Annotated in this window: 49 protein-coding genes; 23 read left to right on the forward strand and 26 right to left on the reverse strand. The window is 66.4% G+C overall.

The features are described 5' to 3' along the window. Positions 1–133: 133 nt before the first annotated feature. The gene (locus tag CXY91_RS26330; RefSeq protein ID WP_100964759.1) at positions 134–541 is read right to left on the reverse strand and encodes a helix-turn-helix domain-containing protein; all 408 of its coding nucleotides are present in this window, start codon (positions 539–541) and stop codon (positions 134–136) included. Positions 542–758: 217 nt separating this feature from the next. Here CXY91_RS26330 and CXY91_RS26335 point away from each other — a divergent pair, with 217 nt between their 5' ends. Next, positions 759–1,565 (forward strand): DUF72 domain-containing protein, encoded by an 807-nt coding sequence (locus tag CXY91_RS26335; RefSeq protein WP_091841373.1) that lies wholly within the window; start codon positions 759–761, stop codon positions 1,563–1,565. Positions 1,566–1,568: 3 nt separating this feature from the next. On the opposite strand, the gene CXY91_RS26340 is transcribed toward CXY91_RS26335, so the two are convergent. From CXY91_RS26340 to htpX, 6 genes are all read right to left on the reverse strand, one after another. Beyond that, on the reverse strand, positions 1,569–2,054 hold the full coding sequence (locus tag CXY91_RS26340; protein WP_100964762.1) for a YbaK/EbsC family protein: 486 nt from the start codon (positions 2,052–2,054) through the stop codon (positions 1,569–1,571). Beyond that, positions 2,051–2,329, reverse strand: coding sequence for a hypothetical protein (locus tag CXY91_RS26345; RefSeq protein WP_091841377.1), 279 nt, complete (start codon positions 2,327–2,329; stop codon positions 2,051–2,053). The genes CXY91_RS26340 and CXY91_RS26345 overlap by 4 nt, the downstream gene beginning before the upstream one ends. 21 nt (positions 2,330–2,350) lie before the next feature. Then, the gene (purH, locus tag CXY91_RS26350; protein ID WP_100964764.1) at positions 2,351–3,943 is read right to left on the reverse strand and encodes a bifunctional phosphoribosylaminoimidazolecarboxamide formyltransferase/IMP cyclohydrolase; all 1,593 of its coding nucleotides are present in this window, start codon (positions 3,941–3,943) and stop codon (positions 2,351–2,353) included. Positions 3,944–4,057: 114 nt separating this feature from the next. Beyond that, positions 4,058–5,800, reverse strand: a complete 1,743-nt coding sequence (locus CXY91_RS26355; protein ID WP_100964766.1) for a heparinase II/III family protein — start codon at positions 5,798–5,800, stop codon at positions 4,058–4,060. 58 nt (positions 5,801–5,858) lie between these two features. Continuing rightward, entirely contained in the window at positions 5,859–7,193 is a 1,335-nt protein-coding gene (locus CXY91_RS26360; RefSeq protein ID WP_100964768.1) for an RsmB/NOP family class I SAM-dependent RNA methyltransferase, read from the reverse strand. A gap of 1 nt (position 7,194) precedes the next feature. Further along, a complete protein-coding gene (gene htpX / locus CXY91_RS26365; protein ID WP_100964770.1) occupies positions 7,195–8,115 on the reverse strand; it encodes a zinc metalloprotease HtpX in 921 nt (306 codons plus the stop codon). 106 nt (positions 8,116–8,221) lie between these two features. Between htpX and CXY91_RS26370 the strand changes: the two genes are divergently transcribed. Further along, positions 8,222–8,446 (forward strand): DUF1674 domain-containing protein, encoded by a 225-nt coding sequence (locus tag CXY91_RS26370; RefSeq protein ID WP_248307650.1) that lies wholly within the window; start codon positions 8,222–8,224, stop codon positions 8,444–8,446. Positions 8,447–8,551: 105 nt separating this feature from the next. Here CXY91_RS26370 and CXY91_RS26375 read toward each other — a convergent pair whose 3' ends face one another. Further along, positions 8,552–10,066: a globin-coupled sensor protein gene (locus CXY91_RS26375; RefSeq protein ID WP_100964772.1), complete on the reverse strand. Its 1,515-nt coding sequence runs from the start codon at positions 10,064–10,066 to the stop codon at positions 8,552–8,554. Positions 10,067–10,303: 237 nt separating this feature from the next. Between CXY91_RS26375 and CXY91_RS26380 the strand changes: the two genes are divergently transcribed. After that, a complete protein-coding gene (locus tag CXY91_RS26380; protein WP_100964774.1) occupies positions 10,304–11,605 on the forward strand; it encodes a class I SAM-dependent methyltransferase in 1,302 nt (433 codons plus the stop codon). 6 nt (positions 11,606–11,611) lie between these two features. Here the strand turns inward: CXY91_RS26380 and CXY91_RS26385 are convergent, their stop codons facing one another. From CXY91_RS26385 to CXY91_RS26390, 3 genes are all read right to left on the reverse strand, one after another. Next, positions 11,612–11,809 (reverse strand): hypothetical protein, encoded by a 198-nt coding sequence (locus CXY91_RS26385; protein WP_100964776.1) that lies wholly within the window; start codon positions 11,807–11,809, stop codon positions 11,612–11,614. 7 nt (positions 11,810–11,816) lie between these two features. After that, the gene (locus CXY91_RS31185; protein WP_280141492.1) at positions 11,817–11,948 is read right to left on the reverse strand and encodes a hypothetical protein; all 132 of its coding nucleotides are present in this window, start codon (positions 11,946–11,948) and stop codon (positions 11,817–11,819) included. A 126-nt stretch (positions 11,949–12,074) separates the two neighbouring features. Next, positions 12,075–12,392, reverse strand: a complete 318-nt coding sequence (locus CXY91_RS26390) for a DUF2853 family protein (protein WP_091841397.1) — start codon at positions 12,390–12,392, stop codon at positions 12,075–12,077. A gap of 236 nt (positions 12,393–12,628) precedes the next feature. On the opposite strand from CXY91_RS26390, the gene CXY91_RS26395 reads away from it, so the two are divergent. Continuing rightward, a complete protein-coding gene (locus tag CXY91_RS26395; protein WP_100964778.1) occupies positions 12,629–13,576 on the forward strand; it encodes a 2-hydroxyacid dehydrogenase in 948 nt (315 codons plus the stop codon). Between the two features lie 131 nt (positions 13,577–13,707). On the opposite strand, the gene CXY91_RS26400 is transcribed toward CXY91_RS26395, so the two are convergent. The 4 genes from CXY91_RS26400 to CXY91_RS26415 all read right to left on the reverse strand — a co-directional run bounded on the left by CXY91_RS26400 (position 13,708) and on the right by CXY91_RS26415 (position 16,374). Further along, a complete protein-coding gene (locus tag CXY91_RS26400; RefSeq protein ID WP_100964780.1) occupies positions 13,708–14,235 on the reverse strand; it encodes a L,D-transpeptidase in 528 nt (175 codons plus the stop codon). 148 nt (positions 14,236–14,383) lie between these two features. Beyond that, positions 14,384–14,830 (reverse strand): NfeD family protein, encoded by a 447-nt coding sequence (locus tag CXY91_RS26405; RefSeq protein ID WP_091841404.1) that lies wholly within the window; start codon positions 14,828–14,830, stop codon positions 14,384–14,386. 1 nt (position 14,831) lies between these two features. Continuing rightward, positions 14,832–15,809: an SPFH domain-containing protein gene (locus CXY91_RS26410; protein WP_100964782.1), complete on the reverse strand. Its 978-nt coding sequence runs from the start codon at positions 15,807–15,809 to the stop codon at positions 14,832–14,834. A 1-nt stretch (position 15,810) separates the two neighbouring features. Further along, a complete protein-coding gene (locus CXY91_RS26415) occupies positions 15,811–16,374 on the reverse strand; it encodes a MarR family winged helix-turn-helix transcriptional regulator (protein WP_100964838.1) in 564 nt (187 codons plus the stop codon). Positions 16,375–16,428: 54 nt separating this feature from the next. Here CXY91_RS26415 and CXY91_RS26420 point away from each other — a divergent pair, with 54 nt between their 5' ends. Beyond that, a complete protein-coding gene (locus CXY91_RS26420; protein WP_100964784.1) occupies positions 16,429–17,328 on the forward strand; it encodes an alpha/beta fold hydrolase in 900 nt (299 codons plus the stop codon). Between the two features lie 9 nt (positions 17,329–17,337). On the opposite strand, the gene hemH is transcribed toward CXY91_RS26420, so the two are convergent. Further along, positions 17,338–18,375 (reverse strand): ferrochelatase, encoded by a 1,038-nt coding sequence (gene hemH, locus CXY91_RS26425; RefSeq protein ID WP_100964786.1) that lies wholly within the window; start codon positions 18,373–18,375, stop codon positions 17,338–17,340. A gap of 153 nt (positions 18,376–18,528) precedes the next feature. Between hemH and CXY91_RS26430 the strand changes: the two genes are divergently transcribed. Continuing rightward, the gene (locus CXY91_RS26430) at positions 18,529–20,049 is read left to right on the forward strand and encodes a bifunctional metallophosphatase/5'-nucleotidase (RefSeq protein WP_100964788.1); all 1,521 of its coding nucleotides are present in this window, start codon (positions 18,529–18,531) and stop codon (positions 20,047–20,049) included. Between the two features lie 66 nt (positions 20,050–20,115). Here the strand turns inward: CXY91_RS26430 and CXY91_RS26435 are convergent, their stop codons facing one another. Next, the gene (locus CXY91_RS26435; RefSeq protein WP_100964840.1) at positions 20,116–20,925 is read right to left on the reverse strand and encodes a YggS family pyridoxal phosphate-dependent enzyme; all 810 of its coding nucleotides are present in this window, start codon (positions 20,923–20,925) and stop codon (positions 20,116–20,118) included. Between the two features lie 491 nt (positions 20,926–21,416). Here CXY91_RS26435 and CXY91_RS26440 point away from each other — a divergent pair, with 491 nt between their 5' ends. The 3 genes from CXY91_RS26440 to CXY91_RS26450 are packed head-to-tail and all read left to right on the forward strand — an operon-like array spanning position 21,417 to position 23,631. Beyond that, a complete protein-coding gene (locus CXY91_RS26440) occupies positions 21,417–21,893 on the forward strand; it encodes a hypothetical protein (protein WP_100964842.1) in 477 nt (158 codons plus the stop codon). 14 nt (positions 21,894–21,907) lie between these two features. Then, positions 21,908–22,546 carry a L,D-transpeptidase gene (locus CXY91_RS26445; protein ID WP_100964790.1) on the forward strand — a complete coding sequence of 213 codons (639 nt, stop codon included), beginning with the start codon at positions 21,908–21,910 and terminating at the stop codon, positions 22,544–22,546. 44 nt (positions 22,547–22,590) lie between these two features. Beyond that, positions 22,591–23,631: an amino acid ABC transporter substrate-binding protein gene (locus tag CXY91_RS26450; protein WP_100964792.1), complete on the forward strand. Its 1,041-nt coding sequence runs from the start codon at positions 22,591–22,593 to the stop codon at positions 23,629–23,631. Between the two features lie 17 nt (positions 23,632–23,648). Here CXY91_RS26450 and CXY91_RS26455 read toward each other — a convergent pair whose 3' ends face one another. From CXY91_RS26455 to CXY91_RS26465, 3 genes are read right to left on the reverse strand one after another with little or no spacing between them, the layout of a single operon-like run. Further along, positions 23,649–24,344 (reverse strand): urease accessory protein UreF, encoded by a 696-nt coding sequence (locus CXY91_RS26455; RefSeq protein WP_100964794.1) that lies wholly within the window; start codon positions 24,342–24,344, stop codon positions 23,649–23,651. A gap of 3 nt (positions 24,345–24,347) precedes the next feature. Next, on the reverse strand, positions 24,348–24,998 hold the full coding sequence (gene ureG / locus CXY91_RS26460) for an urease accessory protein UreG (protein ID WP_100964796.1): 651 nt from the start codon (positions 24,996–24,998) through the stop codon (positions 24,348–24,350). A gap of 59 nt (positions 24,999–25,057) precedes the next feature. Continuing rightward, positions 25,058–25,654, reverse strand: a complete 597-nt coding sequence (locus CXY91_RS26465) for an urease accessory protein UreE (protein ID WP_100964799.1) — start codon at positions 25,652–25,654, stop codon at positions 25,058–25,060. On the opposite strand from CXY91_RS26465, the gene CXY91_RS30400 reads away from it, so the two are divergent. The 6 genes from CXY91_RS30400 to CXY91_RS26490 all read left to right on the forward strand — a co-directional run bounded on the left by CXY91_RS30400 (position 25,653) and on the right by CXY91_RS26490 (position 30,051). Further along, on the forward strand, positions 25,653–25,814 hold the full coding sequence (locus tag CXY91_RS30400) for a hypothetical protein (RefSeq protein WP_158673591.1): 162 nt from the start codon (positions 25,653–25,655) through the stop codon (positions 25,812–25,814). The two genes, CXY91_RS26465 and CXY91_RS30400, sit on opposite strands and share 2 nt — an antisense overlap. 80 nt (positions 25,815–25,894) lie before the next feature. Further along, the gene (locus CXY91_RS26470; protein ID WP_100964801.1) at positions 25,895–26,800 is read left to right on the forward strand and encodes an urease accessory protein UreD; all 906 of its coding nucleotides are present in this window, start codon (positions 25,895–25,897) and stop codon (positions 26,798–26,800) included. A gap of 30 nt (positions 26,801–26,830) precedes the next feature. After that, entirely contained in the window at positions 26,831–27,133 is a 303-nt protein-coding gene (gene ureA / locus CXY91_RS26475) for an urease subunit gamma (protein ID WP_091841427.1), read from the forward strand. Positions 27,134–27,142: 9 nt separating this feature from the next. After that, the gene (locus CXY91_RS26480; RefSeq protein ID WP_100964803.1) at positions 27,143–27,454 is read left to right on the forward strand and encodes an urease subunit beta; all 312 of its coding nucleotides are present in this window, start codon (positions 27,143–27,145) and stop codon (positions 27,452–27,454) included. 1 nt (position 27,455) lies between these two features. Further along, entirely contained in the window at positions 27,456–29,159 is a 1,704-nt protein-coding gene (ureC, locus tag CXY91_RS26485; RefSeq protein ID WP_100964805.1) for an urease subunit alpha, read from the forward strand. Between the two features lie 310 nt (positions 29,160–29,469). Further along, on the forward strand, positions 29,470–30,051 hold the full coding sequence (locus CXY91_RS26490; RefSeq protein WP_158673592.1) for a TetR/AcrR family transcriptional regulator: 582 nt from the start codon (positions 29,470–29,472) through the stop codon (positions 30,049–30,051). Positions 30,052–30,192: 141 nt separating this feature from the next. On the opposite strand, the gene CXY91_RS26495 is transcribed toward CXY91_RS26490, so the two are convergent. From CXY91_RS26495 to CXY91_RS26515, 5 genes are all read right to left on the reverse strand, one after another. Then, positions 30,193–31,812 carry a GMC family oxidoreductase gene (locus CXY91_RS26495; protein ID WP_465246896.1) on the reverse strand — a complete coding sequence of 540 codons (1,620 nt, stop codon included), beginning with the start codon at positions 31,810–31,812 and terminating at the stop codon, positions 30,193–30,195. A gap of 619 nt (positions 31,813–32,431) precedes the next feature. Continuing rightward, a complete protein-coding gene (locus CXY91_RS26500) occupies positions 32,432–33,169 on the reverse strand; it encodes a FadR/GntR family transcriptional regulator (RefSeq protein ID WP_100964811.1) in 738 nt (245 codons plus the stop codon). A gap of 18 nt (positions 33,170–33,187) precedes the next feature. Further along, positions 33,188–33,925: an SDR family NAD(P)-dependent oxidoreductase gene (locus CXY91_RS26505; RefSeq protein WP_100964813.1), complete on the reverse strand. Its 738-nt coding sequence runs from the start codon at positions 33,923–33,925 to the stop codon at positions 33,188–33,190. 10 nt (positions 33,926–33,935) lie between these two features. After that, on the reverse strand, positions 33,936–34,706 hold the full coding sequence (locus CXY91_RS26510) for an SDR family oxidoreductase (protein ID WP_100964815.1): 771 nt from the start codon (positions 34,704–34,706) through the stop codon (positions 33,936–33,938). Then, positions 34,703–35,704 (reverse strand): NAD(P)H-quinone oxidoreductase, encoded by a 1,002-nt coding sequence (locus CXY91_RS26515; protein WP_100964817.1) that lies wholly within the window; start codon positions 35,702–35,704, stop codon positions 34,703–34,705. The genes CXY91_RS26510 and CXY91_RS26515 overlap by 4 nt, the downstream gene beginning before the upstream one ends. A gap of 208 nt (positions 35,705–35,912) precedes the next feature. Between CXY91_RS26515 and CXY91_RS26520 the strand changes: the two genes are divergently transcribed. From CXY91_RS26520 to CXY91_RS26555, 8 genes are all read left to right on the forward strand, one after another. Next, positions 35,913–37,124, forward strand: a complete 1,212-nt coding sequence (locus tag CXY91_RS26520; RefSeq protein ID WP_465246895.1) for an ABC transporter substrate-binding protein — start codon at positions 35,913–35,915, stop codon at positions 37,122–37,124. 233 nt (positions 37,125–37,357) lie between these two features. Beyond that, complete coding sequence (locus CXY91_RS26525) at positions 37,358–38,230, forward strand: branched-chain amino acid ABC transporter permease (RefSeq protein WP_100964819.1); 873 nt, start codon at positions 37,358–37,360, stop codon at positions 38,228–38,230. Between the two features lie 4 nt (positions 38,231–38,234). Next, the gene (locus tag CXY91_RS26530) at positions 38,235–40,061 is read left to right on the forward strand and encodes a branched-chain amino acid ABC transporter ATP-binding protein/permease (protein ID WP_100964821.1); all 1,827 of its coding nucleotides are present in this window, start codon (positions 38,235–38,237) and stop codon (positions 40,059–40,061) included. Continuing rightward, positions 40,045–40,749 (forward strand): ABC transporter ATP-binding protein, encoded by a 705-nt coding sequence (locus CXY91_RS26535; protein ID WP_100964823.1) that lies wholly within the window; start codon positions 40,045–40,047, stop codon positions 40,747–40,749. Before CXY91_RS26530 ends, CXY91_RS26535 begins: the two co-directional genes overlap by 17 nt. Before the next feature lie 5 nt (positions 40,750–40,754). Next, entirely contained in the window at positions 40,755–41,597 is an 843-nt protein-coding gene (locus tag CXY91_RS26540) for a shikimate dehydrogenase family protein (RefSeq protein WP_100964825.1), read from the forward strand. Beyond that, complete coding sequence (locus CXY91_RS26545; protein WP_100964827.1) at positions 41,594–42,364, forward strand: SDR family NAD(P)-dependent oxidoreductase; 771 nt, start codon at positions 41,594–41,596, stop codon at positions 42,362–42,364. Before CXY91_RS26540 ends, CXY91_RS26545 begins: the two co-directional genes overlap by 4 nt. Positions 42,365–42,388: 24 nt before the next feature. Beyond that, positions 42,389–44,566, forward strand: a complete 2,178-nt coding sequence (locus CXY91_RS26550; RefSeq protein ID WP_100964829.1) for a dehydrogenase E1 component subunit alpha/beta — start codon at positions 42,389–42,391, stop codon at positions 44,564–44,566. Then, on the forward strand, positions 44,563–46,173 hold the full coding sequence (locus tag CXY91_RS26555) for a GMC family oxidoreductase (RefSeq protein WP_100964832.1): 1,611 nt from the start codon (positions 44,563–44,565) through the stop codon (positions 46,171–46,173). Before CXY91_RS26550 ends, CXY91_RS26555 begins: the two co-directional genes overlap by 4 nt. Positions 46,174–46,460: 287 nt before the next feature. Here CXY91_RS26555 and rnk read toward each other — a convergent pair whose 3' ends face one another. Then, on the reverse strand, positions 46,461–46,886 hold the full coding sequence (gene rnk / locus CXY91_RS26560) for a nucleoside diphosphate kinase regulator (protein ID WP_100964834.1): 426 nt from the start codon (positions 46,884–46,886) through the stop codon (positions 46,461–46,463). Positions 46,887–47,725: the final 839 nt, after the last annotated feature.

Consider the following 47,725-nt stretch of genomic DNA (forward strand, 5'->3'; position numbering starts at 1 on the left):
ATGAAAAATGCAAAAAACCCGCAGAGAGAAATCTCGGCGGGTTTTTGCTCGTTCCGGGGAAGCAACGGAGACACGGAAGGCGGTCGCTCGCGGCTCTTTTGCCGTGCGAGAAGACCGCGATTCTTGCGGCGACCTAGGTTTCCTGGCCATCGAGTTCGGCGAAAAATTCGGTGAGACAGACCAGAGTGCGCAGTGTGCCCTGATCCGTGATCTTCTCCGTCGCCTTGTTCACTCTCAAACGCGACGCAGCCACTGGTTCAGTTCGATAGCGCCTCTGCTCGACATCCGAGAGGCCCACCGACGCGACCAATGCAGCCATCCCTCTGCCAAGCTCTCGCGGCGATGTGCCAAGAAGGCTCGAGAACTGCATCAGGAGTTGCGAACTGGCATGGCTCAGGCCGCGCTCGTAGCTGACATACTGCTCCTCGCTGATATGTAGGGCCTTTGCGACCTCGGCCCGCTTCAACCGCGAGGCAAGCCGAAGACGCCGCATTCGATCGCCAACGATACGCTTGAATTCCGCCCGCCAGTCGCGATCCATCGGCGTCCCTCGATCTTGCTCCTTCAGCGTGCATCTATGCCCATGATGCAGTCAATAGCTGCAATCAGAGAGGTCCTGCCACGAATCGAGCGGGCAGGGTCGGCATCGGGCTTATGCTCGCTGCAGGGCGAGCATCATCATACTGCCGCCTATCGACAGGGGCAGCTGCGTACTACTCTTCGCCTCAGAGCGAACGACACGGTCGAGGATGCTAACCATGGCCCCCAAAACAGCCGGACAGATCCATATAGGCATCGGCGGCTGGGTGTTCGAACCCTGGCGTGGGACCTTCTATCCTGAGAATCTCTCGCAGAAGCGCGAGCTCGAATATGCCGCGAGCAAGCTGACCTCGATCGAGGTCAACGGCACCTATTACGGTTCGCAGAAGCCGGAGAGCTTCGCCAAATGGCGGGCGGAGACGCCCGATGGCTTCGTCTTCGCGCTGAAAGGCTCGCGCTTCTGCACCAATCGCCGGGTTCTGGCCGAAGCCGGGCCGTCCGTCGAGAAGTTCGTGACCTCCGGTCTCAGCGAGCTCAAGGAGAAGCTCGGGCCGATCAACTGGCAGTTCATGGCGACCAAGGCCTTCGACCCCGTCGATTTCGAGGCCTTCCTTAAGCTGCTGCCGAAGGAGGTCGATGGCATCAGGCTGCGCCATGCCGTCGAGGTGCGCCATCCCAGTTTCCGCTCGCCCGATTTCGTCGCGCTACTACGGGAACACGGCGTCGCGGCGATCATTTCGGGCGATTCCGATTTCCCCCAGATTGCCGATGTGACGGCGCCTTTCGTCTATGCGCGGATCATGGGGACCAGCGAGGCGGAGGCGCAGGGCTATCCGGCGAAAGAGCTCGACGCCTGGGCCGGCCGGGCCACGGACTGGGCCAAGGGTGGCGCGCCGGATGATCTGGAACTGGTCGCGCCGGCGGCGGAGACGGCGCCACGCGACGTGTTTCTCTATGTCATCAGCGGCGACAAGGTCCGCAATCCCGCCGCGGCGATGGCGCTGATCGAGCGCGTGCGCGGCTGAGGCCTACTCCGCGGCGTGCTGGGCCGCCGGCTCCTGGCAGACATCGACCCATTCTGCGCCGGTGAGCGCTGCCATCCGCTCGGGAGCGATGCGGACCATGCTGCGAGTCGAGCCGGCGGCCGGCAAGACGATGTCAAACGCCTTAAGCGAGACGTCGCAATAGATCGGTAGTGGCTCCGCCAGGCCGAACGGGCAGACGCCGCCGACCGGATGACCGGTGATGTCGGAGACTTCCTCTGCCGCGAGCATGCGCGGCTTGAAGCCGAACGCGGCCTTGGCTTTCCGGTTGTCGAGCCGGGCGTCGCCGCGAGCGACGAGCAGGACGACGCGCTCACCCAAGCGCAGTGACAGCGTCTTGGCGATACGGGCCGGCTCGACGCCGAAGGCTTCGGCAGCGAGCTGAACGGTCGCGCTGCTGCCCTCGGTGAGCTCGACTTCGATATCGGGAGCATGCTGCGCAAAAAAGGCGCGGACGGATTCAAGGCTCACGCGACTTTCCTTCCAAATCGCCACCAGATCAGGGAAGCTACCAAGGCCGGCACGCCGAAGACGACGAGCAGGATCGGCGCTTCCTGCAGGAAGCTGTAGCCGGCCCGGGTGATGCCGACGATCAGATTGATCACAGAGACGGCGAACCAGAGCGGGATGAACAGCTTCATCGCGAAGACGATCGGATGCCGCCCGCCCGTGTTCAGCCGCGGCGCGATCAGGAGCAGGACGCCGAGCAAAGCGAAGCCGGCGGCGATGACCTTGACGGTGTGCATGCCGACTTCCCCTCGCGGTCTTCAGTGCCGGAAATGGCGATGGCCGGTGAAGACCATGGCGAGGCCGGCCTCGTCCGCCGCCTTGATCACCTCGTCGTCGCGCATCGAGCCGCCGGGCTGGATCACCGCGGTGGCGCCGGCCTCCGCCGCGGCCAGCAGGCCGTCGGCGAAGGGGAAGAAGGCGTCGGAGGCGACGACGGCGCCCTTGGCCAGGCTCTCGGGCGCGCCCGCCGCCTTGGCGGCTTCGCCGGCCTTCCAGGCGGCGATGCGCGAGGAATCGACGCGGCTCATCTGGCCGGCGCCGACGCCGACCGTGGCGAGGCCCTTGGCATAGACGATCGCATTCGACTTGACGTGCTTGGCGACGCGGAAGGCGAAGTGCAGATCGGCGAGCTCGGCCTCGCTCGGCTGGCGCTTGGTCACGACCTTGAGTTCCATGTCGTCGACCACGGCATTGTCGCGTGCCTGGGCGAGGAAGCCGCCGGCGACGGTGCGCAGGGAAAGACCCGCCTTGCGGACATCCGGCAGGCCGCCGGTCAGGAGCAGGCGCAGGTTCTTCTTGGCGGCGACGAGCGCGATCGCCTCCTCGTCGGCGTCGGGGGCGATGATGACCTCGGTGAAGATCTCGACGATCTTCTTCGCGGCTTCAGCGTCGAGCTTGCGGTTCAGCGCGACGATGCCGCCAAAGGCCGAGACGGGATCGCAAGCGAGGGCCCGCTCATAGGCTTCGAGCAGCGAGCCGCCCTCGGCGACGCCGCAGGGATTGGCGTGCTTGACGATGACGCAGGCGGCGGTGCGGTCGGGGTCGAACTCGGCGACGCATTCGAAGGCGGCGTCGGTGTCGTTGATGTTGTTGTAGGAGAGCTGCTTGCCCTGGACCTGACGGGCGGTGGCGACGCCCGGACGCTGCTCCGGCGTACGGTAGAAAGCGGCCCATTGATGCGGGTTCTCGCCATAGCGCATGGTCTCGGCGAGGCTGCCGCCCAGCGCCCGGAAGGCCGGCGAGGTGTCGCCGAGCTCATTGGCGAACCAGTTCGAGATCGCGGCGTCATACGCGGCGGTGCGCGAATAGGCCTTCTGCGCCAGCTTGCGGCGCAAGGTCAGCGTGGTCGCGCCCTTGTGCGTCTCGAGGTCGGCCAGCACGGCCGCATAATCGGAGGCCTCGACTACTACGGCGACGTCGTTGTGGTTCTTGGCGGCAGCGCGGATCATGGCGGGGCCGCCGATATCGATGTTCTCGATGCAGTCGTCATACGGCTTGCCTGCGGCAACCGTCGCCTCGAACGGATAGAGATTGACGACGAGCAGGTCGATCGGCGCGATGCCGTGACCGATCATCGAGGCCTGATGCTCCGGATGCGAGCGGATGGCCAGCAGGCCGCCATGGACCTTGGGATGCAGCGTCTTGACGCGCCCGTCCATCATCTCGGGGAAACCGGTCAGATCCGAGACGTCGGTGACGGCAAGGCCGGCCTCGGCGATCGCCTTGGCAGTGCCGCCGGTCGAAACCAGGGCAATGCCCAGGCGCGAGAGGGCGCGGGCGAAATCGATCAGCCCGGTCTTGTCGGAAACGGAAAGCAGCGCGCGTTCGACGCGGCGGAGTTCGTTCGGCATGGGAAGATCAGGTCCGGGTTGATGAGCGCGAGGCGCGGAATACTCGCGCGCGCCCTATCACGCCCGGGCTTTGCTGCAAAGCACAAGACGCCGCAGCCTTGCCCTGCGGCGAGGTCAGAGCGGCAGATCAGGCTCGGCTTCGGCCTGGTCCTGCCGCGCCTCTTCGGCTTTGGTCCTGCGCTGCGCCGGCGTCCCGAGACGGGCGAAGCGCCAGATGAGCTGCGGCGTCGCCAGGGCGTCGAACTCGACGACGAGCTGCGTCGTCTTGTGGCGGCCATCGGCGGCAGCGAAGAAGATGCTTTCTTCCAGCGCGACCCTGAGGCCGGAGGCCTCAAAGGCCCAGATTTCGCCGGAAGGCAGCGCGAGCAACGCGCCCTCGCCGTCGCGGATCAGGCTAGGCTTGACGTTGGGGTGCAAATGGAAGCGCGCGGCAGCCGGCAGGCTCGCCAGCGCGGTGGGCGGGCTCAAGCCGTCCTCGCCGACGAGTTCGCTGCCATTGCGGGACAGCAGCAGGCGGCGGGTGTGGACGGTGCCGAAGGCGCGCCGATAGCCATCATGGCTGCCGACCCATTCATGCCCATCCTCGCCGTCCTGGCGGGCGACGCGGACATCGGCCGGGCCGGCGATAATCCGCCGCTCGCCAAGCACCAGGCCGAAGACGGCGCTGGAGCGGTCGTTCAGCGTCACGGTCGAATGGGCGGCGGTGGCGCGGGCGGCGAGTTTGAGCTCGGGCGTGCCGAAGCGGCTGGCGCCGCAATTCACCACGATGCGCTGCGAGCCCGTCGACAATTCGAAGGAGAGGCAGCCGGCATGGGCCTCGATCGAGTTGGCACCGCGTGGGGGCGGCCCGGCCTCGACCACTACGATGCTGGTGCCGGCGCTGAGCCGGTCATAGCCGGAATAGGCGGCGTGCTCGATCGGCCGGGCGCGGACGTCATCATAGGCGGCGAGCGTCGCCATCAGATCGGGCGGCGTCGCGTTCATGCCATTGAACAGAGCGAGCGCGCCATCGCCATGCCGGAACAGCTTGAGATGCGGCATCATCCGGTCAATTCCCATGATGACGGCGCGGGGCGGTTCGAGCCCGCGCGCGGTGAAGGTCTCGCGCAGCGGCAGGAGATCGAGCAGGAGATCGATCAGGATGCGGGGATTGCGGCTGAGATGGCCGCCATCCGGCAGGATCTGCTGTTCCAGTTCGTCGGAGAGCGCGATCTCATAGCGGCGCAGCCGTCTTTCCTGGCCGTCGAGGCAAATGGCGGCAAAGCAGATCGCGATCAGGCATTGCAGCCGCGGCGCGCCTTCGACGGCGCCGGCGAGCGCGAGCTGGAGGCGCTCTGCCGTTTGCGCGACATGGCGGATGAAGCGCTCGTAGAAGGCATGGTCGGCGCCTTCGAGCAGGAGCGGCGAATGCGACAGGAAAGACATCAGCCGGCGGGCGATCACAGCCGGGCGGCGGGCGACCTCGTCGCGATCATGTCTGCGGGCGATGAACTCGTCGACGAGGGCACGGGCGTTGGCGCGGGCGATCGCGGTGTCGGCGGCCCGTAAGTGACGCAGCCAGACGAAGCCGCTCAGCGCCTCGGACCAGGCTTCGCTTGGGGCTGCGACCAGGAAAGGCGATTCGCCATGGCAGTTCACGGTGCGGCCGGCGAGCGCGAAGTAGCCGGCATAGATCTCGCTCGCCGTGGTCGGGTCGGCGGTGCGCAGGTCGTGCGGGGCGAAGAGCAGGCGGCTGGCGCGCAGGCGGCCGAACGGCCAGAGCGCGCGCTTGGCGCCGACGACCTGGCCGCGCGTGCGTCGCGCCGCCCTGCCGATGGCTGCCCGTGCCAGGCCTCCGCGCTCCGACCAGCCGTTCAATGAAATCTGCTGCCTCGCCGTCCCGCCGCCTCCCTGCGAAGGCGAATCCCCGATCGAGTCATGATCTTATCAGGCGACAAGCGTAAAATCCCGCCCATCCTGAAAGGCGTGGCGTTTTGCCGGCAAGCTGGTGCGGCAGCGTGCGCAATTCGCCCAGCGCCGTCAGCGCTTCGGCCTGGCCGCCGATTTCCTCGGGCTTGATTGGATCGCGGGCAAAGCCGTCGTTTCGCGCCAGGAATTCCTCGATCTGCGCCTCGCCTTCGGTGCGTTCCAATGAGCAGGTGCAGTAGATCAGGCGCCCGCCCGGCTTGGTGAGCCGCGCTGCCTGGTCGAGCAGGCGCGCCTGCAACGCGGCGAGCTTGGCGACATCCTCGGGCTGCTTGGCCCAGGTGACGTCGGGATGACGGCGGATCGTGCCGGTCGCGCTGCAGGGTGCGTCGAGCAGGACGCCGTCGAAGGGCTCGGCCTCGAAGGTCCCGACATCGGCGGTGACGACCTCGGCGCTGAGCCCAAGCCGGTCGAGATTGGCCTTGAGCCGGCGCAGGCGCGGGCCGGAGCGATCGACGGCAACGACTTCTGCGCCCGATTGTGCGAGCTGCACGGTCTTGCCGCCGGGCGCGGCGCAGAGATCGGCGATGCGCTCGCCTGGCTGGACATTGAGGAGCCGGGCGGGAAGAGCGGCGGCGGCATCCTGCACCCACCATTCGCCCTCAGTGAAGCCTGGCAGGCCGGTGACCGTGTCGCGCCCGCGCAGGCGCACCGAGCCGGTCGGCAGGACGATGCCGTCGAGCCTGGCGGCCCAGCCGGCCGGATCGGATTTGACGGTCAGATCGAGCGGCGGCTCCTCGGCATGGGCCGCGGCGATCGCCTTGGCGATGTCGGGGCCGTAGGTCTGCGTCCAGCTCTCGCGCAGCCAGTCGGGCGTATCGGTCAGCGGATCGAGCTCGGCGAGGATTGCTTCGCGCTCGCGCGCCAGCCGCCGCAGCACGGCATTGCCGAGCGAGGCGTAGCGAGAGGAGCGGGCGTCCTCGTGCAGTTGACGGATGGCGAGGTCGACCGCCGCATGGTCGGGCACGTCGAGGAAAAGCAACTGCGCGGCAGCGGCGACCATGATCGGCTCGAACGGGCCGGATTTGCGCGGGCTGCCGCGTTCGAGGCGGGCGCCGACCACCTGGCGGATCGTGCCGAGACGGCGGAAGGCGACTGTCGCGATCGCGCGCGCCAACCCGGCATCGGCGGGCTCCAGCCCTGCCGCCTGCGCCATCCGCTCGAAGGTTTCATCGAGCGCGGTGCCGGCGCGCAGCACCTCGTCGATCAGCGTTGTGGCGAGGCGGCGCGCAGCGAGGCCGGGGGCGTCGTCAGCCGGCGCGCGGTTTTCGTGAGGAGCTGCCATCTCAGCCCCAGGGCCCGGGCTCGCGGCCGCCGGCGAAGGGGTTCCGGCTCGCGCCACTCGTGAAGCCGCCACGGCTCGCGCCGACACCCATGGCGCGCGCCTGCTCCATCAGTGCGGCGATACGGTTGCCGGTGTCGGGGTGGGTCGAGAACAATGAATCCATGCCGCGGCCTGAGAGCGGGTTGATGATGAACATGTGCGCCGTAGCAGGCTTCGCCTCGGCCGTCTCGTTCGGGATGTGGGCAACGCCGCCGGCGATCTTGGCCAGCGCGTCGGCGAGCGCCACGGGATTGCCGCAGATCTCGCCGCCCATGCGGTCGGCTTCGTATTCGCGCGAGCGCGAGATCGCCATCTGGACGATGGTCGCCGCCAGCGGGGCGAGGATCATCAGCGCGATCTGGACGATGGCGTTGGGACGGTTGTCGCGCGAGCCGAAGAACATGCCGAAGGAGGCAAGGGACGAGATCGCGCCGGCCATCGTGGCGCTGATCGTCATGGTCAGCGTGTCGTGGTTCTTGATGTGGGCAAGCTCGTGCGCCATCACGCCGGCGAGCTCGTCATAGCTCAGCGTGCGGATGATACCGGTGGTCGCGGCGACCGCGGCGTTCTGCGGATTGCGGCCGGTGGCGAAGGCGTTCGGCTGGTCTTCCTGGATGATGTAGACGCGCGGCATCGGCATGTTGGCGCGCTGGGCGAGGTCGCGGACCATGCCGTAAAGTTCGGGCGCGCTACGCTCATCGACCTGCTGCGCGTTGTAGGCGGACAGCGCCAGCTTGTCCGAGTTCCAGTAGCTGAACAGGTTGGTCGCGACCGCGATGCCGAGCGCGATCAGCATGCCGCCGGCGCCGGCGAGCAGATAGCCGACCACGCCGAACAGCGCGGTGAGCGCCGCCATCAGCATGCCGGTGCGGACATAGTTCATGCAGGAACCCCTTCTTGCGTCGTCGTCCGGCATTGTACAGGCTCGCCGGAATGCGGTTTCGTCCCTATGTGGTGGGCGCGATGCCGATCCTACAAGAGAATGACCGATGATGAGCGCGCAGACGAAAACGGATGAGGTCGAGACCAACGCTTCCGCGAAGGTATTGTCGCCGGCGGCGCAGCGGGCTCTCTCGGAGGCGCAGGCGCGCCGTGCCGCGATCGATGCGAGGGCGGCCGAGCTCGGCCAGCAGAAGGAAGTCGACGGCCGCGGCGGGCTCGAGCCGGTCCGCTATGACGACTGGGAAGTGAAGGGCATCGCCAGCGATTTCTGACGTGCTCGGGAGAGACATATTTCGCGAGTCATCCCGGATCTTCGCTTCGCTCAGTCCAGGATGACTAGGTAGCGTTGAACGTCGAGCCTTTCGCGTGAAGGCGGATCAGGCTGCCCGCGCTCGCCGCGCTGGCGCGGTCGTGTCCTGACCTTCCGTGGTGCGGAAGGTGCTGACGAGGCGGTTCAGGCGTTCGATCTGATCGAGCAAGGCACGCGCCGAAGCCGCGCTCTCCTCGGCCAACGCGGCGTTGCTCTGGGTCATCTCGTCCATATGGCTGACTGTGCGCGCCATCTCGTCGATGCCGTTGGCCTGTTCTCCGGCGGCGGCGGCGATCTCGTTGACCGTGGCCGAGACCTGCATCGAGGCCTCCACGATCTTCTCCAGCGTCTCGCCGGCCTGCCGGACCAGGCGCACGCCCTCGACGACCTCGGTATCCGAGGAGCCGATCAGGCCGGTGATGTCCTTGGCGGCTTCGGCCGAACGTTGGGCGAGGGCGCGCACCTCGGCGGCGACGACGGCAAAGCCACGTCCGGCATCGCCGGCGCGCGCAGCCTCGACCGCAGCGTTGAGCGCGAGCAGATTGGTCTGGAAGGCGATGCCGTCGATCACGCTGGTGATCTCGGAGATCTTCTTGGAGGCGCCCTCGATCCGCGCCATCGCCTCGATCGCATCCTTGACGATCTCGCCGCCGGTGCGGGCCACGGCCGAGGCGTTGTCGGCGAGCGTCACCGATTGCCGCGACGACTGCGCCGAGCTCTTGACCGAGGCGGTGAGCTCTTCGGTGGTCGCCGCGGTCTGCTGCAAGGCGGAGGCCTGCTGCTCGGTGCGCGAGGACAGGTCGTTGGCACCGCTGTTGATCTCCTGCGAGGAGGCGGCGATGGCAGAGGAACTCGTCTTGATGCTCGCGACCATCTCGCCGAGCTTGGCCATGGCGTCGTTGAAATGGTCGCGGATGCTGGCGTATTCGGCCGGCATGTCGTCGGCCATGCGATGAGTCAGGTCGCCGCGAGCGAGCGCCGCCATGCCGTTGCCGACATAGCCGATCGCCTTGTCGCGCTCCTTCGCCTTGGCTTCCTCGACGGCACGGGCCTCGGCCTCGATCTTCAGCCGGGCGGCCTCGGAGGCTTCGAGATACACCGAGATGGCATAGTCCATGTCGAGCAGGGCGGCCTTGACGATGGCGCCGATCTCGGCGCCGCGCTCGGCCGCGCCGGGGAGCTGGCCGCCGAAACGGCTCTTCGGCCAGCGCTCCTCCAGCACCTTGGCGAGCAGGTTCTCGAGCAGCAGGGCGTAACCGCCGATATACCAGCGCGGCTCCAGCCCGATCTTGGCGTGGATCTCGCCGACAGTCGTGACCGCGCGGACATAGTCCTGGTCGAACTGGCCCTTGGCGATGCGGTTCCAGTGCGAGATCTGGCGGTTCTTCGCGCCCTCCATATGGGCGGCATTGCTGAAGAAGGCCTTGGTCTCGGGGAACGCGGAAACCTGGGTGTAGAAGGCATCGAGCGCGCCGGGCAGGGCGCCGAGGATGCTCTTTTCCATCCCCGCGATGCGCCCGCGCGCCTCGCGGTCAAGCTGCATGAAGTCCAGCCGCCTGTCGAGCTGATCCCCTGACGACATGATGTGATCCCCCAACCACGATGCGCGGCGCCCCTTGTCCACTCTGGAATCAGAGCAAAGTATGGTTAAGAAATGAAGAATAGTTGCTTAGCTGGTTTCTTGCACCTTTTGCGTGTTGTGCCGTTTCGACAAGCCGCCGCTGATTGCAGAAGGGCAAAGCTGTTCTGACGGCGCGAATTCCGGTCGGGCGAAAACCGCGCTAAGAGGGCGGCGCATATCTGTCGGAACAGGCAAGGCATGAGCGGCGACGGCAAGAGAATCGAGGCGCTGCGGCGGCTCCTGACCGAGGCGTACCAGAAGCTTGGGCTGAAGCTCGGTTTCTCGCTTTGGGACGGCTCTCGCGTTCCGGCCGATTGGCCGACGGGCGGGCTGATGATCGCGATCCGCGATGCCGGCGTCGTCGCGGCGCTGCTGCGCAAGCCGAAGCTCGATACCTTGCTGCATCTGCACGTCTCCGACCGGATCGCGATCGAGAACGGCACGATCTTCGATCTTGCCGCGGCAAGGCCCGACGGCAAGGTCGGTCGGCTGGCACGCGGCATCTCCAAGATGGCGGCGTTCGATGTCGCCAGGCACTTCCTGTTCGCGCCGGGCCAGGCGCCGCAGGCGGTTCAGCACATCAAGGGCGACGAGATCGCCCGTGACGGCAAGCCGGCGACCAACAAGGCCAATATCGCTCATCACTACGATGTCTCGAACGCATTCTACCGGCTCTTTCTCGACGAGCGCATGGTCTACACCTGCGCCTATTTCACCGAGGATCATGACGATCTCGAACGGGCGCAGACCGACAAGCTTGAGATGATCTGCCGCAAGCTGCGCCTGAAGCCGGGCGACAAGCTGCTCGATATCGGCTGCGGCTGGGGTGCGCTGGTCTGTTATGCCGCCCAGCACTATGGCGTCGAGGCGCATGGCGTGACGCTGGCCGAGGAGCAGCTCAAGCTGGCGCGCGAGAAGGTCGAGGCGCTCGGCCTGCAGGACAAAGTCACGCTCCATCTCAAGGACTTCACCCAGATGGAGGGGGAGTTCGACAAGATCTCATCGATCGGCATGTTCGAGCATGTCGGCATCCGCAACCACCCGACCTATTTCCAGGCGGTGAACCGGCTGCTCAGGCCGCGCGGCCTGTATCTGCACCATACGATCTCGCGGCGGGCCAAGAAGACCGAGAAGGCCTTCAACAAGATGCCGGCCGAATACCGGGCCCTGGTCCGCTACATCTTCCCGGGCGGCGAGCTCGATCATCTGGGCATGTCGATCGCCAATCTCGAGCGTCATGGCTTCGAGGTCCATGATGTCGAGGGCTGGCGCGAGCATTACCAGCGCACGACGCGGCTCTGGTTCGAGCGGCTGAATGCGAACAAGGCGGCAGCCGAAGCGGAAATCGGGCCGGAGCGGACGCGGATGTGGCTGATCTATCTCGCCGGCTGCTCGCTCGCCTTCGAGCGTGGCGGGGCGCTGATCAACCAGACGCTGGTCTCGAAGCGGCGCAAGGGCCCGTCCGGGCTGCCGCTGACGCGGGTCGATCTCTATCGCTGAGCGCGCTTACGACAGGCGCAGGGCGAGGGGCCGAGCGCTGAAGGTCACGGCGCCCGCTTCGGCGCGGGCATAGTGGAGGGCGTCGTCCCGGCTGCGGAAATAGCCGCCGCCGCGGCCATGGGTCTCGACCGCGATCCAGTGGCCCTCGCGGTCGCGCCCGATCTTGAAATGCGGGCGGGTGGTTGAGGCGGCGGCGGTCGGCATGGCCGCCTCAAAAGAAACCGATCGTGGCGCCGAAGGCGAGGCCTGCACCGAAGACGATCATCGAGGCGAAGGCGGCTTCGGCCACGGTGAAGAGCGTCTGGGCGTGGCCGGAGAGGACCGAGCGGGACAGCGTGAACATCGAAACCCCCAAGGGCGGAGCGTTGATGTTCCGGCCTTGCGGTGCTCTGCGCCGTTTTCGCGGGGGGCTCTGAAAATGCGAATGGCGCCCGAAGGGGCGCCATCAGGTCAGGCCAGGCTGTCAGACCTATTTCTTCACGAAAGCGTCGAGCTTGCCGTAATGTTCGGCCAGCAGATAGTAGAAAGTCAGGCGCGACTTGGTCTTGTCGGCCTTCATGTGATCGCAGGTCGCCTTGACGGTGGCGTCGAGGTCGGCACTCTTCAAGCCAAGCTTCTTCTTCAGGAAATTCTCGCGGACGCGTTCGAGTTCGGCGGGGTCGGAGCAGGCGACATAGCGGGTGTCGGGCTTGCTCATCACCAATGCATAGGCCTTGCTCATGCCGGCGAAGGCGGCCTCGTTGACAGGCTTCTTGGCGAACTTCTTGACGTCGGCGAGATGATCCATCGGGTACCCCTCTCTAGACATATCGGTTCGTAGGCGCGCTGCACGCAGCGTTAACCGCCATGGAAAACGATATCCGGCTTTTTTGTCGCAGGCGAGAGGAGGGGTTCAGGAAAATCCCGTCGATTGCCCGGTGTTTTCGTATTGCATCTGCGAGATGGCCGATCGGCGCCAGGGGTTGTTGAAGCAGGGGGCGGCAAGTGCTGCGATGCAGCAATCGCCCCGAGGACCTTTCAGCCATGAAGCCGACGATCCTGATGGCCCCGCGCATGCCGGCTCGCCTGGTGGCGCGCTTGCAGGAACGGTACGAGGTGCTCGGGCCGATGAGCCATCCCCGGCCGGAGGCATTGCCAGCCGGAGCCGAGGCAGCGCGCGCGCTCCTGACAGTCGGAACCTGGAAAACCGACGCGGCCCTGATCGAGGCCCTGCCCAATCTCGGCCTCATCGCTTGTTATGGCACGGGCAATGAAGGCGTGGAGCGGGCCGCTGCGAGGGCGCGCGGCATAATGGTCAGCAATGCCGCCGACGCCAATGCGACGAGCGTTGCCGAATTCGCGATGGGACTGATGCTGGCGAGCGCCCGGCAGATCGGAGCCGCCGAACGCTTCGCGCGGGCTGGCCGCTGGCAGGGCAACGCGATCGAGCGCATGGCGACGGTGCCGGGCCTGGCCGGTCGCAAGCTGGGCATTTTTGGGCTGGGTGCCATCGGTCAGCGCATTGCGGTGCGCGCTGCCGCCTTCGACATGACGATCGGCTACCATAACCGTTCGCCGCGGCCGGAACTGCCCTATCAGTACCATGCCAGCCTGCTCGGCCTCGCCGAATGGGCCGATATCCTGATGGTCTCGGTCCGCGCGAGCGGCGAGACCCGGCACGCGATCGATGCGCGGATCCTGCGTGCTCTCGGTCCGGACGGTCATCTCGTGAACATATCGCGCGGCATCGCGGTCGACGAAGCCGCACTGATCGAGGCGCTGGAAAGCGGAACAATCGCGGGAGCCGCGCTCGACGTCTACGAGCACGAGCCCGCGATTCCGGATCGGCTCAAAGCGCTCGAGAACGTGGTGCTGACGCCGCATATCGCCGCGAACGCGGAATCGGCCCAGGTCGCGCAGCAGGAGCTGCTGCTCGCCAATCTGGAGGCATTCTTCGCCGGCCGACCGTTGCTGTCGCCAGTCGCACTCTAGAGCATTTTCGAGCGAAGTGGACACCGGTTCGCGTGAAGAAAATGCGACAAGAGAAATACTTAGAGCAATTCTGCGATTCGAAGAATTGCGGAATTGCTCTAGGTGCGAGGGACGTTGCCGCGTATCGGCTGTCAGGGCATCACGATGACGGGCGTCCCCATGCGGACTCGGGCGTAGAGATCGATGACGTCGCTGTTGTGCATCCGGAAGCAGCCATAGGAGGCGGCAGTGCCGACCGAGCGCGGGTTGTTGGTGCCGTGGATGGCGTATTGGCCTCCGGGGCCGAGGCCGATGACGCGTGCGCCCATCGGATTGTTGGAGGCGCCGCCAGGGATCACGTCGGGCAGGCGCGGATTGTCGCGCTTGACCTCGGCCGGCGGGCTCCAGGCCGGATCGACCTGGAGTTCCTCGACATATTTGACGCCGCGCCACTGCTTGCCGGCCTTGCCGACGGCGATGGTGTAGCGCAGCGCCTGGCCGGGCGCGGCGATGTAGTAGAGCTTGCGCTCGGCGGTGCGGATCAGGATCGTGCCGGGCTGGTAGCGATAATCGGGGAAGTCGACGACCTCGCGCGCCTGGGCGGGATGCACCATGAGCAGCATCAGCAGCGAAAGCGCCGCCGCGATGATGAAATCGATTGGTCCGTGCCGGCCCGCCATGGCCTCCTCCTTGCGTATCCTGACGCTTTGGAGGCGGATTTGGACGGGCTCCCGGTGAATCGAGGGTTCAGCAGCATGGTGAACCCTCGATTCAGCATGAATCCGGGCTTAATCCCGTGTCAGGCGAATGGCCGCCGCAGGTCGGCGCTCAGGCCTTCTCGACGACGAGCGTCGCGCCATCGACCCGCACGACGCGGATCTCGGTGCCGGCGAGAAGCTCGGGGCCGGTGACGCGCCAGGAGGAATCGCCGATGCGGATGCGGCCTTCGCCGCCGGTCATCGTCGCCTCCAGCCTGAAGACCTTGCCGATCAGCTGGCGGCCGCGATCGTTCAGGCCGCTGGCGGTGTCGGGCTCGTCGCTGCGGTGGCGCGTGACGACGCGACCGATGACGACGGAGGCGACGGCGAGGCCTGCAAAGACCAGCCAGGCGCCTTGCCAGGCGAGCCCGGTCAACCCGACGACGGCCCCGGTCAACAGTGCGGCGAGCCCGAGCCAGAGCAGGAAGACGCCGGGCGCCAGCATCTCGCCACCGACCAGGACGAGCCCGAGCACGATCCAGCCCCAGCCGCCGAAGGAGGCAAACCAGTCGAGCATGTCAGCCCTCCGTGCGACCTGCCGCCGGGACGGAGCCGGCGCGCCGGTTCGCCGCCGCATCCTCGCCGAACACGGCCCTGGTCAGCTGGGCAATGCCGCCGACGGTGCCGGCGAGTGCTGCGGCCTCGATCGGGACGATCACCACCTTGCTGTTGTGGGCGCTCGCGATCGCCTTTAGCGCCTCGGTATAGCGCTCGGCGATCAGGAAGTTGGCGGCCTGGATGTCGCCCCGGCTGATCGCCTCGCTGACCATGGCGGTCGCGGCTGCCTCGGCCTGGGCCGAGCGTTCGCGCGCCTCGGCGTCGCGGAAGGCCGCTTCCTTGCGGCCCTCGGCCGCGAGGATCTGCGATTGCTTCTGCCCTTCCGCCTTGAGGATCTCGGCCTGGCGCAGCCCCTCGGCCTCGAGCACGGCGGCGCGCTTCTCGCGCTCGGCCTTCATCTGCCGGTTCATCGCGCCGGCGATATCGGCCGGCGGCAGGATGTCCCTGATCTCGATGCGGGTGACCTTGACGCCCCAAGGCGAGGCGGCGGCGTCCATCACCCGCAGCAGCCGCTCATTGATCTCGTCGCGATGCGAGAGCAGCTGGTCGAGGTCCATCGAGCCGACCACGGTGCGGATATTGGTCATCGTCAGGACCATCAGCGCCTGGCCGAGATGGGAGACCTCGTAGCAGGCCTTGGCGGCATCGAGCACCTGGTAGAAGGCGGCGGCGTCGATGCGCACGCCGGCATTGTCCTTGGTGATCGCTTCCTGCGAGGGAATGTCGAGCACCTGCTCCATCACATTCACCTTGTGGCCGATGCGCTCGATATAGGGGATGATCAGCCCGAGGCCGGCCCCCAGCGTGCGCGAATAGCGGCCGAAGCGCTCGACCGTATAATTGAAGCCCTGCGGGATGGTGCGGACCCCGAGCGCGATGGTCAGGATGACCAGTGCGACCAGTGCGACGACTACGATGTCGAAGCCAGTGGGATTCATCTCAGCTCTCCGGCTCAAGCGGGGACTTCGGTTCAAGCGTGCCTTTGCAAGCATCTGATGACGGCTCGCGCGGCGGCTTGCCTTCGAGGTAGCCGACGACCCGCCACATCATCGTGCCGACGGCATTGCATTCCTCGTCGCTGAGCACGCCCATCATCGCCTCGATCCGGGCGGCGTGGATCGCCAGCGCCTTGCGCGTCAGGACCTCGCCATCCCCGGTAAGCCAGAGCCGGCGCACGCGCCGGTCGGCCTCGTCATTGCGGCGCTCGATCAGGCCGCGCCGCTCGAGCTCGGGCAGGAGCATGCTCATGGCGCTGCGGCCGACCAGAAGCTTCTCGGCAAGCTGCTGCTGGGTCAGGCCGGGGGTACGGAAGACGTTGGCGAGCACATCGTAATGCGCCAGCTGGATGCCGAGCGGCGCCAGCGCCTCGGAGAAGACCTTTTTCCAGAGCTGGTGCATGCGCGCGACCGCGAGCCAGTTCTTGAAACGCGGCAGGTCCCAGGGCAGCCCCGACTTCACGGTGCTACTCGGCTCAGTTGCCGGTGCGGAAATTGGCTCTTGCATTTTGTTCATCGCTGAACATAATAGTTCAAGGCTGAACGAACAAGGTTTCCGATCATGCCCGGCACAGCGCTTCGCGTCATTCGTCCTCTCGTCCGCATCGGCAGTTTCATTGCTCCGCATACGGCCGGGCGCGCCGCCTTCAAGCTCTTCTGTACCCCGCCGCGCCCGCCCGGCCCACAGAGCCGGACCGGCAAGGCGATCATCGCCGCCCGCGGTAGGCTCGCGCCGGCGATCCGGCAGGCGGTATCCTACCCGTGCGGGACGGTCAGCACCTATCTGTTCGAACCTGAGCCCCGCTTGCAAGATGGCGATGGTCCGGCGCCGACAGTGATCCTGCTGCATGGCTGGAACAGCGAGGCGGCGTTCATGACCGCTTTCGTGCAGCCCTTGCTGGCGCAGGGCTTCCGCGTCGTCGCCTTCGACATGCCGGCGCATGGCACCTCGACCGGGGCCGAGCTCAACATCCCGCTCGGGGTCGGCGCGCTCGCCGCGGTGGCGCGTGTCTTTGCGCCAGTGCATGCGATCGTGGCGCATTCCTTCGGCGGGGCGATCGCCCTGGCGGCGCTGGCCCGCAGCGTGCCGGGCCAGCCGAGGGTCAAGTCGAATCGGCTCGCGCTGGTCGCGGCGCCATCCTCCGTCACCACGATCACCCGCAATTTCGGCGCGACGATCGGGCTCGGCCGCCGCGGCCAGGCGGCGCTGGAGCGCCGCATCCACAGCGTCGCCGGCAATCCTGTCGAGGCCTTCGAGGGCTGCGGGCAGCTGGAGGCGATCGGCCTGCCGACCCTGGTGATCCATGACCGGCAGGACCGGGAACTGGACTTCCATCATGCGCAGGCGCTGGCGGCGGCCGGGCCGTTCGTCACCTTGCAGGAGACGAGCGGGCTGGGACACCGGCGCATCCTGCAGGCCAGGCAGGTGGTGGAGAGCGTGACGCGCTTCGTGGTGGGGTAGCGTCCTAGCTCACACCCAGCCCATCAGCTCCCGGCGCACCACCGCCTCGATCACCTGCATGCCCTCCTCGGAATCGTTTAGGCAGGGCAGATAGGCGAACTCCTTGCCGCCATTGTGCAGGAAGATCTCGCGGTTCTCGCCGTCGAGCTCTTCCAGCGTCTCCAGACAATCGGCCGAGAAGCCGGGCGCGACGATGGCGAGCGACTTGGTGCCGCCCTGCGCCAGCGCCTTCACGGTCTCGTCGGTATAGGGCTGCAGCCATTCGTCCGGTCCGAAGCGCGACTGGAAGGTCAGGCGGAAGCGCTCCGCGCTGAGGCCGAGCTTGTTGCGCAGCAGCCGGGCGGTGACGGCGCACTGGCAATAATAGGGGTCGCCCTTCAGCAGGTATTCCTTGGGCATGCCGTGCAGCGAGCAGAGGATCACCTCCGGCTCGAAGGAAAGCTTGCCGAGCGAGGCGCGGATCGAGGTGGCGAGCGCGTCGATATAGACCGGGTCGGCGTAGTAGGGATGGGCGACCCGCACCGTCGGCTGCCAGCGCATCTCCATCAGCGCGCGGAAGGCCTGGTCGCAGGCGGTCGCCGAGGTCGGCGCGGCATATTGCGGATAGAGCGGCACCAGCAGGATGCGGTCGCAGCCCTGCGCGAGCAGCGCCTTCAGGCGGCTCTTCACATCCGGCAGGCCGTAGCGCATCGCCCAGTCGACGGTGATGCGGCCATCGGCAGCGCCCGCCAGCCGCTCGGCGAGCTTCTCCGTCTGCGAGCGGGTGATCGTCTTGAGCGGACCCTCGTCGCGCTCATTGTTCCAGATCGTCGCGTAGTCCTTGCCCTTGCGGCTGGGCCGCGTCGACAGGATGATCAGATTGAGGATCGGCCACCATTTCCAGCGCGGTTCCTCGATGACGCGGCGGTCGGAGAGGAACTCCTTGAGATAGGCCCGCATCGGCTTGTAGCTGGTGCCCTCGGGCGTGCCGAGGTTCATCAGAAGCACGCCGATGCGGCCGCTTCTGATGCTGACGTGGTCGGGAGGCAAGCTCGGCTCGAGGTTCATCGCATCCGCTTTCGTTCGGCTGTGATTTAGACGAGTTACGGTTTTCGTCCAGTCGGGCCTTATGGGGTGCGACACTGCGTGAGCTGGGGTCTCGCAAGGCGGCTGGGCTCTTGCTAGTCTTCGACCCAATCAAAACCGCAGGGGTTCGCGCCGATGACCAAGATGACCCGCCGCCACGCGTTCCGCGTCCTCGGCGCTCCAGCAGCCCTTGCCGCGACCGCGCCCGTTGCGAAGGCGCAGACGCCACCGGCGAGCTTCACGCTGCTGCTCGTCAACGACATCTACAAGATGAGCGACGACAAGGGCAAAGGCGGCTTCGCCCGCGCTGCAGGCATCGCCAAGGCCGAGCGCGCGCGGGGCGTGCCCGTGCTGTTCTGCCATGCCGGCGACTGCTACTCGCCCTCGCTGATGTCGGGTTTCGACCAGGGCGCCCATATCGTCGCGATGCAGAACAAGATGGGCATCGACGTCTTCGTGCCCGGCAATCACGAATTCGACTTCGGCAAGGAGAACTATCTCAAGCTCGCTGCCGCCCAGACCTATCCGACCTTCGCGGCCAATCTGCGAGACGCGGCCGGCAACCCGCTGCCGGGCCACAAGGATTCCCAGATCTTCGAGCTCGGCGGCATCAAGGTCGGCGTCATCGGCACGACCTTCGACCCGACGCCGCAGCTCTCCAATCCCGGCGACCTGAAATTCTCCTCGACCATGGAGGCGCTACGGCGCGAGGCGCGCAAGCTCAAGGGAGAGGGCGCCGACATCCTCGTCGCAGTCGTGCATGCCGACCGGGCGATGGACTACGAGATCGTGCGCTCGCGTGTGGTCGACATCCTGCTGACCGGCCACGACCACGACCTCGCCATCGCCTATGACGGCAAGGTGGTGATGGTCGAATCGAACGAGGAGGGCAATTACGTCACCGCGATCGACATCGCCGCCAAGGCGTCGGGCGAGGGCGCCAATCGCAAGGTCGAGTGGACGCCGACCTTCCGCGTCAACGACAGCCGCGCCGCGACGCCCGATCCCGAGGTCGCCGCCATCGTCAAGGGCTACGAGACCGAGCTGTCGAAGGAGCTCGACATTGAGATCGCGACGCTGGGCGTCCCGCTCGATTCGCGCACCGGCGTGATCCGCACGCAGGAGACCGCGATCGGCAATCTGATCGCCGACGCGATCAGGGCCGCGACCGGCGCGCAGCTCGCCATCACCAATGCCGGCGGTATCCGGGCCAACAAGCAGTATCCTGCCGGCCACAAGCTGACGCGGCGCGATGTCCTGAGCGAACTGCCCTTCGGCAACGCGACCTCCATGGTCGAGATCACCGGCAAGGACGTGAAGGATGCGATCGAGAACGGCCTGCGCGATGCGCCGCAGGGCTCCGGCCGCTTCCCGGTGGTGTCCGGTCTCATCTTCGAGGCCGATCTCAAGCAGCCGCAGGGCTCGCGCGTCACCTCGGTGAAGGTCGACGGCAAGGAGATCGATCCGGCCGGCAAATACACCGTCGCCACCAACAACTTCATGCTGACGGGCGGTGACGGCTATACCGCGCTCGGCCGTGGCAAGACGCTGATCGGCCTGACCGACGGCAAGCTGATGGCCAACGAGGTGATGGTCTATATCCGCCGCCTCGGCACGGTCGAGGCCAAGGTCGAGGGGCGGGCCGTGTTGAAATAAGCGGCTCTGCCTGGTCGTCCTGGCGGGAAGCCCGCCGTAACTAGCGGCCGGGATTCATGCGACACGTCAGCCGGGCTTCGCGAAGCCCGGCCAGTAATGCCCGTCCGGAGTGGGGCGCTTGCCGAAGATTGCCTGGCCGACCCGGACCACGGTCGCCCCTTCTTCGATCGCTTCCTCGAAATCGCCGGTCATGCCCATGGACAGGCCGGTCAGGCCGGGATGGCGCGAGAGCGCGTCGTCTCGCAGGCGGCGTAGCAGGGCAAAGCAGGGGCGGACCCGCGCCATGTCGGAGCTGAACAGCGCGAGCGTCATCAGGCCGCGTGGCTTCAGCCGCGGGAATTGCCCGAGCCGGTCGACGAAGGGCAGCAGCGCATCCGGATGCAGGCCGAACTTGCTGTCCTCGTCGGAGGTGTTGACCTGCACGTAGACGTCGAGGCTGCGACCGTCGCGCCCGAGCTGCCGGTCGAGCAGTTCGGCGAGCTTCAGGCTGTCGAGCGCATGGAACTCCCGGGCGAAGCGGGTGAGGTACTTGACCTTGTTGCTCTGGAGATGGCCGACGATGCTCCAGTCGATGGCAAGATCACCCAGCGCCTCGCGCTTGCCCATCGCCTCCTGGATCTTGTTTTCGCCGAAGGCGGTGATCCCCGCCGCGAAGGCGCAGCGCAGGACCTGCGCCGGCACGGTCTTGGTGATCGGCAGCAATCGAACCGAGGCGCGGTCCCGCCCGGCGCGCGCGCAGGCTCGGGCGATGCGCTCCTCGACGCCGGCGAGATTCGCTCGGAACGTGCCGGCAGGATCGCTGCCGAAGCGCTCGATATCCGCGGCGGAGAGAGACGCGTCGTCAGCGCGCTCGTCGTTCCGGTCGGGCTGGCCGATGTCTGCGGCCGTCAACGATTCCAGTTCCTGTCGGGGCCGCTGGGGGCGGTCTCAAATCGGCATAGGTGGAGCGTCATCGGCTACACATGCGGCTGGTCCAGTTGTGATGGAAGCATGGAGCTGGCCCGGACAGAACGTCCAGTTAGGCACTATCAAGTTGGGCCAGTTGACGATGTATGCGTGATGTCGCCAGACCGTCTTCATGCGTTGCCCTATCGCTGGCGCCCGGGAGCCGATCGTCGCGGTTCATTCGGCTGATGGCGGATGGGTTGATCGCGGCAGCCTTTGCGGTTCTCATGCGTTTCCCGGGTCGCTTTCGGGACGGCTGGATGATCGATGCAGTGCTTGCCGGGAGTCCCGATAGTCCAGGGTCCGCGGTCGTCCGGGACCGGACGAGCAAAAGGGGCCCGAGACGGCGGCGCGGCATGGCCTATCGTGCTGCAAGGAGGGGAGGAACGATGACGATCGAACTCGGACATGCTCGAGATACGATGCGGCGATCCGCGGGCGCCGTGGCATGCGGCATCGCGTTGCCCCTCCTGCTGGCTGGCTGCGGTGGCGGCGAGGGATTGTCGTCGCCGTCCTCGGGCAGTTCTGCGCGTGCGCCGGCTCCGGCCGGGATCTCGCGCGATGCCCTGGTCGGGCGCTGGGGTGTCGCCTCCTTTCATACGGAAAAGGACCGCAAGCGCACGGAAGCCGAGGCGCGGGCACAGTGCAAGCAGCCCTATGTCATTGCGCAGGGCCCGGGCGACGGCGTGATGATGCACGCTGCCGACGATCCCAAGCTCTATGAGCTCAGGCTGAAGGCCGGAGCGGGCGGCAAGACCTATCTCGGCTTCGAGGCGCCGGCCGGCGATCCGCAGGACCGCGAGCTGCTGTCGGTGAAGCCGAAGGAATTCGTCGCGCGCTTCGTCGATCCCGATGTGCATGCCCGCTACGGCACCTTCATCTACAGCCGCTGCGGCTGAACGGAGGCGAACAGATGAGAGAGATCATTCGCGCCGCCCTGCATGGCCTGATCGTCTCCGGACTGGGGCTGGCGCCGGTTCTTGCTCTGCCGGGCGTCGCGGCGGCGCAGCCGCGCCCGCCGGCGGCGCTGCAGGAGACGATGGATATCGGCGACGAGCCCGGCCGCGTCTCGACCGAGGAGGTCAGCATCACCGAGGGCCCCTATGCCCGCCAGATGGTGCTGTTCCGCTCGAACGAGGCGCCCGGCACCGTGGTGATCCATTCGGCCGAGCGCTTCCTCTATGTGGTGCAGGGCAATGGCCGGGCCCTGCGCTATGGCATCGGCGTCGGCCGCGAGGGCTTCACATGGTCCGGCCAGGTCCAGGTCAGCCGCAAGGCGGAATGGCCGGACTGGCGCCCGCCGCCGGAGATGCTGCAGCGCCAGCCCTATCTGCCGCGCTTCATGGCCGGCGGTCCAGGCAATCCGATGGGATCGCGCGCGCTCTATCTCGGCTCGACCGTCTTCCGCATCCACGGCACCAACCAGCCGGAGACGATCGGCCAGGCGATCTCGTCGGGCTGCTTCCGGCTCGCCAATGGCGACATCGCCGACCTCTACGAGCGCGTGCCGCTCGGTACCAAGGTCGTCATCCGCCACAAGGCGACGCTATGACCGGCCCCGCCGCTTCCGCCGACCTGCAGAAGGAACGGACAGACATGTCGAAGGTCTCCTGGTCGAACGCCTCCTGGCTTGCCCGCAGCGGTCTTTGCCTCGCCGCCCTCGTCGGCTTCGCCCTTCCTGCTGTTGCCGGTACGCTCGACACCGTGAAGCGGCGCGGCACGCTCCAATGCGGCGTCAGCGAAGGCGTGGTCGGCTTTTCGGAGAAGGATGCCCAGGGTTCCTGGCGCGGCTTCGACGTCGATTTCTGCCGCGCCGTCGCGGCGGTCGTACTCGGCGATGCCGGCAAGGTCGCCTTCACCCCATTGTCGGCGAGCCAGCGCTTCGATGCGCTGAAGGCCGGCACGGTCGACCTCCTGGCGCGCAACTCGACCTGGACGCTCGGGCGCGAGGCCGAGCTCGGGCTGGCATTCGCCGGCATCACCTATCACGACGGCCAGGGCTTCCTGGCGAAGCGCGCGCTCAAGGTCGATTCAGCCCTGTCGCTCGACAAGGCGAAGATCTGCGTCGAGGCCGGCACCACGACGCAGCTCAACCTCGCCGATTTCTTCAAGGCCAACTCGATGACCTATGAGGAGAAGGTCCATCCGAGCGCTGCCGAGGCCTTCGCCGCCTTCGAGGGCGGGCAGTGCGACGTCCTGACCCGCGACCAGTCGGCGCTGCATGGCGAACGGCTCAGGCTGGCCAAGCCGGCAGAGGCGATCGTGCTGCCGGACGTGATCTCGAAGGAACCGCTAGGGCCGGTGGTGCGCAGCGACGACTTCCCCTGGTTCACGGTGGTGAAATGGGTGAACTTCGCGCTGGTCAACGCCGAGGAGCTCGGCGTCTCCGCTGCCAATCTCGACGATGCCCTCAAGTCGCAGAAGCCCGATGTGCGTCGCTTCACCGGGGCGGAGGGCGGCTTCGGCAAGGCGCTCGGCCTCGAGGCCGACTGGGCGGTCCGCGCCGTCAAGGCAGGCGGGAACTATGCCGAGATCTACGAACGCAATCTCGGCACCGGCTCGAAGCTCGGCATCCCGCGCGGTCTCAATCAGCTCTGGAACATGGGCGGCGTGCTCTACGCCCCGCCGCTGCGATAGGCGCCGGCCCTCCGCCTTCAGGACTGGAACAGGCGGCTGTACTGCGTCTCGTGCCAGGCGCTCGCCATCGCCAGCGCGGGGGCTAGGTTGCCGACCTCGTCGTCGCGAAGCGAGCGGGCTCGGGCCGCGGCTTCGCCGATGGCGGTGGCGGCCTCGATGAGCAGGCGCTGGCCGGCGGTATGCCCGAGCGGCACCAGCTTGATCGCAGCGGTCACCTGGCCCTCGACATAGACCCAGAGAAATCCCTTCAGGGCCGCTTCCGGGGCGATACGCCAATGCTGGCCGGCCAGGGTGAAGGCGGCGGCGTAGGTCAGCGCGTCGCCGGCATGATGCCGGGCGGCGGGGACGTCGAGATCGGCGAGCAGCCGTAGCAGCGCCTCGCCCTGCCGCTTGTCCTCGCGCTGGAATTCCCGGCTTTCGCGCCCGGCGGCAAGCCAGGCATTGGCCATCAGGAAGCGCTCCTGGTCGCCATTCTCCAGCGCCGTCGCCATGCGCCAGAACAGCGCGCCGTCGAGCTGCGCGACATTGGCCCTGAGCGTGCCGAGGATCCAGTCGCGCGCGCTGGCCTCGTCTGAGACCCAGCCGGCGTGGACGGCCGCTTCGAGCCCGCGCGAATAGGAAAAGCCGCCGACCGGCAGGCCCTGGCTCACCAGGCGCAGCAGATGCAGCGGGAGCGCATCCCGGTCGCCGCCGGAGGTTGGGGCGCCGTCCATCTCTCAGGCCCCGGCCGTGCTGGCCTCGCTGGCGTGCTGCGTGCGCAAGCCGCCATGCGCGACGATGAAATCGACGATCGTGTCGAGGCCCTTGCCGCGCGAGAGATCGGTGAAGCCGAAGGGGCGCTTGCCGCGCATCCGGGCCGCATCCGTCTGCATCACGTCGAGATCGGCGTTCACATAAGGCGCGAGGTCGCTCTTGTTGATCACGAGGAAGTCGGATCGGGTGATGCCAGGCCCGCCCTTGCGGGGGATGTCTTCGCCCTGGCACACCGAGATCACATAGAGCGTGAGGTCGGCGAGGTCGGGCGAGAAGGTCGCCGCCAGGTTGTCGCCGCCGGATTCGATGAAGACGATGTCGAGGTCCGGGATCCGCCGGTTGATCTCGGCGATGGCCTGCAGGTTGATCGAGGCATCCTCGCGGATCGCCGTATGCGGGCAGCCGCCGGTCTCGACGCCGACGATGCGCTCCTCGGGCAGCGCCTGCCGGCGCACCAGCACCATGGCGTCTTCCTTGGTGTAGATGTCGTTGGTGACGACGGCGATCGAGTAGTCCTCCCGCATCGCCTTGCACAGTTTCTCCGTGAGCATCGTCTTTCCCGAGCCGACGGGGCCGCCGATGCCGACGCGGAGGGGGCCGTTCTTCGAGATCATGAGCGCAGAGCCTCGAGCAATGGGTATGGCCGACAGCCTACAGGCTTCCCGCGCGGGATTCAGCCATGACGGTGATCGTGCTTCCCGTCGCCATGGGAATGCCCATGATGATGGGAATGCCCGTGATCGTGATGGTGGTGCCCGTGATCATGCGAGTGGGCGTGGTCATGGCGGTGGCCGTGATCGTGTCCATGGTCATGTGCGTGACTGTGGCCGTGGCCGGAATAGGCGCCGCGCACCGGGTCGAAGGGCGCGACGATGTCCTCGACCTCAGCGCCGAGCCCCTGGAGCATGGCCTTGATGACGTGGTCGCGCAGGATCAGGATGCGTTCCGCCGCGATCGCCGCGGCGAGATGGCGGTTGCCGATGTGCCAGGCGAGTTCGGCAAGATGCAGCGGATCGCGGGCCTTGATCGCATAGAGCGGCTCGTCGGCGGCGGCGATCTCGACCAGGCCGCCGCCCTCGATCGCCAGGGCATCTCCGGCGGACAGCACGACGGTTTCGGGCAGGTCGACCAGAACCTTGTCGCCATCAATGGTTTCGATCATGCGCCGGCGCAGGTGCCGGGCGTCGTGCTCGAGGACCGCGCGACCAAGCACGGGCTCACCTTGCGCGGCCGCATCAACCGCGCGCCGGATGGCTATGGCTTTCAACATGCTGAACCCCGTTTTCGACGCGGCCCTGCCCGAGCAGGGATCAAAGTCCGAGAACTATCCCAAAGCGAGGCGAGGCGTCAGTATCCGGTTGCAGAACAGCTTCGATCCGGACATTCGTCAACGCTCGATCGACGATCAATTGCCAAAATTGCCCAAATAATGAGCGAACGATGATAATACAGGCTCTAAATTGCTCTCGGTTGAAGCATGGGGCGGCTTACGCCTGCTGAAGCGCGGTCCATGAACGCAATCGTGCCTACTCGATCCTCCGAAGCGGCCCATTCGACCGTGGCTTCGCCGGCTCGCGCCCAGTATGCGGCGCAACCGAGCGCGTGGCCTGCCGAGCTCGAGCTGTGGTTCGCGCTGAATGCCGGCAAGACCCGCCTCGTCCGCCGCCGGCATTTCGGCCCGCTCGTCGTGCAGCGGCCGTTCCACCCGGAGAAGGACGGGACCTGCCATGTCTACCTGCTGCACCCGCCGGGCGGGGTCGCGGGCGGCGACCGCCTCGATCTGCGCTTCCATCTCGACGCCGGAGCGCGCGCGCTGCTGACGACCCCGGGCGCGACGAAATTCTATCGCAGCGAACACAGCGCCAGCATGCAATCGGTCGATGTCGCGATCGGGGCCGGCGCGGTCTGCGAATACCTGCCGCAGGAAACCATCGTCTTCGACGGGGCCGATGCGCGGATCGAGACGAAGGTGTCGCTTGCCGCCGACGCCACCTATGTCGGCTGGGACTTCCTGTGCCTTGGGCGCCCGGCGGCCGGCGAGCGTTTCGAGACGGGGCGCCTCAGCCAGCGCATCGAGATCGTGCGGGATGGCCGGCCGATCTGGTTCGAGCGCCTGGAGCTGCAGGGCGGCTCGCCTTTGCTGGAGGCTGCCTTTTCCCTGGCCCGCCAGCCGAGCTGGGGAACGATGGTCTATGCCGGCACGGTCGCCGAGAATGCGGCGGAGCAGGTGCGGGCCGCGATCGGCGCGGCGGGAGACGGCGTCTTCTGCGTCAGCCAGCTCGAAGAGGCCGTGGTCTGCCGCTATCTCGGGCCACGGGTCGCTGAGGGCAAGGCCTTGTTCGTGCGGGCATGGAACGTGCTTCGGAGCCTGGGGCAGGGCAAGATGGCCGAGGCGCCGCGAATCTGGGCCACCTGAAACGATCGACTGCGAGGATGGGGGAAGGCGATGGAGCTGCTTCCGCGCGAGAAGGACAAGCTTCTGCTCTTTACCGCGGCGCTGCTGGCGGAACGGCGCAAGGCACGCGGCGTCAAGCTGAACTATCCGGAGGCCGTCGCCTATATCTCGGCGGCGATCCTGGAAGGCGCGCGCGACGGGCGTACCGTGGCGGAGCTGATGTCCTATGGCGCGACGCTGCTGACGCGCGAGGACGTCATGGACGGCGTTCCGGAGATGATCCACGACGTGCAGGTCGAAGCGACCTTCCCGGACGGGACCAAGCTGGTCACCGTCCACAACCCGATTCCGTGAGGCGGCGCGATGATCCCGGGCGAGTTCTTCATCGAGGACGGCACGATCGAGCTCAATGCCGGCCGCGAGCGGCGGTCGATCGAGGTCGCCAATTCCGGCGACCGGCCGATCCAGGTCGGTTCGCACTATCATTTCTACGAGACCAACGCGGCGCTGCAGTTCGAGCGCGAGACGGCCAGGGGCTTCCGGCTCGACATTCCGGCGGGGACAGCAGTCCGTTTCGAGCCGGGACAATCGCGGACGGTCGCGCTGGTGGCGCTGGACGGCGACAGGGTGGTCTACGGCTTCAACGCCAGGGTCATGGGCAGACTGGAGGCCTGAGATGGTGCGCATCACCCGCGAGAACTACGCCTCGCTCTACGGTCCGACCAAGGGCGACCGGATCCGCCTCGCCGACACCGAGCTCGTGATCGAGATCGAGGCTGATCACACGATCTATGGTGAGGAAGTCACTTTCGGCGGCGGCAAGGTCATCCGCGACGGCATGGGCCAGAGCCAGCGCAATGCCGCCGAGGTGCCCGACCTCGTCATCACCAATGCGGTGATCCTCGACCATTGGGGCATCGTGAAGGCCGATGTCGGCATCAAGGACGGGCGCATCGCCGCGATCGGCAAGGCCGGCAATCCCGACATCCAGCCCGGCGTCGACATCGTCATCGGCCCCGGCACCGACGTCATCGCCGGCGAGGGCAAGATCCTGACCGCTGGCGGCGTCGACGCCCATATCCATTTCATCTGTCCGCAGCAGGCGGAGATGGCGCTGACCAGCGGCACGACCACACTCGTCGGCGGTGGCACGGGCCCCTCCGTCGGCACGCTCGCCACCACGGTGACGCCGGGACCCTGGTACATCCACCGGATGCTCGAGGCGATCGACGACCTGCCGCTCAATGTCGGCCTGCTCGGCAAGGGCAATGCGAGCCTGCCCGAGCCGCTGCGCGAGCAGGTCCGGGCCGGCGTCATCGGCCTCAAGCTGCACGAGGACTGGGGCACGACGCCGGCGGCGATCGACAATTGTCTTTCCGTCGCCGACGAGATGGACGTTCAGGTCGGGCTGCATTCCGATACGCTGAACGAGAGCGGCTTCGTCGGTGACACCTTCGCGGCGACGAAAGGCCGCGCGATCCACTCCTTCCATACGGAAGGCGCGGGCGGCGGCCATGCACCCGACATCATCACGGCGGCCGGCCAGGAGAACATCCTGCCCTCCTCGACCAATCCGACCCGGCCCTACACGGTCAACACCATCGACGAGCATCTGGATATGCTGATGGTGTGCCACCACCTCAGCCCGCGGATTCCGGAGGACGTCGCGTTCGCCGAATCCCGCATCCGCAAGGAGACGATCGCGGCGGAGGACATCCTCCACGATCTCGGCGCCTTTTCGATGATGTCGTCGGATTCGCAGGCGATGGGTCGCGTCGGAGAGACGATCCTGCGCTGCTGGCAGACGGCGCACAAGATGAAGGTCCAGCGCGGGCCGCTGCCCGAAGACAGTGCACGCAACGACAATTTCCGCTGCAGGCGCTATGTCGCCAAGTACACGATCAATCCGGCGATCACTCATGGCTTTGCCCACGAGCTCGGCTCGATCGAAGTCGGCAAGCGTGCCGACCTCGTGCTCTGGAAGCCGGCCTTCTTCGGCATCAAGCCGTCGCTGGTGCTGGTCGGCGGGATGATCGCGACCGCACCGATGGGCGATCCGAACGCCTCGATCTCGACGCCGCAGCCGGTCCATTACCGGCCGATGTACGGCGTGCTCGGGCGCGCCCGCGGCAAGACCGGGGTCACCTTCGTCTCGCAGGCGGCGCTCGACGACGGGATCGGCGACAAGCTCGGCCTGCAGAAGCAGCTGGTGGCGGTGAAGGGCACGCGCGGCGTCCGCAAGAAGGACATGATCCACAATGCGCTGACGCCCAAGATCGAGGTCGATCCGCAGAACTATCAGGTGCGCGTCGATGGTGAGCTGATCACCTGCGAGCCCGCGACCTCCCTGCCGATGACGCAGCGCTACTTCCTGTTCTGAGGGGAGGCAGCCGGCACTGAACTCCGCCGTAGCGAGAAGCCTGATCGGCCTGGGACGGGGATGCGCCGTGCCGGGGTGATCCCGGCGAACAACGGAAAGAAGATCGGCGCCGGTGGCGCGCGTGAGCCCGAAACGAACGTTTGACGGGTCGCCTTGATCGGTGCCCCGAGGGGCGATAGTGACGAAAGCCTGCGTCCCGTCGCGGAACGGGCATTCGGCCGGAATGCGGCCGCGCGAGAGCCGAGGGCGCGCGAGGCAGGGCATGAGAGTACGCAGCGCAAGAAGGCCGGCAGGGACCGCGACAGCGCAGGTGACGAAGCCAAGCCCGATGCGCGGCGAGATCGTCGCCGCCGCTGCCGAGATCATCGTCCGCAAGGGCTACGCTGCCTGCACGATGCGGGCTGTGGCGGCGCTGGTCGATATGAAGGCCGGCAGCCTCTACTACCACTTCAAGTCGAAGGACGAGATCGTCGAGGAGATCCTCAACCAGGGCATCGAAACGCTTTATGCCCGGGTGGCGGAGGCGCTCTGCAGCCTGCCGGCCGACGCGCCGTTCGCGGGCCGGCTCTCGGCAGCGGTCGGGGTGCATGTGGCAAGCCTGGTCGGCAAGGACCAGCAGCACATGCACGTCTACGAGCACCTGCCGCCGGTCATCAAACGGCGCAGCCGCAAGATGCGCGAAACCTATACCCGGCTCTGGCTCGATCTCTTCGCCGGCGGCGTCGCCAGTGGCGAGGTCGATGCCGGCATCGACCTGCACCTGTTGGTGCCGTATTTCCTCGGTGGGTTGAACCGCGTGCCGGAATGGATGCGCGCCAGCGGCGCCAGCAGCGACCAGGTCGCGGCACTGGCCGTCACGACCCTGCTCGACGGAATTGGCGCCCGGCGGTAGCGGCTGCAATCAGGCTTGCCTTTGCCGGCGATGGACGCGATCGCGCGTTCGCAGGCATTGCGATAAGGCAGGGGTCTAGAGCATTTCCGGCGAATGCAGGTTCGCCCTCAAGGCTCTGTCTTTCGTATCCACGCAAAACGGCTACGCACTTTTGCCGGGCTGGCTCGCTGTCATGAGCTGCGCCGCCTTCTCGGCGATCATCACGGCCGGTGCGTGGGTGTTGCCCGAGACGATCGTCGGCATGATCGAGGCGTCGACGACGCGCAAGCCTTCGAGACCGTGCACGCGCAGCTCAGGATCGACCACCGCCATCGCGTCGACGCCCATTTTCGCGGTTCCAACCGGATGGAAGATGGTGGTGGCGATGTCGCCTGCTGCCTGCGCCAGTTCGGCGGGCTCCTGAACGGCGATGCCGGGCTTGAGCTCTTCCGGCTTGAATGCCTGCATTCGCCTGGTCGCCATCAGGCGCCGCGCCGCGGTGATCGAAGCGGCGGCGACCTCACGATCACTGTCGGCCGAGAGATAATTCGGCGCAATGGTAGGATGCGCGAAGGGATCTGCCGAGACGATCCGGACATGGCCGCGCGAATCCGGCCTGAGATTGCAGACCGAGACCGTGATCGCCGGAAAGGCATCGAGCGGCTGGCCGAAGCGCTCCAATGAGAGCGGCTGGACATGGAATTCGATGTTTGGCGTGGCGAAACGCTCGTCCGAACGCATGAAGATGCCGAGCTGGCTCGGCGCCATCGCCATCGGGCCGGAGCGACGCAGTGCATATTCGAGCGCGATGCCGGCCTTGCCGAACAGGCTCGCCTGCCGCTCGTTCAGCGTCCTCGCGCCGGTGATCCTGAAGACCGTACGGATCTGGAGATGGTCCTGCAGGTTCTCGCCGACGCCGGGCAACTCGTGCTGGACGGCGATGCCGTGCTGCGACAGCAGCGCGCCTGGCCCGACGCCGGAGAGCTGCAGCAATTGCGGCGTGCCGATCGCGCCGGCCGAGAGGATCAGCTCGCCGGCGGCGTCGACTTGGACGGGCTCACCCTTCAGGCGCAGCTCGAGACCGCTCGCGCGTTTGCCGGAGAAGGCGATGCGCTCGGCCTGCGCCTGCGTCAGCACCGTCAGATTGCTGCGATTGCGCACCGGACGCAGGAAGGCGCGCACCGCGTTGAAGCGGAATCCGGCCTTCTGGTTCACCTCGAAATAGGCCGAGCCGAAATTGTCGCCGGCATTGAAATCGTCGATCTTCGGCACGCCGATCTCCTCGGCGGCCTGGCGCACGGCATCGAGGATCGGCCAGGACAGGCGTTGGCGCTCGACCCGCAGCTCGCCCTCCTGGCCATGGAACGGTCCGGTCAGATTGTGATGCCGCTCGGATTTGCGGAACAGCGGCAGAACCTCGTCCCAACCCCAGCCGGGATTGCCGAGCTGGCGCCAGCCGTCATAGTCGGCCGCCTGGCCGCGCATGTAGATCATGCCGTTGATCGACGAGCAGCCGCCGAGGACCTTGCCGCGCGGATAGGCGAGGACACGCCCGTTGAGGCCCTTCTCCTGTGCCGTGCTGTAACCCCAGTCGGTTCTGGGATTGCCCATGCAGTAGAGATAGCCGACCGGGATATGGATCCAGTGGTAATTGTCCGAGCCGCCGGCCTCGAGCAGCAGGACGCGCTTGCGCGGATCGGCGCTGAGGCGGTTGGCGAGCACGCAGCCCGCCGAACCCGCGCCGACGATGACATAGTCCCAGGAACCGAGATGGCGACGGATGCTCAAGCGACCTCCGATCGACAATGCTGTCATTGCGCTGCGATCGTCGTAGCAAGATCGATATCGAGCCGGTAGCTCGCATCGCGCAACGTTCCGTCTGGGCGAAAGCGCGCTGCGGATCCTGGGGGCCGGAGAGGATCCGAATCATCGTGGAAGGCGTGCGCGGCGACGAGACCAGGAGCCGTGTTGCGGCCTTCTAGGCGCTCATTTCCAGACGCTTTCGGAGCTCACAGGGAGCGCGCACGCAAGGCTGAGAAAGTGCTGCCTGCCCGCCTCAGGCGGCGGCATTCTCACGACCGTTCTATCCCGCCCGTCTACACAGGCCGGGCGACAGGTCATTTCCGATGCGGAAGGGAAAACCTTCGGCCTCAAGGGCTTGGTAGAACCCTTGAAAAAATGGTGCCCAGGAGAGGACTCGAACCTCCATAACAGGCTACTAAGCATTGATATTAAACGGTTTTCGTGGTGTCCGCGATGGGTGGGTGTCAAAGGGAGGTGCCAATCCCTAGCGGGTGAATTGGATAGCACGATCATGAGTTAATTCCAACGGCGGAGGGCTTTCCGGTCTGCCTTTTGTGAGCAACGGGAAGCTATCGTCGGGTGCGGCCGGCTCGCCGGATCAACGTTCCAGGTACAAGGCCAAACGGCTCGCCGCGTTCCGGAGGTGCAGTTCCGCCGCCGCGTGGGCGCGCTGGCCGTCGCGGTCCAAGATCGCATTGAATATCGCCTGATGTTCGCCCTGAACGATCTGGGCCATGCCGTCGAGTCTGGCCGTGTTGGCGCGCGCGGTCCGGATGAAGCTGCGCACGCGCCGGTCGAGAAACTCCGACAGGTCGCGGAAGAACGGATTGCCCGTCGCGTCGATGATGGCGCGGTGGAAGGCGACATCCTCGTCGACGCCCGATTCGCCCCGGTCGATCGCGGCCTGCATCGCCTCGAGCCTTGCGCGGATCACGCCTAGATCGGCCTCGCTGTGCCGTTCGGCGGTGTGTTGGGTCGCGGCCGCCTCAACCGCCATGAGCAATTCAACAATATGGCGTAGCTCGGCCTTGTCCGAGAAATTGGCGACATCGAGCCGGAACACGGAGCTGGCGCCGGGTTCCGCGACAAAGGCGCCCGCACCCTGGCGCGACAGCACCAGTCCGTCATGTTTGAGCCGCCCGACAGCCTCGCGCACAATCGGCCGGCTGACCCCATAAGTCGCGGCCAGCTGCTGCTCGGTCGGCAGGCGCTCGCCGGCCTGGAGACGACCCGATGCGATCTCGTCGCGCAGCCGCAACGCCAGCGTGTCGGCGAGCGAGGGAGCCCGTCCCAGAATGTCACGCAAAGGCTCTAAACGGCTCTTGTCTGCGACCATGACGTCCAATCGTTTCCGCTAGCTGGCGATGTGCAGGCCACCATTGACGTGAATCGTCTCGCCGGTGACGAACCGTGCCAGATCGGAGCACAGGAAGGCAACGACGCCCGCGACCTCGGCTGCGGTTCCCAGCCGCTGCAGCGGGGTGTTGGGGATCAGCTCGGGCTTGCGCGCGATCAGGGGCTGCACCATCGGTCCCTCGATCAGGCCCGGCGACACGGCGTTGACGCGGATCTTTGGCGCCAGTTCCAGCGCCAGCGAGCGTGTCAGGCTGAGCACGCCACCCTTGGCCGCGGCATAATGGGCGTGGGCGAAACTGCCGCGGTGGCCGGCCATCGAGGCGATGTTCACGATCGCTCCGCCTGGTGCCAGATGCGGGATCGCTGCGCGGCAGGTGTGGAAGACGCCATCGAGATTGATCGCGATCGATTGCCGCCACTCGGCTTCGCTCATTTCGCTGACCAGCGCGTCGCGATACAGCCCGGCCGCCGTCACCACGAGGTCGATGCGGCCAAACTGGGCGACGGCCGACGTGACGGCATGCTGGGCATCGCCGGCTTCGGTCACGTCCTGGCGCAGTGCCAGCGTCCTCGCGCCTTCGGGGTCGAGCCCCCGGGCGAAGGCCACGACCGCATCGCCGTCGAAATCCGTCAGGACGCAAGCTGCGCCATGCGCATGGAAGAGCGTGGCGATCGCTCGGCTGATCGCGCCGCTTGCGCCCGTCAGCAGCAGCACTTTCCCCGACATATCGATCATGGCATGCGCCTCATGTCATCAGCCAGCCACCGGCCACGTCGCAGACTTGCCCGGTGACGAAGGCGGCATTGTCGGAGGTCAGGAACAGGCAGGTCTGGGCGACATCCTCCGCTTTCCCCAGCCGGCGCAGCGGCGTGGCCAGCCGCGCCGCCTCATTGGCTTCCGGCGCACTGCCGCGCATGAGCGGCGTGTCGATCCGACCCGGCGCCACCGCGTTGACCGTGATGCCGTCTGGCCCCAGTTCGCCCGCGAGATGCTTGGTGAAGCCGATCAGCGCCGCCTTCGTCGCGGCGTAGTGGACGCCGACGATGTCGCAATAGGTCTTGCCCGCCACCGAGGAGACGCTGACGATCGCGCCACGCCCGGCCGCGCGCATGCCCGGCACCACGGCGCTCGCGCAAAGGAAGGCGCCGGTCAGATTGACGTCCAGCACCCGGCGCCATTCGTCTGCGCTCATATCCCCGAGCCGGGCTCGCTTGCCGTCAGCGCCCGATTTCGGCGAAATCCCGGCATTGTTGATCAGGACATTGATCGGACCGAACGCGTCGCCGATGCGAGCAATCGCCAGCGCGACCGAAGCCTCGTCGGCGACGTCGGCGGACACCGCGAGCGCCGCCGCGCCGCGCTGGGCTGCCGCTGCGGCGGCTGCCGCAGCGAGCTCAGGGTCATGGTCGAGATAGGCGACGCTGGCGCCGGCTGCCGCATGGGCATCGGCTATCGCCTGCCCGATGCCGCGCCCCGCGCCGGTGACCAACACGATCTTGCCGCGATGACCGCTCATTTGCGCAGCTCAAGCATGATCTTGCCGAGATGGGCACTCGATTCCATCAGCTCATGCGCCTGCCGGGCCTGCTCCAGCGGGAAGGTCGCGTGGATGATCGGCTTGACCGTCCCCGCCTCCAGCAGCGGCCAGACATCGCGGCGCAGATGGGCGGCGATCTCCGCCTTGAGCGCGACCGAGCGGGCCCGCAATGTCGAGCCGGTCAGAGTCAAGCGCCGCAGCATGACGTTCATCAGGTCGAGATCGGCCCTGCTGCTCTGCAGGAAGGCGATCTGCACCAGTCGCCCTTCAAGCGCCAGAATGCCTAGATTCCGTTGGATATACGGCCCGCCGACCATGTCGAGCACGACATCGACACCCCGGCCTTCGGTCAGGCGCTTGACTTCATCGACAAAATCCGAGGCCCGGTAATCGATCGCCTCGTCGGCGTCCAGCGAGCGGCAGAAATCGCATTTCTCCGCCGAACCCGCCGTCGCATAGACGGTCGCGCCGGCATTTTTCGCCAGCTGGATCGCGGTCGAACCGATGCCACTCGATCCGCCATGGATCAGGATCGTCTCGCCCGCCTTCAAGCGGCCGCGCGTGAAGACGTTGTCGTAGACCGTGAAATAGGTCTCGGGCAGGCCGCCTGCCTCGAGGAGCGAGAGCGGCTTTGGCACCGGCAGGCAGAGTGGCTCGTCGGCGATGGCATATTGCGCGTAGCCACCGCTGATCACCAGCGCGCAGACCGCCTCGCCGATGCGGGCTTCCGCGATGCCGTCGCCCACGGCGACGATATGACCGGATATCTCGAGGCCGGGAACCTGCGTCGCACCGGGCGGAGGCGGATAGCCGCCGCCGCGCTGAAGGCAGTCGGGCCGGTTAATGCCGGCCGCCGTGACCTCGATCAGGACCTGGCCCGGACCCGGCTGTGGCACGGGCGCGGTCTCGATCTCGATCACCTCCGGGCCGCCGGCCCCCGAGAATCGCACCTGCTTCATCGTCTGCGGCAATGCCATGGTCTCGTCTCTCCCTGGACGGGCGCTGTCAGCGCGGGGTCGAAACACTCTCATGGCGTTTGCGGGCCCAATTCCAGAGCTAGCAAAACTCCACTTGTCAGGCAACTTGGTTATCTGCATGATCATACGGCTGGGGAAACGTCCAGCCGGGTCCCCCGCTTTGGTGGGGACCGCAAGAAATGCTCGTGACAGCGGTCCAAGGGAGGACATGATGAGGTTCGTAAAGCGTACGGCGCTCGCTGCGCTATTGGCTCTGTCGGCAATGCCTGCAATCGCCCAGGTCAAGATCGGGGCTCTTTATCCCTTCTCCGGCGGCCTTGCGCTCTTGGGCGACGAGAGCTTCCGCGGCCTCGAGATCGCGATCGAGGAGCGCAACGCGGCGGGCGGTCTCAAAGGTCAGAAGCTCGAAATCGTCAAGGGTGATGCCGTCGAGCCCAACCAGGCGGTCGGCGAGGCGCGGCGCCTGACCTCTGTCGACAAGGTGCCGGTGATCTTCGGGACCTATTCGTCCTCGCTCTCGATCGCGGCGACGCAGGTCGCGGAACTCGCCGGCGTGCCCTATTTCGAGCTCGGGGCGATTTCGGATCCGATCACCGAGCGCGGCTTCAAGAACGTCTATCGCACCAACCCGACCGCGCGCGATTTCGCCAGCCGGATGGTGGATGCCATCGGCGAGGCGATCGCCCCGGCGCTCGGCGTCGAAGCCAAGTCGCTCAAGGTCGCGATCATCCATGAGGACTCGCTCTACGGCCAAACGGTCGCCGGCTACCAGACCGCCCGCGCCAAGGAGAAGGGCGTCAACGTTGTCGAGACGCTGCCCTATTCGGCGAAGTCAGTCGATCTGACCCCCGTGATCCTGCGGCTTAAGACGGCTGGCGCCGATGTCGTGCTGCAGACCTCCTACCAGAACGACACCGCGCTGTTCTTCCGCCAGATGAAGGAGCAGGGCTTCAAGCCCAAGGCCATGATCGGGGCCGGCGGCGGTTATTCGCTGCGCGACACCATGCTGGCGGTCGGCGCGGAGAATATGGAAGGCGCGCTCAACGTCGACTTCACCCAGTACCGCACCAATCCCAAGGCGGCGCCCGGTGTCGACGCGTTCGTCAAGAAGTACCAGGCCAAATACGGCACCGCGCCCCGTTCGGGCCACTCGCTCGCCAACTACATGGGCGCGCAGATCTTCCTCGACGCGATGGAGAAGGCCTCCGATCTGAAGGCGGCCTCGATCCGGGCTTCGGTGATGAAGGTCGATGTGCCCGTCGGCACCACCCCCACCGGCTGGGGCGCGAAGTTCGCCGAGAGCGGCCAGAACAGCCGCGCCGTGCCGTTCCTGATGCAGTGGCAGGGGGGAGAGCTCGTGACCGTGTTCCCGGAAGACGCCGCCGTCGCGAAGATGAAAGTTGGCATCGGCACCAACTGACGCCGAGGGTCCGACGGTTCCCGTCGGGCCCGCCTCGCCATCCGGGACGCGACCGGGGCCGCTTCAACTCTGGGATCCCTCACCGGGCAAGATCGCGCCGCTGAGGGATCCAAGGACGGCTGGCAGTCGTCCGGAATGGCCGCGGGCCGGCGCGCAAAATCATCCGCTTCGCTGCTTCAGGGCCGCTCATCCGCCCCCCCTTCGGCGACCATTCGACTTCGGAGACGCCTGCCATGGACGTGCTAGTCCAGTTGCTGCTCAACGGCATCATGCTCGGCAGCATGTATGCCATCATCGCGGTGGGACTGACGCTGATCTTCGGCATCGTCCGCGTCGTGAACTTCGCCCATGGCGAGTTCCTGATGATCGGTATGTATGCGACCTATCTGCTCGCCACTAAGCTCGGCTGGCACCCTTACGTGTCAGCCGTGCCGGTCGTCGTGCTGCTGTTTTGCGTCGGGGCGCTGGTGCAGCGCTTCATCATCCAGCCACTGCTGAATGCCGACGAGCACATCCAGATCTTCGCAACCGTCGGCCTCTCCACTGCGCTGGTCAATCTCGCCTTGATGATCTTCGGTGCCGATCTCTACTCCGTCTCGACGCCGAGCGCCCGCCAGTCGGTCTCGCTCGGCGGCTATACGGTGCTCTCGGGCCAGATCGTGATCCTGGCCTGCGCGCTGGCGTTGGTGGCGGGTCTGCACATCTTCATGCAGAAGACGCCGCTCGGCCGCGCCATCCGCGCCACCGCGCAGAACCGCAACGCCGCCTTGCTGATGGGTGTGCGCGTCGACCGGATCTACATCATCTCGTTTGGGCTCGGCGCGGCCTGCGTCGGCCTCGCCAGCGCGCTCGTCATGCCGCTCTTTCCGGTGACGCCGACGATCGGCTCCTATTTCGTGCTGACCGCCTTCGTGGTCGTCGTGCTCGGCGGCATGCGCAGCATGTACGGCGCCTTCGCCGGCGCAATGATCATCGGCATCGTCGACAGCCTGTCGGGCTACTACATCGCGCCCGACCTCAAGGAGGTCGTCTATTTCGCGATCTTCATCCTGATCCTGATCTTCAAGCCGACCGGCCTGTTCGGTTTCGGCCGCGGGACGGAGTGAACCTATGACCTCCCGCACGCAAGCAGCCTCTATCCAGCCCGCGCGCCGCAGCCCGCTCGCCGCCTTTACCCATCCGCGCGTCTATGTCTCGCTGATCCTGCTCTCCCTGCTGCTGATCATCCCGATGCTCAGCGACTCGGCCTTCATCATCCATGTCTTCGTGACGATCTGCGTCTTCGCCGGTCTCTCCACCGCCTGGAACATCGTCGGCGGCTATGCCGGCCAGCTCTCGCTCGGACATATGATGTTCTATGGCATCGGCGGTTACACCACCGCGCTGCTGATCCAGCATTTCGGGCTGTCGCCATGGATCGGAATGTGGGCGGGTGCGGCGCTTTCGGCCGTCGTCGCGGTCTGCATCGGCTATCCCTGTTTTCGTCTGCGCGGGTCGTTCTTCTCGCTTGCGACGATCGCCTTCCTCGAGGTGATCCGCCTGCTCGCAATTCACTTCCACGGGGTCACCGGCGGTTCGGCCGGGTTGATCGTGCCGCTGAAGATCGGTTGGGCCTGGATGATCTTCCAGGACAAGTTCAACTACCTGATCATCGCGTTTGGCCTGCTGCTGCTGACGCTGATCGTATCCTACGCGATCCGCAACGCGCGCCTGGGCTATTACCTGACGGCCGTGCGCGAGCGCGAGGACGCAGCCTCCGCTGCCGGCATCAGCCCGACCGACGTCAAGCTCAAGGCCGTCGTGATTTCGGCCGCCCTCACGAGCCTGATCGGCTCTTTCCACGCGATGTATACGACCTTCCTCGAGCCGGCGACGATGTTCTCGCTCTCGACCTCGATCGAAGTGGCGATGTTTGCCCTCATCGGTGGGCTCGGAACCGTCGTCGGGCCGCTGCTGGGTACCGTGCTCGTGGTGCCGATCGCGGAACTCGCGCGCGGCTGGCTGGGCGCCTCCGCCAACGGCCTGCACGGCTTCGTCTACGGCACGGTGTTGGTGCTGATTACCCTGACCCTGCCTGGCGGCCTCGTCGGCACCTTCGGAGCGCGTATCGGCCGCCTAATCGACCGGCTTCCGGGTGGACAGCCGCGGCCCGAACAAGAGGCCCCAGCCTTGCGCCAGATCACCGGTACACCCGGCGAAACGATGCTCGAGACCAAGAACCTCGTCATGCGCTTCGGTGGCCTGGTCGCGACCGACGACGTCTCAATGGTGCTTAAGCGCGGTGAGATTCTCGGCATCATCGGCCCCAACGGTGCCGGCAAGACGACACTGTTCAACCAGATCTCGGGTTTCTTGAAGCCCTCGTCGGGTAGCCTCGCCATCGTTTCGGGTGGGCAGGCGACGACGCCTGCGAGCGCCGACGCCTTCGCCCGTGCCGGTGTTGGCCGCACCTTCCAGATCGTGCAGCCCTTCGGCAAGCTGACCGTGATCGAGAACATCATGATCGGCGCCTTCATGCGTCATCCCGATGTCGCCTCCGCACGTGCGGTGGCGCTGCGGGTCTCGACGTTGGTGGGCCTCCAGCATGTCCGCGAGGTCGAGGCGCGCAACCTTCCGATCGGGGATCTCAAGCGCCTCGAAGTCGCGCGCACGCTCGCCACCGAGCCCGACATCCTCCTGCTCGACGAGGTCATGGCCGGCCAGAGCCAGACCGACACACAAACGATGGTCGCGCTGATCCGCGCCATCCGCGACACCGGCGTTACGGTGATCGCCATCGAGCACAACATGCAGGCGATCATGAGCCTGTCGGACCGCATCATCGTGATCGATTCCGGCAAGGTGATCGCGCAGGGCGATCCGCAGGCCGTGGTCCGCGACCGCCGCGTGATCGAGGCCTATCTCGGAGAGGATTTCGCCAATGCTCAAGGTCTCTGAGCTGACGGCCGGCTACGGCCGGACTACGATCCTCCAGGATGTTTCGATCCGGATCGGCAAGGGCGAGGTCGTCACCATCATCGGCGCCAATGGTGCCGGCAAGACGACGCTGCTTCGCGCGATCTCGGGGCTGGTGAAGCCGACGTCCGGCTCGATCGTCTTCGACGGGCAGGAAATCGCCGGTGCGACCGCCGCCGATATCGTCGGGCGAGGCCTTATCATGGTGCCCGAAGCCCGCCAGCTGTTCCCGGTCATGACGGTACGCGACAATGTCATGATGGGTTGCTACCACGCCAACACGCGCGAAGGCTCGGCGGCCCGCTTCGAGGAGGTGCTGGAGATCTTCCCGCGCGTGCGCGAGCGGCTCGATCAGCTCGCCGGCTCGCTTTCGGGCGGCGAACAGCAGATGGTCGCGATCGCCCGCGGGCTGATGGCCAAGCCCCGGCTCTTGATGCTGGATGAGCCCTCGCTGGGCCTCGCTCCGATCATCGTCCAGCAGATGTTCGCCATCGTCGAGCGCATCTGCGCGATGGGGACGACAGTGCTCCTCGTCGAGCAGAAGGCCTTCCATGCGCTGAAGATCGCGCAGCGTGCCTATGTCATCGAGAACGGCCGCATCGCCATGGAAAACACCGGCGCGGGGCTGCTGGCCGACCCGCACATCAAGACCGCCTATCTCGGGATCTGAGCGCGATGACGGACATCTCCGGCCACACCCGCGTCTATGCGCTCCTCGCCGACCCGGTGCATCACGTCCTGACGCCGCAGAAGCTGAACGCGCTGATGCAAGAGCGCGGACATGACGGGGTGATGGTGCCCGTTCATGTTGCGCCCGCTGACCTTGACACGGTCGTCGCAGGCCTCAAGGGCATGAAGTCACTGGGCGGCTTCGTCGTCACCGTTCCCCACAAGACGGCAATCGTCGCGCTTTGCGACGAGGTCTCGCGGCAGGCGCAACTGGTGGGCGCGGTCAACTGCGTCCGACGTGCAGCCGATGGCCGTCTGATCGGTGAGATCCTGGACGGGCTCGGCTTCGTCGCCGGCCTGCGGCGCGAGGGCTTCGAACCGAGCGGCCGTCGCGTCCTCCTGCTCGGGGCGGGAGGCGCCGCCAATGCGGTTGCCTTCGCTCTGGCGGAAGCCGGCGTTGCCAGCCTCGCCATCGCCAACCGCACCCGTGCGAAATCGCAGGATCTCGCGCGGCGTCTGGCGCAGGCCTTTCCCGAGCTGCGCGTCGAACTCGACAACCCGGATTCGGCGGAATGCGACATCGTCGTCAACGGCACATCGCTTGGCCTCGCCGCGGGCGACGCGCTGCCTGTCGATGCGTCGCGCCTTTCACCTGACTACATCGTCGCGGACGTGATCATGCAGCCCCGCCTCACGGCGCTGCTCGCAGCCGCACAGGCTAGGGGCTGCCGCATCCATTACGGCCTGCCAATGCTCGAATGCCAGCTCGAACTGATGGCTGATTTCATGGGCATGATGGGCCCGGGCATGACGGCTTCCGGCAGTACATCATCGGGCCTTTCGCCATGACCCCGGCCCCCGATCGCAACCGGGATCTCGCCGGCAAGATCGCGCTGATCACCGGCGGGGGCTCCGGGCTCGGCCTCGCCATGAGTCAGCGCTTTTCCGCGCGCGGGGCAAGGGTCGTCGTGCTCGATCGCGATGCGGCTGCCGCTGCGGCGTTTGCCGGCATCGAAGGTGCGGCCTTTATTTCCTGTGACGTGTGCGAACCGGAGGCGGTGGACGCCGCTTTCGACCAGGCGGAGGCGTCGGTCGGTCCCCTCGACATCGTCATCGCCAATGCGGGCATTTCGCAGAACAGCCCGACGCTGGCGTTGAACTTCGCGGATTGGCGCCGGGTCATGAGCGTCAATCTCGACGGCGTCTTCCTGACCGCGCAGGCCGCCGGGCGGCGGATGGTCCCGCGCCAGCGCGGCGTCATCCTGCTGATGGCCTCGATGTACGGCGTCGTAGCCGCGCCCGAGCGCCTCGGCTACTGCGCCTCGAAAAGCGCCGTCGCGATGATGGCCAAGGCACTGGCGCTCGAATGGGCCCGTCATGGCCTCAGGGTCAACGCGCTGGCGCCCGGCTATGTCCGCACGCCCTTTCTCGATGATCTGATCGCGCGCGGACGTCTCGACGCCAACGCCCTGACGACGCGCATGCCAATCGGCCGCTTCATCGAAACCGATGAGGTCGCCGCGCTGGCCGCGTTCCTTGCCAGTGACGAGGCGAGCGCGATCACCGGCCAGGTTGCTGGCGTCGACGGGGGCTGGAGCGCCAATGGCTACATCTGAAACCACGGCTGGAGGTCGGCACTGATGCCGAGGCGCGAAAAGCTGAACGCCGCGGCGCCCTGGATCGCGCTGCGCTCGACGCCGGGTGACTGGAAGGCGGCCGACCCTGTCTTGCTCGGCAGCATGCTCACGCAGCTTCATCTGATCCGCGCCTTCGAGGAGAGCGTGCTCGAACTCGCCGGCGAGGGGCTCGTCCATGGCCCGGCACATTCCTCGATCGGGCAGGAGGGCGGCGCCGTCGGATCGGTGATCGGCCTGCGGCCTTCGGATCAGGTCAACGGCTCGCATCGCGGCCATCACCAGTTTCTCGCCAAGACCCTGTCCTACCTCGCCCCGACCCTCGATCCGACCGCGGATTTCGCGCTCCCCCTCGAAGCCATGCTGCACCGCAGCCTGGCAGAGATCCTCGGCCTGGAACCCGGCTTCGGCCATGGTCGCGGCGGCTCGATGCATCTGCGCTGGATCGAAGCCGGCGCGCTAGGCACCAACGCCATCGTCGGCGGCGGCGTGCCGCTGGCGGCCGGCGCCGCCATGGCCCACAAGCTCGCCGGCACGGGCGACATCGCCGTAACCTATTTCGGCGACGGCGCGATCAACATCGGCTCGACGCTGGAGACAATGAACCTCGCGGCCGCCTGGTCGCTCCCCCTGCTCTTTGTCGTCGAGAACAACCTTTATGCGGTCGCCACCCATGTCGATGAGGCGGCGCGCGAGACCCGTCTGTCGGGGCGTGGGCCGGGCTTCGGCATCCCCGCGTGGCGCGTCGACGGCATGGACCCGCTCGCCGTACATCTGGCGACGCAGGAGGCCGTCGCCCTGTTGCGCGCCGGCCGCGGCCCCGCACTGATCGAACTCGAGGTCTATCGCTATTTCCACCAGAACGGGCCGCTGCCCGGCTCCGCCTTCGGCTATCGCTCAAAGGAGGAGGAGGCCGCCTGGCGTGGCCGTGATCCGCTGGCGCGTGTCGGCACCGAGATGACAGCGCTCGGACTGATCGATGACAGCGCCGTCGGCGATCTGCGCGAGCGCTGCGTCTCCCTGATGAAGGATATCGCGGGCCGCCTGCTCGAACCCGACGGCAACCGCCGTCGCATCCGCCCGGACCTTTGGCCCGACACCGCTTTCGTCGATATCGGCCTGCGTGGCGAACTGCCGGGACTGCCCAAGGGCGGCCCGCCGGCCGGGCCGGTGATCGAGCGCAAATTCGTCGACGCCATCGCTGATGTGCTGCATAGGCGGCTGCAGACCGACCCCTCCCTGGTCATCATGGGCGAGGACATACACCGGCTGAAGGGCGGCACGAACGGTGCTACGCGCGGTCTGGCGGCAGCCTTTCCGGACCGTGTGCTTGGCACGCCGATCAGCGAGAACGCCTTCACCGGCCTCGCCGGCGGGCTCGCCATGGACGGCCGCTACAGGCCGATCGTCGAATTCATGTACCCTGACTTCATGTGGGTCGCTGCCGATCAGGTCTTCAACCAGATCGGGAAGGCGCGTCACATGTTCGGCGGCACCACCGACGTGCCGCTGATCCTGCGCAGCAAGATCGCGATGGGCACGGGCTATGGCTCGCAGCACTCGCTCGATCCCGCCGGCGTCTTCGCGACCTCGCCGGGCTGGCGCATCGTCGCCCCTTCGACCCCGCGGGACTATATCGGGCTAATGAACGCGGCGCTGAAGGGCAGCGATCCCGTACTGGTGATCGAGCATGTCGATCTTTACCAGATGAATGGCATGATCCCGGCTGAAGACCTCGACTACACGATCCCGCTCGGCCAGGCCCTCATCGTGCGCGCAGGCCGCGATCTCACCATCCTGACCTATTCCGCCATGGTCCATCGCAGCGTCGAGGCGGTCGAGGCGCTGGGTGTCGATGCCGAGATCGTCGATCTGCGCACGCTCGACCGCGCCTCGCTCGACTGGGAGACGATCGGCGCCAGCGTCCGCAAGACGCACAACGTCCTGATCGTCGAGCAGGGCGCGCGGGGAACCTCCTATGGCGCGATGCTGGCCGACGAACTGCACCGCCGCCTGTTCGACTGGCTCGACCAGCCGGTCCAGCGCGTCCATGGCCGCGAGGCCTCGCCGACGATTTCGAAGGTGCTGGAACGCGCCGCCTATGCCGGGCGCGAGGAGGTGATGGCCGGGATCGCGCAGGTCATGGCCGAGCGCGGCACGCCGCTGGCGGGGGCCGCCGCATGAGCGCGCCCGTTAGCGAAAGCTATGACTACATCATCGTCGGCGGCGGCACGGCCGGCTGCGTGCTCGCCAACCGTCTCAGCGAGGATGCGGGCAAGACCGTGCTGCTGTTGGAGGCGGGCGGAGAGGGCAAGGGCTTCTGGATCCCGATACCCGCCGGTTTCAGCAAGCTCCTGGTCAATCCGGCGTTCAACTGGCGCTTCAGGACCGAGCCTGAGGAGAATACCCGCAACCGCGAGATCGCGATCCCGCGCGGCAAGGGGCTGGGCGGCTCGACGCTGATCAACGGGATGATCTATGTGCGCGGCCAGGCTCAGGATTTTGATGGCTGGGCCCAGCAGGGCTGCACCGGCTGGGGCTCTGCCGATATCCTGCCCTATTTCCGCAAGCTCGAAGCCTATGACGGGGAGGGCGACGCGACGCGTGGCCGCGACGGCCCGTTCCCTGTGACCGAGGTCAAGGAGCGCCCGGAGATCGCCGAGGCCTTCATCGCGGCGGCCGGGCAGGCCGGCTATCCGCGCAATCGCGACTATAACGGCGCTTCGCAGGACGGCTTCGGCTATTATCAGGTCAACCAGCGGCGGGGCCGCCGGGTCAGCGCGGCCGATGCCTATCTCGCGCCGGCGCGTGGCCGCCCCAATCTGCGGGTCCTCACCGGAGCGCAGGTGTTGCGGGTCGATCTCGACGGCAGGCGCGCCACCGGCGTCACCTACCGCGTAGGCGGCACCGCGCGCCAGGCCGCCGCGCGCGATAGCATCGTGCTGACGGCAGGCGCCATCCAGACCCCGCATCTGCTCGAACTCTCGGGCATCGGCGATCCGGCGGTTCTGGCGGCTGCCGGGCTGCCACTCCGTCATGACCTGCCGGGTGTCGGCGCCAATTACAGCGATCACTTCTGCACCCGCATGAACTGGCGGGTGAAGCTGCCGGTAACGCTGAACGAGACGACGCGCGGCTGGCGGCTTGTGGCTGCGGTCGCGCAGTATTTCCTGACGCGTAAGGGCATCCTGACGCTGGGCACCGGGCTCGCGCATGGCTTCGTGCGCACGCGGCCGGAAGTCGAGGGGCCCGACATCCAGTACTTCTTCATGCATGCGAGCTATGCCAACGCCGCCGAGCGCCGGTTAGACCGCGAGCCCGGCATGACCGTCGGCGTAACGCAGCTGCGGCCGGAATCGCGGGGTACGATTCATTCCCGCGCACCGGATGTCGATACGCCGCCCGCCATCAGGCCCAATTTCCTGGCCAGCCTCACCGACCAGCAGACTATGATCAACGGCATGAAGATCGCGCGCGACATCGTCGGGCGTCAAGCGCTAGACGCCTATCGCGCTTATGAGATGGCGCCCGGGCCCGGCTGCGTCAGCGATGACGACTGGCTGTCCTTCGCGCGCGACAATGGCCAGACGATTTATCATGCCTGCGGTACCTGCCGGATGGGGCAGGGGCCTGGCGCCGTCGTCGATCCGCAATTGCGTGTCTATGGGATCGAGGGCCTTCGCGTCGCCGATGCCTCGATCATGCCGGCCGTCGTTTCCGGCAACACGCAGGCCGCCGTCCTGATGATCGCCGAAAAGGCCGCCGACCTAATCCGCCGCGCTGGCTGCTGATGATCAGGACGTAACTGCATCTTCGGCAAGCGCGGCGACTGTCATCGGCCAACTCAGACATTGGGCCAGGTCGTGCATTTGCTCCTATTGCTCCCTAGAAATAGGATTTAATGATTAAGCGCATTTCGAGCGAAGACCTCGACCGCGCTGGCTCGCTCCTTTCGAGATTTTCACCGGAACGGTGTCGCATTCGACCTGACACGAGGGCGTCGCCGACGGGTTGGATGCGGCCGTCTCCAACGAACTAAGAGGCATGGAACTCCAACGTTCGAGTACTGTCGTCTCGCTCAGTTCAATGAGAGCGCGTCCAAAGGATCGCGGACCATCATCACGGTTAGTCGCTTGATGTCTCCCGAGCGCGTCGTCCATTCGATGGACCGCCCACCTGCCATGCCGATCAGCGCGACGCCAATTGGCGTGACGACCGATATTTTGTTCACGGCGATATCCGCGTCTTCTGGCCAAACGAGCGTAACGGTCGTTTCCTTGCCAGAAGTGTCATCGCGAAAGCGGACTTCGCTGCCAATGCGGACATGTTCGCCCGAGCTACGGCCTTGCGGAAGAATGCGTGCGCGATCCAGCTCTGCGGAAAGTTCCGCCGCGAGCTCCGGCATGGTATTGACGGCACCGGCTGCGATGCGACTCAGCTTGTGATGGTCCTCGCTGGTCACGACAATAGGGGGGCGCGAACGGCCCCTGCTACGACTACTCATGGAAGTCTCGCTTGATAATGTTGCGGCTGCGCGCGTGACCGGGACATGCCTGGTATGCGCTACTCAGAGCCGCTGTTGATGGATGATAGACTAACGCATTCGGCACCCCGTGTCCGAGGCGCACAGCGCAACAGACCCGGGGCTAGTGGCCCGCGATAAGATTTCCCGACCGATGATGGCCGCGACTAAACTGGTATGCGCTATTCATAAGGTATGGATCGGCCAATGATCCCGCTTTGTCAAATCCGGGCAAAACGGTCTTCGGACTCTCGTACGGGATGCTCGCTCTGATTCAAGGGAAGGCCGTGACAGGCAACGCCGAGGCAATCGGCGATGAAGGAGGCTATGAAGGGATCCAGCCAGGGCTCGCAAAAATCGGCCGCCCCTAGAGCGAGTCAGTTTCGAGGTGATAAGCCGGTTTTGGCCAAGCAACTCGTCGGTTATTTCCGATATCCTGGCTGTTTCCTACACTTGGACTCGCGCTCACCGATGATGACGCGCCCGGTGACAATGGCCTGGCCGATGTCGCGGGCGCGGCCGAGCAATAGGCCATCCGCCCGCAACTCATCGGGCATCGCAAGGGCAATTATGAGGATCGACTCTGGTAGCTGCAGAGAGGCAAATTTGCCGGTCTGGCCCGCCGGAGCGACCCGGCGATTTTTCGTTTCTACCGGCCTTGAAGAGCATGATTGGGATCAGACGGCGCTGCTCTGAATCTGCCGCTTGCAAGTCTTCATGAATCACACTTATCTACTTCGCCGATCATTGGCACTGAAAGGGAGTGACCTGCCCCCCGGAAGTTCCCTCGCTGTGATGTAGAGTCTGCCCAACCTGAGAAG

The organism is Allobosea sp. FBZP-16 (assembly GCF_002831785.1).
Lineage (GTDB): Bacteria > Pseudomonadota > Alphaproteobacteria > Rhizobiales > Beijerinckiaceae > Allobosea > Allobosea lupini.

Bases quoted from the DNA above. Each gene is read 5' to 3' on its own strand.
- CXY91_RS30400 (WP_158673591.1), top strand. From the start codon at position 25,653: ATGCTGAACCCCGTTTTCGACGCGGCCCTGCCCGAGCAGGGATCAAAG.
- CXY91_RS26345 (WP_091841377.1), bottom strand. From the start codon at position 2,329: ATGCACACCGTCAAGGTCATCGCCGCCGGCTTCGCTTTGCTCGGCGTC.
- CXY91_RS26450 (WP_100964792.1), top strand. From the start codon at position 22,591: ATGTCGAAGGTCTCCTGGTCGAACGCCTCCTGGCTTGCCCGCAGCGGT.
- CXY91_RS26500 (WP_100964811.1), bottom strand. From the start codon at position 33,169: ATGGTCGCAGACAAGAGCCGTTTAGAGCCTTTGCGTGACATTCTGGGA.
- CXY91_RS26515 (WP_100964817.1), bottom strand. From the start codon at position 35,704: ATGGCATTGCCGCAGACGATGAAGCAGGTGCGATTCTCGGGGGCCGGC.
- rnk (WP_100964834.1), bottom strand. From the start codon at position 46,886: ATGAGTAGTCGTAGCAGGGGCCGTTCGCGCCCCCCTATTGTCGTGACC.
- CXY91_RS26540 (WP_100964825.1), top strand. From the start codon at position 40,755: ATGACGGACATCTCCGGCCACACCCGCGTCTATGCGCTCCTCGCCGAC.
- CXY91_RS26520 (WP_465246895.1), top strand. From the start codon at position 35,913: ATGATGAGGTTCGTAAAGCGTACGGCGCTCGCTGCGCTATTGGCTCTG.
- CXY91_RS26390 (WP_091841397.1), bottom strand. From the start codon at position 12,392: ATGGATCATCTCGCCGACGTCAAGAAGTTCGCCAAGAAGCCTGTCAAC.
- CXY91_RS31185 (WP_280141492.1), bottom strand. From the start codon at position 11,948: ATGTTCACGCTGTCCCGCTCGGTCCTCTCCGGCCACGCCCAGACGCTC.
- CXY91_RS26525 (WP_100964819.1), top strand. From the start codon at position 37,358: ATGGACGTGCTAGTCCAGTTGCTGCTCAACGGCATCATGCTCGGCAGC.
- CXY91_RS26445 (WP_100964790.1), top strand. From the start codon at position 21,908: ATGAGAGAGATCATTCGCGCCGCCCTGCATGGCCTGATCGTCTCCGGA.
- CXY91_RS26375 (WP_100964772.1), bottom strand. From the start codon at position 10,066: ATGTCGTCAGGGGATCAGCTCGACAGGCGGCTGGACTTCATGCAGCTT.
- CXY91_RS26510 (WP_100964815.1), bottom strand. From the start codon at position 34,706: ATGAGCGGTCATCGCGGCAAGATCGTGTTGGTCACCGGCGCGGGGCGC.
- CXY91_RS26410 (WP_100964782.1), bottom strand. From the start codon at position 15,809: ATGAATCCCACTGGCTTCGACATCGTAGTCGTCGCACTGGTCGCACTG.
- purH (WP_100964764.1), bottom strand. From the start codon at position 3,943: ATGCCGAACGAACTCCGCCGCGTCGAACGCGCGCTGCTTTCCGTTTCC.
- CXY91_RS26405 (WP_091841404.1), bottom strand. From the start codon at position 14,830: ATGCTCGACTGGTTTGCCTCCTTCGGCGGCTGGGGCTGGATCGTGCTC.
- CXY91_RS26470 (WP_100964801.1), top strand. From the start codon at position 25,895: ATGAACGCAATCGTGCCTACTCGATCCTCCGAAGCGGCCCATTCGACC.
- CXY91_RS26550 (WP_100964829.1), top strand. From the start codon at position 42,389: ATGCCGAGGCGCGAAAAGCTGAACGCCGCGGCGCCCTGGATCGCGCTG.
- htpX (WP_100964770.1), bottom strand. From the start codon at position 8,115: ATGAACTATGTCCGCACCGGCATGCTGATGGCGGCGCTCACCGCGCTG.
- ureG (WP_100964796.1), bottom strand. From the start codon at position 24,998: ATGATCTCGAAGAACGGCCCCCTCCGCGTCGGCATCGGCGGCCCCGTC.
- CXY91_RS26455 (WP_100964794.1), bottom strand. From the start codon at position 24,344: ATGGACGGCGCCCCAACCTCCGGCGGCGACCGGGATGCGCTCCCGCTG.
- CXY91_RS26420 (WP_100964784.1), top strand. From the start codon at position 16,429: ATGCCCGGCACAGCGCTTCGCGTCATTCGTCCTCTCGTCCGCATCGGC.
- CXY91_RS26535 (WP_100964823.1), top strand. From the start codon at position 40,045: ATGCTCAAGGTCTCTGAGCTGACGGCCGGCTACGGCCGGACTACGATC.
- CXY91_RS26440 (WP_100964842.1), top strand. From the start codon at position 21,417: ATGCGGCGATCCGCGGGCGCCGTGGCATGCGGCATCGCGTTGCCCCTC.
- CXY91_RS26505 (WP_100964813.1), bottom strand. From the start codon at position 33,925: ATGATCGATATGTCGGGGAAAGTGCTGCTGCTGACGGGCGCAAGCGGC.
- CXY91_RS26430 (WP_100964788.1), top strand. From the start codon at position 18,529: ATGACCAAGATGACCCGCCGCCACGCGTTCCGCGTCCTCGGCGCTCCA.
- CXY91_RS26400 (WP_100964780.1), bottom strand. From the start codon at position 14,235: ATGGCGGGCCGGCACGGACCAATCGATTTCATCATCGCGGCGGCGCTT.
- CXY91_RS26555 (WP_100964832.1), top strand. From the start codon at position 44,563: ATGAGCGCGCCCGTTAGCGAAAGCTATGACTACATCATCGTCGGCGGC.
- CXY91_RS26330 (WP_100964759.1), bottom strand. From the start codon at position 541: ATGGATCGCGACTGGCGGGCGGAATTCAAGCGTATCGTTGGCGATCGA.
- CXY91_RS26415 (WP_100964838.1), bottom strand. From the start codon at position 16,374: ATGCAAGAGCCAATTTCCGCACCGGCAACTGAGCCGAGTAGCACCGTG.
- CXY91_RS26380 (WP_100964774.1), top strand. From the start codon at position 10,304: ATGAGCGGCGACGGCAAGAGAATCGAGGCGCTGCGGCGGCTCCTGACC.
- CXY91_RS26545 (WP_100964827.1), top strand. From the start codon at position 41,594: ATGACCCCGGCCCCCGATCGCAACCGGGATCTCGCCGGCAAGATCGCG.
- CXY91_RS26395 (WP_100964778.1), top strand. From the start codon at position 12,629: ATGAAGCCGACGATCCTGATGGCCCCGCGCATGCCGGCTCGCCTGGTG.
- ureA (WP_091841427.1), top strand. From the start codon at position 26,831: ATGGAGCTGCTTCCGCGCGAGAAGGACAAGCTTCTGCTCTTTACCGCG.
- CXY91_RS26385 (WP_100964776.1), bottom strand. From the start codon at position 11,809: ATGCCGACCGCCGCCGCCTCAACCACCCGCCCGCATTTCAAGATCGGG.
- CXY91_RS26530 (WP_100964821.1), top strand. From the start codon at position 38,235: ATGACCTCCCGCACGCAAGCAGCCTCTATCCAGCCCGCGCGCCGCAGC.
- CXY91_RS26360 (WP_100964768.1), bottom strand. From the start codon at position 7,193: ATGGCAGCTCCTCACGAAAACCGCGCGCCGGCTGACGACGCCCCCGGC.
- CXY91_RS26465 (WP_100964799.1), bottom strand. From the start codon at position 25,654: ATGTTGAAAGCCATAGCCATCCGGCGCGCGGTTGATGCGGCCGCGCAA.
- CXY91_RS26370 (WP_248307650.1), top strand. From the start codon at position 8,222: ATGATGAGCGCGCAGACGAAAACGGATGAGGTCGAGACCAACGCTTCC.
- hemH (WP_100964786.1), bottom strand. From the start codon at position 18,375: ATGAACCTCGAGCCGAGCTTGCCTCCCGACCACGTCAGCATCAGAAGC.
- CXY91_RS26480 (WP_100964803.1), top strand. From the start codon at position 27,143: ATGATCCCGGGCGAGTTCTTCATCGAGGACGGCACGATCGAGCTCAAT.
- CXY91_RS26335 (WP_091841373.1), top strand. From the start codon at position 759: ATGGCCCCCAAAACAGCCGGACAGATCCATATAGGCATCGGCGGCTGG.
- ureC (WP_100964805.1), top strand. From the start codon at position 27,456: ATGGTGCGCATCACCCGCGAGAACTACGCCTCGCTCTACGGTCCGACC.